Here is a 54784-nt window from a genome sequence, read left to right on the forward strand (position 1 = left end):
AACCTCGTCCCAGCAGATGCTGGAGACGGGGTATCAACTAATCTGGCGTTGATTTTTGGCACGCTGTTGAGTTCTCAAGGAACGGTCGCTTCCTTAGTACTCACCCTCTCGGGCTTTCCTCCGGGCGCTTCCCTTCGGTCTTGCGTTTCCGACTCTATCAGATCTTTTCTCGATCCGATTTCCTCGGTACTTTCCAGGTTCCCGCTCTCGCGTTTCCCTTTCCGGCGGTTCCGACTTTATCAGATCCTCTCGGCGTCCGATTCCCTGTCGGCGGGATTTGTCGGCCGACCTTGGGCTTTCGCTCGTCGGCCTTTCGACATTCGCTACGTTAGCCGATTCTCCCGGCGACTCATAATCGAGTCCGACGAGTTCGAATTCGGGCACGCGGGCGCGCCAGAATCGACCCCGTTCGGGGGTTGTAGCTAGGTAGTGGGTTGGCCGCTCCGGCTGCAGGCGATCGCCGTACCCGGTTCAGCGGCTCGGGCCACATTACGCACCTTCCAGGGCGGAGTCAACTTCGGCGGCGCCTCGGCACGTGAGCCCGATAAGGGCTCACGGTCGGGTCGTTGGCCACCCAGAACCGCCAGGGGTGGGCGTCGCCGTTGCCGCCCTCCCCGGCGACCCCGGTGCGCGGACCGCTTCGTACCTGGTCAGAGGCGATCGGGGCCCCGGTCAGCATCCTCAGTGGCGTCTCGTCGGCCGCACACGCGTCCGTGCCGTTGAGGGCGCGGTCCACTCCCAGAGCCGTGGCGAGGCGGGCCGGACCCTTGGCCAGTTCCTTGTCGTTCCGGGCCGAAACCCGGCGTTCGCGTGCCAGCTCCGCGCCCTCGACCACCTCGCCGGCCCGCAGCAGCACGGCGCTCGCCCTGCCCTCGGGTCCGCACACGAGGTTCATGCAGTGCCACATGCCATAGGTGAAGTAGACGTACACATGTCCGGGCTCACCGAACATGACGTCGTTGCGGGCGGTGCGGCCCCGGTAGGCGTGCGAGCCGGGATCGCTCGGGCCGTCGTACGCCTCGACCTCGGTGAGGCGTACCGCGATCGGGCCGTCGGGGGTCGTGCGGACCAGGATGCGGCCGAGCAGATCGGGTGCGACCTGGAGTACGGGGCGGTCGAAGAAGTCTCGGGGCAGTGGCATACGGTCCGGGGGCGCGATCATGCCCTCCGAGGGTAGCCCAGACGGGTAGGCGCCCGGCCGGAACCGCCGGTGGCCCGATCGCGTTTGTACGGGGCGAGGGTCCTTTCGTAAAGGGAGAGTCATGGCGTTCAAGAAGCTGCTCGCGAGCCTCGGGGCCGGCGGGGCCTCGGTCGAGACGGTGCTCACCGAGGTCAACGTGGTACCGGGCGGTGTCGTCCAGGGGGAGGTGCGGATCCAGGGCGGGTCCGTGAACCAGGACATCGAGGGTCTGTCCGTAGGGCTGCAGGCCAAGGTCGAGGTGGAGAGCGGCGACCAGGAGTACAAGCAGGACATCGAGTTCACCAAGGTGCGGCTCGGTGGTGCCTTCGAGCTTCAGGCGGGGGCGGTGCACGCGGTGCCGTTCGGGCTCGAGATCCCCTGGGAGACGCCGGTCACGATGATCGACGGGCAGGGGCTGCGCGGCATGAACATCGGTGTGACCACCGAGCTGCAGATCGCCCGCGCGGTGGACTCGGGTGACCTCGACCCGATCAACGTGCACCCGCTGCCGGCGCAGAAGGCGATCCTGGACGCCTTCATCCAGCTCGGCTTCCGCTTCAAGAGCGCGGACATGGAGCGCGGTCACATCCGGGGTACGCGGCAGCGGCTGCCGTTCTACCAGGAGATCGAGTTCTTCCCGCCGGCGCAGTACCGGGGGCTGAACCAGGTGGAGCTGAGCTTCGTGGCCGACGAGCACGCCATGGACGTCGTCCTGGAGATGGACAAGAAGCCGGGTCTGTTCAGCGAGGGCTCGGACACCTTCCGTTCTTTCCAGGTGGGTCTGAACGACTACCACGGGACCGACTGGGCGGCCTACCTCAACCAGTGGCTGTCCGAGGTCGGCTCCAAGCGGAACTGGTTCTAGGCTCGGAACTGCTGATTCCAGTAATCGATCAGGAGGTACCGAGGTGACCGAGCTCAAGCGGCGGCCGCTCCCCCACGACTTCCATCCGCCCGTCCCGTCGTTCACGGTGACGAGTGAGGACGTCGAGGAGGGTACGACGCTGGGGAGCGCCCAGGTCCACGCGGAGGGGAACACCTCGCCGCAGCTGCGCTGGGAGGGCTTCCCCCCTCAGACCAAGAGCTTCGCCGTGACCTGCTACGACCCCGACGCGCCGACCGGCAGCGGGTTCTGGCACTGGGTCCTGTTCGACATCCCGGCCTCCGTGACGGAGCTGCCGGCGGGTGCGGGCAGCGGCAAGTTCGAGGGTCTGCCCGAGGGTGCCGTGCACGTCCGCAACGACTACGGGACCAAGGACTTCGGTGGTGCCGCTCCGCCGCCGGGCGACGGCCCGCACCGGTACGTCTTCACGGTGTACGCGGTGGACCAGGAGAAGCTCGGCCCGGATTCGGACGTCTCTCCGGCGGTCGTCGGTTTCAATCTGCGGTTCCACGCGATCGCACGTGCCCAGCTCATCGGTGAGTACGAGACCCCCGCCGAGGGCTGACGTACCGTGCCGATTCAGCCAAGCGTTCATTGAACGTTTGCCCGCCTCTGGTCTTGGAAGTGATCAGGGGCGGGCATTTTTTATTGCGTTGTCCATCTCGGTGCGCCCGTACAGAGTTGATCCGAGCCCGCCGGGGGGTGGGCAGGTGCGCACGGGAGGTGGGCTGGATGCGTGACACGCTGGTGCTGAACGCTAGCTTCGAGCCGCTGTCGACGGTGACTCTGAATCGGGCCGTTGTTCTGGTGCTGCAGGACAAGGCCGTCGTCGAGCAGGCCCATCCCGTACTGCGCATGCGCGGTGCCGATGTCGACATACCCGCGCCCCGGGTGATCAGGCTCTGCAGATACGTACGGGTGCCGTTCCGAAGACAAGCGCCCTGGTCGAGGCGGGGGGTGCTGGTCCGGGACCGCCACCGGTGCGCCTACTGCGGGCGCAGGGCGACGACCGTGGACCATGTGCTGCCGCGGGCGCAGGGCGGGCAGGACACCTGGCTGAACACGGTGGCCGCGTGCGCGGAGGACAATCACCGCAAGGCGAACCGGACTCCGGAGGAGGCCGGTATGGCGCTGCTGCGGGAGCCGTTCGAGCCGACGCCGGCCGATGCGATGCTGTTGGCTCTGGGGCACGAGGACGTCACCGCCCTTCCCCAGTGGCTGGTTGGGGACGCGGCCTAGTCGTCCGCCGACGGCTCCTCCCCGGCGGCCGCGGGTTGTTCGCCGTTGTTCGCGCGGTTCCCCGCGTCCCTTAGGGGCGCGGGGAACCGGCGTTGTGAGGGCCTTCTAGTCGATGCTCGGCTTCTCGCGGCGTTCCGCGTGCGGGCCGTTGTTCTGGGGCGGGACGGAGTTGCCGCCGTTGCCCGGCTGACCGCCGCCCAGTGGGCCGAAGTTGCCCATCGCGCCGGACAGGCCCTTGAGGGCGTCGCCGATCTCGCTGGGGACGATCCAGAGCTTGTTGGCGTCGCCTTCGGCGATCTTCGGGAGCATCTGGAGGTACTGGTAGGAGAGGAGCTTCTGGTCGGGGTCGCCGGCGTGGATGGCCTCGAAGACCGTCCGGACTGCCTGGGCCTCGCCCTCGGCGCGGAGCGCGGCGGCCTTGGCCTCACCCTCGGCGCGCAGGATCTGGGACTGCTTCTCGCCCTCGGCGGTCAGGATGGCGGCCTGGCGCGTGCCTTCGGCGGTGAGGATCGCGGCGCGCTTGTCACGGTCGGCGCGCATCTGCTTCTCCATCGAGTCCTGGATGGAGGTGGGCGGTTCGATGGCCTTCAGTTCCACGCGGTTGACGCGGATGCCCCACTTGCCGGTGGCCTCGTCCAGGACGCCGCGCAGGGCCGCGTTGATCTCCTCGCGGGAGGTCAGCGTACGTTCCAGGTCCATGCCGCCGATGATGTTGCGCAGGGTGGTGACGGTGAGCTGCTCGATGGCCTGGATGTAGCTGGCGACCTCGTAGGTGGCGGCCCGGGCGTCGGTCACCTGGTAGTAGATGACCGTGTCGATGTTGACGACCAGGTTGTCCTGGGTGATGACCGGCTGGGGCGGGAAGGGGACGACCTGTTCGCGCAGGTCGATGCGGTTGCGGATGGTGTCGATGAACGGGACCACGATGTTCAGGCCCGCGTTCAGGGTCCGCGTGTAGCGGCCGAAGCGCTCGACGATGGCGGCGCTGGCCTGTGGAATGACCTGGATGGTCTTGATCAGGGCGATGAAGACCAACACCACCAGAATGATCAGGACGATGATGACCGGTTCCATCGTGTTCCCCGTACCCCTCTCCGCCTCGGCATCTTCAACGGACGGTCGCCGTTGAGGATCTTGCTGGTCGAGTCTGACAGACCGTCGCGCAACTCGTGGGCAGGACGGCTCAGATGACGATCGCGGTGGCTCCTTCGATGTCCACGACGTCCACCTCCTGGCCGACGTCGTAGGCGCGGCCGGTGTCGAGCGAGCGGGCCGACCAGATCTCTCCGGCGAGTTTGATGCGGCCGCCGGAGCCGTCGACGCGTTCCAGGACGACGGCCTGTTTTCCCTTCAGGGCGTCGACGCCGGTGGCCAGTTGGGGCCGCTGTCTGCCGTGCCGGGCCGCGATGGGGCGGACCACGGCGATCAGGGCGACGGAGATGACGACGAAGGCGAGCACCTGGATCACCACGCCGAAGCCGAGCCCGGCGACGACCGCCGCCGCGATCGCTCCGACCGCGAACATGCCGAACTCCGGCATCGCGGTGACCACGAGGGGGATTCCGAGCGCCGCCGCGCCGACGAGCCACCACACCCATGCGTCGATGTCGTTCACATGGTCATGGTAGGACCGCGGTCCTGCGGCGGACAGGGCGCGAACGGGGGTGCGACGGGCTTCAGGACAGGGGCAGGCCCTGGGCGGTCCAGCGGTCGCCGACCTGCTCGACGACGAGCGGGAGGCCGAAGCAGAGGGAGAGGTTGCGGGAGGTGAGTTCGAGTTCGATCGGGCCGGCGGCGAGGACCTTGCCCTGGCGGATCATGAGGACGTGGGTGAAGCCGGGGGCGATCTCCTCGACGTGGTGCGTGACCATGATCATCGAGGGGGCGATGGGGTCGCGGGCGAGCCGGCCGAGCCGGCGCACCAGGTCCTCGCGGCCGCCGAGGTCGAGGCCGGCGGCGGGCTCGTCGAGCAGCAGCAGTTCGGGGTCGGTCATCAGGGCGCGGGCGATCAGGGTGCGCTTGCGCTCGCCCTCGGAGAGGGTGCCGAAGCGGCGGTCGAGGTAGTCGCTCATGCCGAGGCGGTCGAGGAAGGCGCGGGCGCGCTGCTCGTCGACCTCGTCGTACTCCTCCTGCCAGCCGGCGGTCATGCCGTAGGCGGCGGTGAGCACGGTCTGGAGCACGGTCTGGCGCTTGGGGAGCTTCTCGGCCATGGCGATGCCGGCGACGCCGATGCGGGGGCGCAGATCGAAGACGTCGACCTTGCCGAGGGTGTCGCCGAGGATGGTGGCGGTGCCCTTGCTGGGGAAGAGGTAGCTGGAGGCGACGTTCAGGAGGGTGGTCTTGCCGGCGCCGTTGGGGCCGAGGATGACCCAGCGCTCGCCCTCCTTCACCGACCAGGAGACCTGGTCCACCAGAGCCCGGCCCTCACGGACCACGGATACGTCCTGAAGCTCCAGAACATCGCTCATGAGCGCGTTGTCTCCCCTTGCAGTGTGGCCGGTCTCGGCTGGTCGCGTACGCCTGTGGCTCGGGCCGCCGCGCCGGTGGGCGCAGCCCCTATGAAATCTACGCCACGAGTGCCCCGCACCATTCCATCGGTCCGGTCCTTAGGGTGGGGGCATGCTTTCGGAACCGCGTTCAGGACGCCTCGCCGCTTGGGGAAACGCCCTTCTGGCCGGACTTGTCTCTCCGGATGACGCCGCGCTCGCCATCGTGGGCGAGGACGCCGTGCACCGGGTGCAGGGGCTGCCGGGTGATCCCGGGCCGGCCGGGCTCACGCTCGCGCTGGGGCGGCTGCGGGGACTGGGGGTGACCGGCCTGCGGGTGGCGCTGCCCGCGCCCGGTCATCCGCTGGGGCTGAGCGGGCCGCCGGACTTCAACGCGCGGGCGCTGGAGGCCGAGGAGGCGGTGCTCTGTTTCGGGGCGGCGGTCGGGCTGGTTCCGGAGGTCCATGCGGCCGGGCCGGACGGTGATGTACATGTCGAGGTGGTCTGGCATGTGCTGCCGGTGCGGGAGGCGCCGCCCGCCGATGTGCCCTCGCTGGGTGAGGCCGAGCGGGAGCTGGCCGAGGCGCTGCGGGAGGCGACCGAGGTGCTGTCGAAGCTGGACGTCGCCGGGTCGGGGCCGGTGGCGGAGGCGGCGATCGACGCGTACCGGGCGCGGGCCGAGCGGGGCCGCGAGGTGCTGGCGCCGGGGTATCCGCCGCGTGCGGTGCGGGTGCTCGAGCTGGCTCAGCGGGTGGGTCTGCTGGTGTCCCTGGCGTACGGCAAGGGGCACGGGGGTGCGGTGAGCGCGTCGGAGATGGCGGCGCGGGGCGCGGCGCTGCGGCCGGTGGAGCGGACCGCCAGGCGGGCCCAGGTGGCGGCGTACAACTCCATGGTGGAGGAGCGGGAGCGGGGGGTCCGCTGAACGAACCGGCCGGTGCCCTGGGGCGCGAGTCGTGGTGGGCCGAAGGGCCTTTCCGGGGGGAGGATCCCGGAAAGGCCCGCCGGTCATCGCCGGCAGACCTCAGTGGTTGATGCCGAGGTTGCCGAAGGCCGGGTTCAGCAGGCCGACGACGTTGACGCTGTTGCCGACCGCGTTCACCGGGACGTGCACCGGGGCCTGGACGACGTTGCCCGAGGCGACACCCGGAGAGCCCTGGGCCGCACCGCCGGCCCAGGCACCGTCCGTGGCGGAGGCCATGCCCGCTCCCGCGGCCACCAGTCCCCCGGCCACCATCGCCACGGCCGCCGCCTTCTTCAGGTTCTTCACTGTCCAACCCCTCCTGAGTGTCCACCGCGACGATCGCCGCGGCACGCACTGGAGAACGGCGGAGGCCGCCGGAGGGTACGGCCATCCGGGTGACATTCCCACGACGGTATGAATCTCAGCCCGGAAGGGAACCTTCCGCGTCGCGGCGAACGACGCGCCGGGGGCGGTTCAGCCGGCCACGCCATGGCGCACGGCCCACAGGGCTGCCTGGGTGCGGTCGGCCAGGTCGAGCTTCATGAGGATGTTGGACACATGTGTCTTGACGGTCTTCTCGGAGAGCACCAGGGCGCGGGCGATCTCCCGGTTCGAGCGGCCGTCGGCTATCAGGCCGAGCACCTCCCGTTCCCGGTCGGTGAGTGAACCTCCCCTGCCCTGACCGGAGTTGGCCACTTCCTGGGACAGCAGGGCGTCGGCGACCTCGGGCTGGAGCAGGACGTGGCCGGCGTGCACGCTCCGGATGGCGCCGGCGAGCGCGTCGGGGTCCACGTCCTTGTAGACGTACCCGGCGGCGCCCGCGCGCAGGGCCGGTACCACAGTGCGCTGTTCGGTGAAGCTGGTGACGATCAGCACGCGCGCGGGGTTGTCGAGTTCGCGGAGCCGGCGCAGGGCGGCGATGCCGTCCAGGCCCGGCATCTTGATGTCCATGAGGACGACGTCGGGCCGCAGTTCCTCGGCGCGGGCGACTCCCTCGGCGCCGTCCGCGGCCTCGCCGACGACCTCGATGTCGTCCTGCACCTCCAGGAAGGTGCGCAGGCCGCGGCGGACGACCTGGTGGTCGTCGACGAGCAGCACTCTGATCGGGTCAGCCACCGGGTACCTCCATCTCGATCGTGGTGCCCCTGCCGGGCTCCGCGTGCACGGTGAGGGTGCCGCCGACCCCGCCGGCCCGGTCCCGCATCGAGACCAGTCCCAGATGGCGTCCGGCCCGGCGCACCGCCTTGGGGTCGAAGCCGCTGCCGTCGTCGGCTACGCGCAGGACGGCTCCGCCGCCACGCCGGTCCACGGTCACCCGGACGTGCTCGGCGCCGGAGTGGCGCAGAGCGTTGTGCAGGGCTTCCTGGGCGACCCGCAGCACCGCCTCCTCCTGGGCCGCGGGCAGGGCGCGGAAGCCGTTCGTCGCAAAGGTCACGCGCGCGGTGTGGGCGCGGTCGAGGACCTGTGTCTGGGTGCGCAGGGTGGCGATCAGGCCGTCCTCGTCCAGCGCGGCCGGCCGCAACTCCACCACGGCGGCGCGCAGTTCCTCGGTGGCCTCGGCGGCGAGGGCGGCGACCTGGTGCAACTCGCCCTTGGCGCGGGCGGGATCGCGGTCGACCAGGGCGGCGGCCGCCTGGGCGGTCAGACGCAGGGAGAAGAGCTTCTGGCTGACCGCGTCGTGCAGTTCGTGGGCGAGCCGGGAGCGCTCCTCGGCGATGGTCAGCTCGCGACTGCGTTCGTACAGGCGGGCGTTGGTGAGGGCGATCGCGGCGTGCTGGGCGAGGATGGCGAGCAGTTCCTCGTCCTCCTCGGTGAAGCCGCAGCCGCCCCCGGGCTTGGCGCAGCGCTTGTTCGCGAGGAACAGGGCCCCGATGACCTCCTCGCCGTCCCTGATCGGCAGGCCGAGGAAGTCGGACATGTCCGGGTGGGCGGAGGGCCAGCCCTCGAAGCGGGGGTCCTCGCGGACGTCGGCGAGACGCTCGGGCCGGGCCTCGTCCAGCATGGCGGCGAGGATGCCGTGCCGCCGGGGCAGCGGGCCGATGGCCTTCCACTGGGCGTCGCTGACGCCGTCGACGACGAACTGGGCGAAGCCGCCGTGGTCGTCGGGGACACCGAGGGCGGCGTACTGCGCGTCGAGCAGCTCACGGGCCGAGGCCACGATCGTCTTGAGGACGTCGCGCACCTCGAGGTGTCTGCTCATGGCCAGCAGCGCGGAACTCACCGCGGCGAGGCCGGACCGGGGGCCTTGACTCATGTCCTCACGGTACCGGCGGGGTACGGCGGCGCGGATCGGACGGTGGCGGCGGGGCCCCTCCGCGGGCCCTAGGACGAAGGGGGTAGGTCCACCGGCCCGGACGCGCGGCGTACGCCGAAGGACCCCGCCGCTCTGGTGCCCGCGTCCGAGGCGGTGCGGGGGCGGCCGTTCCTAGGTTGTGGTCACCGCCCGGCGGGGCGGGCCGGGGCGCCGACGCCCTGGGTGACGAGGGGACGGTTGTCATGCCGGTAGCGATCATCACGGGAGCCTCCAAGGGGCTGGGGCGGGCGCTCGCCGAGGGGCTGGCCGCGCGCGGCTGGGACCTGGTGCTGGACGCCAGGGGCGACGGGCCGCTCGAGGCGGCGGCGGAGGCGGTCGCCGGGTACGGCACGCGCGTGACGGCGGTGCCCGGGGACGTCACGGACGCCGGGCACCGGGCCGCGCTGGTGGCCGCCGCGCGGGGGCTGGGCGGGGTCGACCTGGTGGTGAGCAACGCGAGTGCGCTGGGCGCGGAGCCGCTGGTGCGGCTGGCGGAGCTGCCCCCGGAGGGGCTGCGGCGGGCGCTGGAGGTGAACGTCGTGGCGGCGCTCGGCCTGGTCCGGGAGGCGCTGCCGCTGCTGCGGGAGTCGGCGGCGGGCACGGTGGTCACGGTCAGTTCGGACGCGGCGGTGGAGGCGTACGGGACGTGGGGCGGGTACGGCGCCTCGAAGGCGGCCCTCGATCAGCTCGCGGCGGTGCTCGGCCGGGAGGAGCCGGACCTGCGGGTGTGGGCGGTGGATCCCGGGGACATGGCGACGGACCTGTACGCGGCGGCCGTACCGGACGACGACGATCCGCGGCCCGCGCCCGCGCGCGTGGTGCCGGCGTTCCTGCGGCTGCTGGACGAGCGTCCGGCGAGCGGGCGGTACTCGGCGCCGGCGCTGCTGGAGGCACGATGACCACGGCGGTGACGGTGCCCGAGGAGCTGTCGGCGCGCGTGCCGGCGGAGCAGCGCGGGCCCGGCCTGGACCGGGACGCCGTACGGCTGCTCGTGTCGCGCGGCACCGAGGTGGCGCACCACGCCTTCCGGGAGCTTCCGGCGCTGCTGCGGGCCGGGGACCTGCTGGTGGTGAACACCTCGCCCACGCTGGCCGCCGCGGTGAACGGGCGGATCGGGCACACGCGCGTGGTGGTGCACTTCTCCACCCGCGGGGACGACGGCCGGTGGGTGGTGGAGGTGCGGGAACCGGACGGGCGCGGCACCACGCGCGCGCGTGCGGCTGTATCCGCGGGTGCGAGTGCGGGGGTGCGCGCGGGTGCGCCCGCGGGTGCAGTGGTGCGGTTGCCCGGCGGGGCGCGGCTGGTGCTGGAGGAGCCGCTGGGCGGGCGGGGCGAGCGGCTGCGGTGGGCCCGGCCGGCCGGGGCGGAGGTGCTCCGGGTGCTCCGGGAGCACGGGCGGCCCATTCGCTACTCCTATACGGAGCGGGACCAGCCGCTGTCGGTGTACCAGACGGTGTTCGCGCTGCCCGCGCCGGACGGGGCGGGCAGCGCGGAGATGCCGAGCGCGGCGCGGCCCTTCACGGAGCGGCTGGTGGTGGAGCTGGTGAGCCGGGGGGTGCAGTTCGCGCCGGTGACGCTGCACACGGGGGTGGCCTCGGCGGAGGCGCACGAGCCGCCGTATCCGGAGCGGTACCGCGTTCCGGAGGCGTCGGCGCGGCTGATCAACGCCGCCCGGGCCGGTGGCGGGCGGGTCGTGGCGGTGGGGACGACGGCCGTGCGTGCGGTGGAGTCGGCGGCCGGTCCGGACGGGGTGGTCCGGGCGGCCGGGGGCTGGACCGATCTGGTGGTCACGCCCGAGCGCGGGGTACGCGCGATGGACGGGCTGCTGACCGGGCTGCACGAGCCGGAGGCCTCGCATCTGCTGATGCTGGAGGCGGTCGCCGGCCGGGCCGCGGTGGGCCGTGCCTACGAGGAGGCGCTGCGCGGGCGCTACCTGTGGCACGAGTTCGGGGACGTGCACCTACTCCTGCCCCCGGAATCCACTCACTGAGAGCGTTGCGACGGCAACTCATGGTGAGACCTGCGCGCCGCCGATGTGAGCCCGCGCATAGGGCCCACGTCACGTACGAAGGGGCATAGGAGATAAACCACCCATTTGAACGGGACAGACGGCCCAGTCTGTCCCGTTTTGCCCATCCCTGATCCACTATGCGGCTTCGTACGTCACACCTTTGCCCTTGCATTTTGCGCCAGCTAAGAATTGCTTCCGTCGCTCGGCGCCGCGGTTTCCCGCCGCGGCCCTCGTGCGGGAGGAACCGATTCCCCCGGCGGACGCAGGAGAGCGACCTCCGCGCAATCGAAGAGGTCCATCAAGCTATGCCCAAGAACATCCTCAATCGTGCTTATAGTCGTACGCTGACCAAGCAGCACAAGATCGCCATCGCCGGTGTCGGCGCCCTCGGTGCCGCCGCCCTGGCCTTCACGGCCGTCCCCGGCAACGCCCAGACCGTCACCACGGACGCCGCGGCCACGCAGCAGGTGCACTACGCCGGCACGCCGGTCAAGGACGTCAAGGGCTCGCTCACCGACCGGCTCGCCGGCCAGACCGCCAAGCTCGACGCCGTCGCCAAGCAGCAGGCCGAGGCCAAGAAGCAGGCCGCCGCCAAGCAGCAGGCCGAGGCGAAGAAGCAGGCCGCCGCCAAGAAGGCCGCGCAGGAGCGCGCCGACAAGGCCGCGAGCCGCTCCGCGCAGCGCCCCGCGATGCAGATGGTCGCCGCCAAGACCTACTCGGACAACCTGGACGGCTGGATCCGCCAGTCCCTGGACATCATGAAGTCCAAGGGCATCCCGGGCAGCTACCACGGCCTGCACAAGAACATCATGCGGGAGTCCTCCGGCAACCCGATGGCCATCAACGACTGGGACATCAACGCCATCAACGGCATCCCGTCGAAGGGCCTGCTGCAGGTCATCCCGCCGACCTTCAAGGCGTACCACGTGGCCGGCACCTCGTGGAACATCTACGACCCGGTAGCCAACATCACCGCCGCCGCCAACTACGCGGCCGACAAGTACGGCACGATCGACAACGTGAACAGCGCGTACTGAGGCCGGCGCGGGACCTCTGAGACTACGCGGAAGGGCGGCACCCCTGGTGGGGTGCCGCCCTTCGCGTCGTGCGGCCGCGCGTCACGCGGCCCGCGGTCACTTCCGCATGACCTCCGGCTCGTGCCGGCGCAGGAAGCGGGCGACGAAGAAGCCGCAGATCACACCGAGCACGAGCAGCGCGACCATGTTCAGGCCCCAGGCCGAGGCCGCGTGGTCCCACAGCGGGTCGGTACTGGCCGGGTCCTCGGTGTTGGGGGCGATCTTGTTGAAGTCCAGCGTGGCACCGGCCGCGGCCACCGCCCAGCGGGACGGCATCAGGTACGAGAACTCGTTCACACCGAGCGTGCCGTGCAGGGTGAAGAGGCAGCCGGTGAAGACGACCTGGATGATCGCGAACATCACCAGCAGCGGCATGGTCTTCTCGGCGGTCTTCACCAGCGAGGAGATCACCAGGCCGAACATCATCGAGGTGAAGCCCAGCGCCATGATCGGCAGGCACAGCTCGAACAGCGTCGAGCCGCCGAGCACCAGCCCCTGATCGGGGATCTCCCGGCTGGAGAAACCGATCACGCCCACCATCAGGCCCTGGAGCACCGTGACGGCGCCGAGCACGACCACCTTGGACATCAGGTACGCCGAGCGGGACAGGCCGGTCGCCCGCTCCCGCTCGTAGATGACCCGTTCCTTGATCAGCTCACGCACGGAGTTCGCGGCGCCCGCGAAGCACGCGCCGACCGCGAGGATCAGCAGGACGGTGGTCGCCGTGCCGTTCGGAACCGGGACGCCGGTGCGCGGATTGACCGGGTTGACCAGCAGGCCCTTGTCGGAGTCGATCAGCAGGCTGACCGCGCCGAGGACCGCCGGCAGGATCACCGTGAGCGCCAGGAACCCCTTGTCGGACGCTATGACCGCCACATAGCGCCGGATCAGGGTCATCAGCTGGGAGCCCCAGCCCTGCGGCTTGGGCGGCCTGATGGCCTGCGGCGGCGGCATGTGTACGGACTGCGGGGCGACCGCGTCGATGTCCGCGGCGTACATCTGGTAGTGCTGCGAGCCCTTCCAGCGGCCCGCCCAGTCGTAGTCGCGGTAGTTCTCGAAGGCGGAGAAGACGTCGGCCCAGCTGTCGTAGCCGAAGAAGTTCAGCGCCTCCTCCGGCGGGCCGAAGTAGGCGACCGCGCCGCCCGGCGCCATCACCAGGAGCTTGTCGCAGATCGCCAGCTCGGCCACGGAGTGGGTCACCACCAGGACCGTACGGCCGTCGTCGGCGAGACCGCGCAGGAGCTGCATCACATCGCGGTCCATACCCGGGTCGAGGCCGGAGGTCGGCTCGTCCAGGAAGATCAGCGAGGGCTTGGTCAGCAGCTCCAGGGCGACCGAGACGCGCTTGCGCTGGCCGCCGGAGAGGGAAGTGACCTTCTTGTCCTTGTGGATGTCCAGCTTGAGCTCGCGCAGCACCTCGTCGATGCGGGCGTCGCGCTCGGCGGCCGTGGTGTCGGCCGGGAAGCGCAGCTTGGCCGCGTACTTCAGGGCCTTCCTGACGGTCAGCTCCTTGTGCAGGATGTCGTCCTGCGGGACCAGACCGATGCGCTGGCGCAGCTCGGCGAACTGCTTGTACAGGTTGCGGTTGTCGTACAGGACCTCGCCCTGGTTGGCGGGCCGGTAGCCGGTGAGCGCCTTCAGCAGCGTCGACTTGCCGGAGCCGGACGGGCCGATGACCGCGATCAGGGACTTCTCCGGGACGCCGAAGGAGACGTCCTTCAGGATCTGCTTGCCGCCGTCGACCGTGACGGTCAGATGCCGCGCGGAGAAGGAGACCTCACCGGTGTCGACGAACTCCTCGAGCCGGTCGCCGACGATACGGAAGGTGGAGTGGCCGACACCGACGATGTCGTTCGGGCCGAGCAGCGCCGAACCGCCCTTGGCGATCGGCTGGCCGTTGACGTAGGTGCCGTTGTGCGAGCCCAGGTCGCGGATCTCGAAGCGGCCGTCGGGCGTCGAGTGGAACTCGGCGTGGTGCCGGGAGACCTGCAGGTCGGAGACGACCAGCTCGTTCTCCAGGGCACGGCCGATGCGCATCACCCGGCCGACGGCGAACTGGTGGAACGTGGTCGGGCTGCGGTCGCCGTAGACCGGCGGCGCCCCCGCCGCGCCACCGGGCGTCTTCTGCACCGGGTTCCCGTCCGGACCGCCCTGCTGCTGCGGGAACGCCGGCGACTGCTGCCAGTCGGCCCGCGGCGCCTGCTGGTGCGCGGCGGCCTGGTGCGGCACCCCCTGCTGCGGGGCCTGCGGCTGGGCCCAGCCGGGCCCCGCGCCCTGGGCGGCGTACGGCGCGGACTGCGCCTGCTGCTGGGGCTGGGGCTGGGCGACCGCCGCCGCGGCGCCGGACAGATTCAGCCGCGGTCCGTCGGTCGCGTTGCCGAGGTGCACCGCCGAACCGGGGCCGATCTCCATCTGATGGATCCGCTGGCCCCGCACGAACGTGCCGTTGGTGCTGCCGTGGTCCTCGATGACCCAACTGCGGCCGTTGAAGCTGACCGTGGCGTGACGCCAGGAGACCCTGGCGTCGTCGAAGACGATGTCACCCTGCGGATCGCGGCCGAGGGTGTAGGGCCTGGACGGCTCGAGCGTCCAGGTCCGTCCGTTTGTTTCCAGTACGAGTTCCGGCACTCCATGCCCCACTGAGTTGTCCCCCGAATTTCCCCCATCACAGGGAGTCTAGGGATGTCGAACATCGTGGGGAACTATTTCAGGCTCGGCCCCATGACCGAAACCCGGGCCTTGCGACGCGGGCCCGACACACGCTTCAACTCGCCCCGTTGACGGGGTTGAAACCCGGCCGGAGAGTGGTAATCCCCCGCGAGGGGGACAAGCGCGGCAGCGGTGCCGCGCAGCGGATCGGGGGGTCTGCCATGAGTGCTGCCACGGGTGCCGGGACCGCGCGGCCGGGCAAGCCGCTGCCGTGGGTGGACATCCTGCTGTCCGCGGTCGCCGCCGTGAGCTGGGCGTTGGCGGGGATGACGGCCACGGCCGCGCTGGGGCTGCACCTGCTCCGGGCGGACGCGGCGGGCTCACTGGGCCCGCTGACGGCGGCCGTTGTGGCTCTCGGGGCGGGTGGTTCGGTCTCCCCGTCGGCAGACGTGTCCGCCTTCGGGCTCAAGGGCGCCGAGGTGCACACCGCCGTCGAGATCACGCCACTCGGTGTGAGCCTGACCGGCGCCCTGCTGCTGTCGGGGTTCTTCCTGCGGTCCCTGCGCACGGCGGGAGTTGTGATCGCGCCGTCCGAACTCCTCGCGCGCGCAGGCACGGTGGTCGCCCTCTTCGTGGCGATGCTGGGCGGGCTCGCCCGGATCGGGCACGGCGTCGTCCCCGTCGACGGCGGCTCGCTCGGCCTCGGCGAACTGCCCGGCGGGGGCGGCAAGGGCGGCACCGGGATCCCCGGCCTCGGGGACCTCGGCGACATCGGTGGGCTGCTCCCGGACCGGATCGGTGACCTGATCCACGCCGAGGCGGCCGTCGGCTTCACCGTGGACACCGCGCCCACCCTGCTCGGCGGGCTCGGCTGGTCCGCCGGCGTCCTGCTGATCGCGCTGCTGGCCTCCCGCCGCGCTCCCCTGCCGCCCGGCTGGGACGCCGTGCACCGGGTGGTGCGGCCGGCCGTCTCGGCGCTGGTCACCGTGCTGCTGCTGGCCGTGGCCGCCGGGCTCGCCGCGGCGGCGTACGCGGCGACCGGCGACGACCACCCCGGCCGGATCGCCGGCGCGGCCCTGCTCGGCGCGCCGAACGGGGTGTGGCTCGGCATCCCGCTCGGCCTCTTCGTCCCCTGGGACGGCCGGGCCACCGGCGCCCTGGGCGGCGTGCTCCCCCACCCGCTGGACCGGCTGCTGAGCGCGTCGCAGGACCAGTCCGTCACCGTGGGCCGGCTGGCCGGGCTGGACGGCCGGGTGTGGCTGCTCGCGGTGGCGGCCGCCGTGGCGATGCTGCTGGCGGGGGTGCTGACCGCGGTGCGCACGCCGGTGCCGGGCGGGACGGGCACGGCGGGCTTCGCGGGGCGCTGCGCCCTGCGGCTCGGGACCGTGACCGCGCTCGCCTGGCCGCTCCTCGCCTGGCTGACGGACGTCTCGGTGGACGCCTCGCTGTCCGTGCTGGGCTTCGACGCGTTCGGCGCGGGCATCGAACTGCACGGCCGGACGGGCATGGCGCTGCTCCTGGGTGCCGTATGGGGTGCGGGGGCCGGCGCGGTGGGGGCGCTGCTCGCCCGGGCGCTGGGGGCGGCGGGCACCCGGGTGGCGGGGCCTGCGCGGGAGGGGGCGGTCACGGCGGGCGGCGCGGGGCCGGGGCACGGCGCGCGAGTGGGGTACGGCGACGGCTACGGGCAGGACTTCGCGTCCGGCGACCGCGCCGGGCAGCCCTCGCCCGGCGGTGGGGCCGGGCCCTACGCGCCGGGCAGGCCGTACCGGCCGCCGAACCCCGGCACGAACCCCTATCTCCGGGTGCCGGAGGAGGCGCGCGCGGAGCCCGAGGACGCGCGGCCGCCGTCACCCGGGGACGACATGTACGGCGCCCCGACCATCTCCCGCCGGCTGGACCCGCCCCCGCCCCGGGGCCGTCCGGGGGCCCGCCCGCCGCATCGGCCGCCGGACGGCCCTGACGACGGCACGCCACCGCCGCCTCCCCCGCCGCCCCCGCGTCCGAGGACCGGGAGGTGACGGGCGGACGCGGGTGGAGGACCGGGAGGTGACCGGCGGACGCGGGTGCCGGGGCGACCGCGGCGGGCCAGGTGCGGGACATCCGGTGGACACCTGTTGTTCCGTGTCCGTCAGGCGGACCGCACGGGCGGAAGGCACTGGGTGCCGGATACGGTGGTGACACCATGAGCGCTTCGCAGACCTCCGAGGTCCCCACTCTCCTCGTCAAGATCTTCGGCAAGGACAGGCCGGGCATCACGGCCGGCCTCTTCGACACCCTTGCCGCCTTCCACGTCGACGTGGTCGACATCGAGCAGGTCGTCACCCGGGGCCGCCTGGTGCTGTGCGCGCTGGTCACCCAGCCGCCGGCCGGGCTCGAGGGCGATCTGCGGTCCACCGTGCACAGCTGGGCCGAGTCGATGAAGATGCAGGCGGAGATCATCTCCGGGCGTGGCGACAACCGGCCGCGCGGGCTAGGGCGCTCCCTGGTGACGGTGCTCGGCCATCCGCTCACGGCCGAGTCGACGGCGGCCATAGCCGCCCGCATCGCGAAGACCGGCGGCAACATCGACCGTATCTTCCGGCTCGCCAAGTACCCCGTGACCGCGGTGGAGTTCGCCGTCTCCGGGGTGGAGACCGAACCGCTGCGCACGGCCCTGGCCTCGGACGCGGCGGCTCTGGGTGTCGATGTCGCCGTGGTCTCGGCGGGCCTGCACCGGCGGGCCCAGCGGCTGGTGGTCATGGACGTGGACTCCACCCTCATCCAGGACGAGGTCATCGAGCTGTTCGCCGCGCACGCGGGCTGCGAGGACAAGGTCGCCGAGGTGACGGCGGCGGCGATGCGCGGGGAGCTGGACTTCGAGCAGTCGCTGCACGCGCGCGTGGCGCTGCTGGCGGGGCTGGACGCCTCGGTGGTGGAGAAGGTGCGCAACGAGGTAAGGCTGACGCCGGGCGCCCGCACGCTCATCCGCACCCTGAAGCGGCTCGGCTACCAGGTCGGTGTGGTCTCCGGCGGCTTCACGCAGGTCACGGACGATCTGAAGGAGCGGCTGGGGCTGGACTTCGCCCAGGCCAACACGCTGGAGATCGTCGACGGCAAGCTGACCGGGCGGGTCACCGGGGAGATCGTGGACCGTGCGGGCAAGGCGCGGCTGCTGCGCCGGTTCGCCGCCGAGGCCGGGGTGCCGCTGGCGCAGACGGTGGCGATCGGCGACGGCGCAAACGACCTGGACATGCTGAACGCGGCCGGGCTGGGCGTCGCCTTCAACGCCAAGCCGATGGTCCGCGAGGCCGCGCACACGGCGGTGAACTTCCCCTTCCTCGACACCGTGCTCTATCTGCTGGGCGTCACCCGCGAAGAGGTCGAGGCGGCCGACACGCACGACGAGGGCTGAGCCGCCGGTCCGGACGGTTCGCGCTCCGGACGGCTCCGGACGTGAGGAGGGCCCGGCACCGTCGCGGTGCCGGGCCCTTCCGCCGAGTGCGGCGTCACTCGGAGGGCGCCCAGTAGTCCACCAGCGTGGCCGTGCCAGGCTCCAGGCTCTTCCAGCCGCCGTCGAAGGTCAGCACCACGAAGGCGGCGGCCGGGAAGCCGCGGCGTTCCATCCGCTTGCGGGCGTCGCCCCCGGACTCGCCGGCCAGGACCTCGGCCAGCCCGTGCACGCCCGGGTTGTGGCCGATGAGGATCACGTTCTGCGCGTCGTCCGGGACCTCGTTGAGCACGGCGATCAGCTCGCCGGGAGAGGCCTCGTAGACCCGCTCCTCGTAGACGGTTTTCGGCCGGTGCGCGAGTTCGTGGACGGCGAGCTTCCAGGTCTCGCGGGTCCGGACGGCGGTGGAGCACAGGGCAAGGTCGAAGGTGTAACCGGTGTCGGCCAGCTTGCGCCCGGCCACCGCTGCGTCCGTACGGCCCCGCTCGGCGAGGGGGCGCTCATGGTCGGGCACCTGGGGCCAGTCGGCTTTCGCATGCCGGAAGATGACGATCCTGCGGGGTTCTGCGACGCTCATGGGTCCCAGCTTCGCATGAAACAGGCCACCCGGCGCAGGGAGTTGACATGGGGAATCACCGCGGATGAAGGCTCCGTCAGCGGGCGAGGAGCCGCTGCGCGCGTTCGAGGAGCTGCGTGATCGCCGGGCCGGTGCCCGCCGCGTGGGCGTCGGACGGGTTCAGTATCAGCGCCAGCAGTACGGCGAAGGCGAGGGCGGGCAGGGCGAGGGCCCACCAGGGCAGCCGGATGTCGACGCCGCCCGTGGTCGCCGGGTGGGGCCGGGTGTGCGTACGGACCGGCATGGTCGCCTCCGTGAGGTCCTCGAGTGGTTCTGGCCGCCTGCCGCGGTCATGTCTCGAAGCTACGGAGTGCGGGGCCGCCGGCCCATCCGGTGACCCACCCACTTGACCCTGACCCTGTCCCCCTAGGGGATGGTGGGGACAGCCCCACCCTCAGGGCGCGGGCCGGGTCAGGGCGAGGCGATCGTCGCGATGATGCCGATGATCACGAAGATGGCGAGGAACGAGCCGAAGACGAGCAGCAGCTTCTTCTGGCCGTTCTTGGGGTTCGGGTCGAGCACGGGCTCCATGCGCCCAGTCTCGCACCCTTCGTCCGGAACGGACCGGCCGGGGTGCCGGCCGGTCCCGCCGGCGGGCGGTGGCGGCGGGCGGTGGCGGCGGATCCCGTCGGCAGGCGGTGGCGGCAGGGGCCGCGCGCTCAGGCCCGGCCCGCCTCGTCCTCCACCGTGCGGTCGCGGCCCGCGAGGAAGCCCACCGCCATCTGGGGCAGCATCAGGCCCGCCATCAGGGCGATCGGCAGGCCCCAGCCGCCGCTGTGCTGGTAGAGCACGCCGACCAGCAGCGGGCCGGGGATGGAGATCAGGTAGCCGGTGCTCTGCGCGAACGCGGAGAGCTGGGCCACGCCCGCACCGGTCCTCGCACGCATGCCGACCATGGTCAGCGCGAGCGGGAAGGCGCAGTTGGCGATGCCGAGCAGCACGGCCCAGGCCCAGGCGCCGCCGGCCGGCGCCAGGTACAGGCCGGCGTATCCGACGAGGCCGCACACGCCCAGGGCCAGCACGATCGGCCCCTGGTGGGGCAGCCGGGTGGCGAGCCGCGGGATCACGAAGGCCAGGGGGACGCCCATCACCATGGTGACGGCGAGGAGGAGTCCCGCCGTGCCGGCCGGGACACCGGCGTCCCGGAAGATCTGCGCCATCCAGCCCATCGTGATGTAGGCGGCGGTGGCCTGGAGCCCGAAGAAGACCGCGAGCGCCCAGGCGGTGCGGCTGCGGGTGATGCGCAGCGGGGCCGCCCGCCCGTCCGGCGCGGTGCGCACCGGCTCCGGCGCGGGGGCCGCGCCCCGGTTCCGCACCAGCGGCAGCCAGGGCAGTACGGCGGCGGCCGCGAGCCCCGCCCACACGGCGAGCCCGGACTGCCAGCCGCCGCCCAGCGCACCGGTCAGCGGCACGGTCACCGCCGCGGCGGTGGAGGTGCCGAGGGCGAGGGCCATCGAGTACAGGCCGGTCATGGAGCCGACGCGGTCGGGGAACCAGCGCTTGACGATCACCGGCATCAGCACGTTGCTGACGGCGATGCCCATCAGGGCGAGCGCGCTGGCGGCGAGGAAGCCGGCCGTGCCGCCGGCGTACGGGCGTATCAGCAGGCCCGCGGTGATGGCGGCCATGCCGGCGCACACCACGGCGGCCGGTCCGAAGCGGCGGGCCAGGCGGGGCGCGGTGACGCCGAAGACGGCGAAGCAGAGCGGGGGCACGGAGGTGAGCAGTCCGGCCACGCTGCCGCTCATGCCGAGGCCGTCGCGGACCTCCTCCAGCAGCGCGCCGAGGCTGGTGATGGCGGGGCGGAGGTTGAGCGCGGTCAGCACGATGCCGACGACGACCAGCCGGGTCGCCCACGCGTGCGCGGGTGGCGTCGGACGGGTGCCCGGCGCTGTGCTCACGCCGCGATCGGTCGAAGGCATCTCCGTACGGGTGTCCGCGATCCGCGTTTCCTCACTGGCCATGCCGCACATCATAGAATCATGGGATGATTGGTTGTCCATTCCCCCGGCGGCCCCGGCCGGGAATCCCGTGCGAAGGTGTGCCATGCCTCTGAGCCACCCGCGCCGTTCGGCGCTCTCCGAGCAGGTCATCGCCGAGCTGCGCGCGCAGATCGCCTCCGGCGAGTGGCCGGTGGGATCGCGCATCCCGACCGAGCCGGAACTGGTGGAGCAGCTCGGCGTCGCCCGCAACACCGTCCGCGAGGCCGTGCGCGCGCTCGCGCACAACGGTCTGCTGGACATCCGGCAGGGCTCGGGCACCTACGTCGCGGCGACGAGCGAGCTGGCCGGCGTGATGCACCGCCGCTTCGCGGGGGCCGATCCGCGGCACATCGCGGAGCTGCGCTCGACGCTGGAGTCGGCGGCGGCGCGGCTGGCCGCCGAGCGGCGTACCGAGAAGGACCTCAAGCAGCTCGACGCGCTGCTGGTGCGGCGCGAGGAGGCCTGGGAGGCCGGCGAGGCCGAGGCCTTCGTGAGCGCCGACGCGACCTTCCACCTGGCCGTGGTGGCGGCCTCCCACAACGACGTCATGACGGCGATGTACGCCGACCTGGGCGAGGTGCTGCGCGACTGGCTGCGCGCCGACGTCGGCGCGGGCCTGACGCCGGAGACGCACATGGACCACGCCCGCCTGGTGGACGCGATCCGCGCAGGTGACGCGCAGGCGGCGGCCGAGGAGGCCGCGAGCTATCCGTTCCTGTGCCGTCCGGACAGGTTCAGCGCGCCTTCTGGTGGCTGATCCACACCGAGCGGACCTCCTTCCAGCAGCGGCCGGTCAGCCGTACCGTCATGGCCGCGTCGGTGTTCACCGGGGCGCTGTCGGTGTCGATGTCCCACCAGCGGGCGCACTCGATGTGCAGGCGCACGCGGTCGGTGTCGACGTAGGGGTTGTGGCAGTGGGCGACCACGTGCGAGCCGGTGACGGCCGTACGGCACGCGGCGCCGAACAGCTTCGGCGCGGGCGGCTTGCCGTCGCTCACGCGCGCGTGGCACAGCGCGGCGTACGGCAGGCAGAACACGAGGGCGGCGGCCACGGTCACCGGGGCCAGGCTGCGGGACAGGCGCACAAGGGGACCTCCTCGGCCGGGCTGCGGAGGGATGCGCGAGGTGAACGCTGCCTCCAGGGTGCGCCGCCGGCTCCCCGCCCCGCCCGGCCGGGTACGCCGAACGAGTGACGCCCCGCTCCCCGCGCGCTGCGGGGAACGGGGCGTCGACGTCGTACGGGCTCACCCGCGCCGTACGCGGGTCACCGTGTGCCGTGCGTGGCTCAGGCGCCGATGGCGTGCAGGCCGCCGTCCACGTGGATGATCTCGCCGGTGGTCTTCGGGAACCAGTCGCTCAGCAGGGCGACGATGCCGCGGCCGGCCGGCTCGGGGTCCTTCAGGTCCCACTCCAGCGGGGAGCGGGTGTCCCACACGGCGGCCAGGTCGCTGAAGCCCGGGATGGACTTGGCGGCCATGGAGCCGAGCGGTCCCGCCGAGATCAGGTTGCAGCGGATGTTCTGCTTGCCCAGGTCGCGCGCCATGTAGCGGCTGGTCGCCTCGAGGGCGGCCTTGGCCGGGCCCATCCAGTCGTACTGCGGCCAGGCGAACTGCGCGTCGAAGGTGAGGCCGACGACCGAGCCGCCGTTCTGCATCAGCGGCAGGCAGGCCATGGTCAGCGACTTCAGGGAGAACGCCGAGACGTGCATGGCGGTGGAGACCGACTCGAACGGCGTGTTGAGGAAGTTGCCGCCGAGCGCGTCCTGCGGCGCGAAGCCGATGGAGTGCACGACGCCGTCCAGGCCGCCCAGCTCCTCGCCGACGACGTCGGCCAGACGCCCGAGGTGCTCGTCGTTGGTGACGTCCAGCTCGATGACCTTGGTCGGCCTGGGGAGCTTCTTGGCGATGCGCTCGGTCAGCGTGGGCCGCGGGAACGCGGTCAGGATGACCTCGGCGCCCTGCTCCTGGGCCAGCTTCGCGGCGTGGAAGGCGATGGAGGCCTCCGTCAGCACACCCGTGATCAGGATGCGCTTGCCCTCGAGAATTCCGCTCATGGTGATCAGTGACCCATTCCCAGTCCGCCGTCAACGGGGATGACGGCTCCAGTGATGTACGAGGCGTCGTCCGAGGCGAGGAACCGCACCGTCGCGGCGATCTCCTCCGGCTGCGCGTACCGGCCGAGCGGCACCTGGGACACGATGTCCTTGCGCTGCTCGTCGGTGAGCACCTTGGTCATGTCGGTGTCGACGAAGCCGGGCGCGACGACGTTGAAGGTGAGGTTGCGCGAGCCCAGCTCACGGGCGAGGGAGCGCGCGAAGCCGACGAGAGCGGCCTTGGAGGCGGCGTAGTTCGCCTGCCCCGCCGAGCCGAGCAGGCCGACCACCGAGGAGATCAGGACGACACGGCCCTTGCGGGCCCGCAGCATGCCGCGGTTGGCGCGCTTGACCACGCGGAAGGTGCCGGTGAGGTTGGTGTCGATGACCGAGGTGAAGTCCTCCTCTGACATGCGCATCAGGAGCTGGTCCTTGGTGACGCCGGCGTTGGCGACAAGAACCTCGACCGGACCGTGCTGCTCCTCGATCTCCTTGTAGGCCTGCTCCACCTGCTCGGGGTCGGTGATGTCGCACTTGACGGCGAGGAAGCCGGCCGGCGGCTCACCCGAGCGGTACGTGATCGCGACCTTGTCGCCGGCGTCGGCGAAAGCGCGGGCGATGGCGAGGCCGATGCCCCGGTTGCCTCCGGTGACGAGAACCGAGCGGCTCAACGGATCACCCTTTCGATAGCGGTCTGATGCGGTACGGCACCCGCCCGAACACCTCGATGACAGGCGGCTTCACCGGAAACCTATCGGTAGCGCCCCTTCCGTGGGCAAGCGGGCACCGACAGTGGCTGAAGTGCGTCACTGTCGGGTCCCTACAGAAACCACGGGTGCGCACGGCGAAACCTGTGGTCCGCCGGGTCGCTGTCACGACATGATCGGACCGACAGGCCACGACAGCAGGGAGACCTCCGTGCCTCATTCCATCGACGAAGCCTTCACGGCGCTGCCGCTGAGGGCCCTGGCCGACGCCGCGCTGGCACGCGCGCGTGCGCTGGGGGCCGAGCATGCGGACTTCCGGTTCGAGCGGGTGCGCAGCGCGTCCTGGCGGCTGCGGGACGCCAGGCCCGCGGGATCGTCGGACACCACCGACCTCGGCTACGCGGTCCGGGTCGTGCACGGCGGTACGTGGGGCTTCGCGTCCGGCGTGGACCTGACCATGGACGCGGCCGCGAAGGTCGCCTCCCAGGCGGTGGCGATGGCGAAGCTCTCCGCGCAGGTGATCAGGTCGGCCGGGTCGGACGAGCGGGTGGAGCTGGCGGACGAGCCGGTGCACGCGGACCGGACGTGGGTCTCGTCGTACGAGATCGACCCGTTCTCGGTGCCCGACGAGGAGAAGGCCGGGCTGCTGGCGGAGTGGAGCGCGCGGCTGCTGGCGGCGAACGGCGTGAACCACGTGGACGCCTCGCTGCTCACCGTGCACGAGAACAAGTTCTACGCGGACACGGCCGGCACCGTGACGACCCAGCAGCGGGTGCGGCTGCATCCGCAGCTGACCGCGGTGTCGGTGGACGAGTCGAGCGGTGAGTTCGACTCCATGCGGACCATCGCGCCGCCGGTGGGCCGGGGCTGGGAGTACCTGACGGGCACCGGCTGGGACTGGGACACCGAGCTGGAGCGGATGCCGGAGCTGCTGGCGGAGAAGATGCGGGCGCCCAGCGTGGAGGCGGGCGTGTACGACCTGGTCGTCGACCCGTCCAACCTGTGGCTGACCATCCACGAGTCCATCGGGCACGCCACCGAGCTGGACCGCGCCCTCGGCTACGAGGCCGCCTACGCCGGCACCTCCTTCGCCACCTTCGACCAGCTCGGCAAGCTCAGGTACGGCTCCGAGCTGATGAACGTCACCGGAGACCGCACCGCCGAGCACGGCCTCGCGACCGTCGGGTACGACGACGAGGGCGTCGAGGCGCAGTCCTGGGACCTGGTGAAGGACGGCACGCTGGTGGGCTACCAGCTCGACCGGCGGATCGCGCGGCTGACCGGGTCCGAGCGGTCCAACGGGTGCGCGTTCGCCGACTCGCCGGGGCACGTGCCGGTGCAGCGCATGGCCAACGTGTCGCTGCGGCCGGATCCCGCCGGGATGTCCACCGAGGACCTGATCGGGGGCGTCGACCGGGGCATCTACGTGGTCGGTGACCGGTCCTGGTCGATCGACATGCAGCGCTACAACTTCCAGTTCACCGGGCAGCGCTTCTTCCGGATCGAGAACGGCCGGATCACCGGGCAGCTGAAGGACGTCGCCTACCAGGCGACGACCACCGACTTCTGGGGGTCGATGGCCGCCGTGGGCGGCCCGCAGACCTATGTCCTGGGCGGCGCCTTCAACTGCGGCAAGGCCCAGCCGGGCCAGGTGGCCGCCGTGTCCCACGGGTGCCCCTCCGCCCTGTTCCGGGGCGTCAACATTCTGAACACCACCCAGGAGGCCGGTCGATGAGCGCCCGTACCAACAAGCCGCACGAGGTCGTCGAGCAGGCGCTCGCGCTGTCCCGGGCCGACGGCTGTGTGGTCATCGCCGACGAGCAGTCGTCCGCGAACCTGCGCTGGGCGGGGAACGCGCTCACCACGAACGGTGTGACGCGGGGCCGTACGCTCACGGTGATCGCGACCGTGGACGGCAAGGAGGGCACCGCGTCCGGTGTCGTGTCCCGGTCGGCGGTGACGGCCGCGGAGCTGGAGCCGCTGGTGCGGGCCGCCGAGGCCGCCGCGCGCGGTGCCGGGCCCGCCGAGGACGCGCAGCCGCTCGTCGGCGATGTGCCCGCGTCCCCCGACTTCACCGACACGCCCGCCGAGACCTCGTCCGCGGTGTTCGCGGACTTCGCCCCGGCGCTCGGCGAGTCCTTCGCACGCGCGCGTGCCGGCGGCCGGGAGCTGTACGGCTTCGCCAACCACGAGCTGGTGTCGACCTACCTGGGCACCTCCACCGGGCTGCGGCTGCGGCACGACCAGCCCACCGGCACGCTGGAGATGAACGCCAAGTCGCCGGACCGTACCCGCTCGGCGTGGGCGGGCCGGTCGACACGTGACTTCAAGGACGTCGATCCGGGCGCGCTCGACGCCGAGCTGGCCGTACGCCTCGGCTGGGCCGAGCGGCGCGTGGAGCTGCCCGCGGGCCGCTACGAGACGCTGCTGCCGCCGACCGCGGTCGCGGACCTGCTGATCTACCAGCTCTGGTCGGCCTCGGGCCGGGACGCGGCGGAGGGCCGGACGGTGTTCTCCAAGCCGGGCGGCGGCACCCGGGTCGGCGAGAAGCTGAGCGGGCTGCCGCTGACGCTGCGCAGCGACCCGCACGAGCCGGGCCTGGAGTGCGCGCCGTTCGTGGTCGCCCACTCCTCCGGCGGTGACCAGTCGGTGTTCGACAACGGGCTGCCGGTGCGGGCCACCGACTGGGTCCGCGAGGGTGTCCTGCGGAACCTGACCACGACCCGGCACAGCGCGGGTCTGACCGGGCTGCCGGTCGCCCCGGCGCTCGGCAACCTGATCCTCGACGGCGGGCAGGACCGCTCCCTGGAGGAGATGGTCGCGGACACCGAGCGCGGGCTGCTGCTGACCTGCCTGTGGTACATCCGCGAGGTGGACCCGGCGACGCTGCTGCTCACCGGTCTGACCCGGGACGGCGTCTACCTCGTGGAGAACGGCGAGGTCACCGGAGAGGTGAACAACTTCCGGTTCAACGAGTCGCCGGTGGACCTGCTGGGCAGGGCCACGGAGGCCGGGCGCACCGAGAAGACGCTGCCCCGCGAGTGGAGCGACTGGTTCACCCGGGCCGCGATGCCCGCGCTGCGGATCCCCGATTTCAATATGAGCTCTGTCAGTCAGGGCGTATAACCTCGTAGTCGGCTGTCACCCGACTGCCCGAAGATCTTCAAGGAGACACGAGAACCGTGACGGACATCGTCGACGAGCTGAAGTGGCGTGGGCTGTTCGCCCTGTCCACCGACGAGGACGCCTTGCGCAAGGCGCTCGCGGACGGTCCCGTCACGTTCTATTGCGGCTTCGACCCGACGGCGCCGTCGCTGCACGTGGGGCATCTGGTGCAGGTGCTCACCGTGCGCCGGCTCCAGCAGGCCGGGCACCGGCCGCTGGCGCTGGTCGGCGGTGCGACGGGCCTGATCGGCGACCCGCGCCCGACCGCCGAGCGCACGCTGAACGACCCGGAGACCGTGGCCGGCTGGGTGGGCCGGCTGCGCGGCCAGATCGAGCCGTTCCTGTCCTTCGAGGGCGAGAACGCGGCGGTCATGGTGAACAACCTCGACTGGACGGAGGGCCTCTCCGCGATCGAGTTCCTGCGAGACATCGGCAAGCACTTCCGGGTCAACAAGATGCTGACGAAGGACTCCGTGGCCCGCCGCCTGGAGTCCGACCAGGGCATCAGCTACACCGAGTTCAGCTACCAGATCCTGCAGGGCATGGACTTCCTGCAGCTGTACCGGCGGTACGGCTGCAGGCTCCAGCAGGGCGGCAGCGACCAGTGGGGCAACCTCACGGCCGGCCTAGACCTGATCCACCGGCTGGAGCCGGACGCGGACGTGCACGCCCTGGCCACCCCGCTGATGACCAAGGCGGACGGCACCAAGTTCGGCAAGACCGAGGGCGGCGCCGTCTGGCTCGACCCGGAGATGACGACGCCATACGCGTTCTACCAGTTCTGGCTGAACGTGGACGACCGTGACATCTCGCGGTACATGCGGATCCTGTCCTTCAGGTCCCGGGAGGAGCTGGAGGAGCTGGAGCGGCAGACCGAGGAGCGCCCGCAGGCCCGTGCGGCGCAGCGCGCGCTCGCCGAGGAGCTGACGACGCTGGTGCACGGCGCCGGCCAGACGGCCGTCGTGATCGCCGCGTCCAAGGCCCTCTTCGGCCAGGGCGAGCTGGCGGAGCTGGACGACAGGACGCTGGCGGCGGCGCTGTCCGAGGTGCCGCACATCCAGGTCACCGAGCTGGGTCCGGTGGTCGACCTGTTCGCCGAGGTCGGGCTGGTGGCCAGCAAGTCGGCCGCCCGCCGGACGGTCAAGGAGGGCGGTGCCTACGTGAACAACGCGAAGGTCACCGCGGAGGACGCGGTTCCCGCCCGGGAGGATCTGCTGCACGGGCGCTGGCTGGTGCTGCGCCGGGGCAAGAAGAACCTGGCCGCGGTCGAGGTCAAGCCCGCGTGAGACATGCCGAAGGGCGGCTCCTCGGTCCGGGGGGCCGCCCTTCGGTGTGTCCGCCGTCAGACGCGCTGCTGCTGTTTCCGCTTGCCGATCGTCGCCATGTAGGCGGCGTCGATCAGGGCGACGATGATGATCGCGGCGATGAGCTGGAAGGCGTGCCGGCTCCAGTCGATGCCCTTGGTCTCCGCGACGCCGAGGGCACTCGCGATCGCGTTGCCCGCGATCGCGCCGAGGATGCCGCCGATGGTGGTCAGCCACAGGGGGCTGTGCTGCTTGCCCGGGATGACCGCCTTGGCGATGAGGCCCAGCACGAACCCCACGATGATCGCCCACAACCAGCCCATGGCTGCCTCCTCGTACCGATCGGCGTGAGCACTACGGCAAGTCTCCGTGTGTGGGCCGTTCGGCGCATGTCGGGTACGCCCGTGCGTGGCCCGGCCGGCGGCGTCCGCGCGGGCGGGCGGCGACCCGGTCTCGTGGGCGGTGGTGGCGCGGCGTAACGTGGAGATGTTCCGCACCGGCTCGTACCTGTGCGCGGGCGAAGGTTGCGGACCATGGGAGTCCGATGCGGGCGGATGGTGGAATGTGATGCGGAAGCAGCACGGCGGCAACGTCCAGGTGTTCCGGATCACCGGCGCCCGGACCGGTCTGGCCGAGGACGTACGGGGCCGGCAGCGGCGATACGTCATCTCGATGACGATCCGGACCGCCTCGGTGATCCTCGCGGCGACCCTGTGGAACGTCGAACGGCACGTCGCCATCGTGGCGCTGGTGCTCGGCGCGGTGCTCCCCTACATCGCGGTGGTGATCGCGAACGCCGGCCGGGAGCGGCCGCCCACTCTTCCGTCGACCTTCGTCACGGCCCCGACGCGGCCGATGATCACGCCGCCGCGCGCGGAGGACGAGAGCGCGCGGGCGCAGTCCGTACCGGAGGACCTGTCGGCCGAGCCGGGGGCGCGGGAGCCCGGTGAGCGGCCGGAACGGGCCTGACCACCGCGGATACGGGGCGGTGGACCGGGCTCGCGGCCAAGCTCAAGAAAAGCTCAATTCAATCGTGCGGTTCAGTGCCGGACGCAGGGTGACCCATGACATACTGCGTACGCGCTCCGCATCCCCCGTCGGAGCGACGGACCGACGCCGGGCAGCTCCCCCCGTGGCTGCTCGGCGTCGCCTTGTTTACGGGGGCTCTGTGAGACGGAACCTGACGAAACCGTGAGTGACGAGACCCCCATCTGCTCCGCCAAGGACTGCCGTGCCGCCGCCGTGTGGGTACTTGCCTGGAACAACCCGAAGATCCACACGCCGGAGCGGCGCAAGACGTGGCTCGCCTGCGAGGAGCACCGCGAGCATCTGTCGCAGTTCCTCGGGGTCCGCGGGTTCCTCAAGGACGTGGTGCGGTTCCAGGACTGGAAAGCACCCGAGGGCTCCTAGGGTCTGTCGTCCCTAGCCGCCGATCGCCGACATCGGGCGATCCGGCTGTACGAACGAGGGGTCGTCGAGGCCCGCTCCGGCCTTCTTGCCCCACATCGCCAGGCGCCAGCGGCGGGCGATCTCCTCATCGGGGGCGCCGGAGCGCAGGGCCGCTCGCAGGTCGGTCTCCTCGGTGGCGAACAGGCAGGTCCGTATCTGGCCGTCGGCCGTGAGGCGGGTGCGGTCGCAGGCCGCGCAGAACGGGCGGGTGACCGAGGCGATCACCCCCACACGGTGCGGGCCGCCGTCGACCAGCCAGCGCTCCGCCGGTGCCGAGCCGCGCTCGTCGGCGCCCTCGGGGGTGAGGTGGAAGCGGGTGCGCAGGGAGGCCAGGATGTCGCCTGCGGTGACCATGCCCTCGCGCTTCCAGCCGTGCTGGGCGTCGAGGGGCATCTGCTCGATGAAGCGCAGCTCGTAGTCGTGCTCCACCGCCCAGGCCAGCAGGTCCGGGGCCTCGTCGGCGTTCAGCCCCGGCATGAGGACCGAGTTGACCTTGACCGGGTCGAGACCCGCCTCGCGGGCGGCCTCCAGACCCTCCAGGACGTCCCGGTGGCGGTCGCGGCGGGTGAGGGTCTTGAAGACGTCCGGGCGGAGGGTGTCCAGGGAGACGTTGACCCGGTCAAGGCCCGCCGCCTTCAGGGCGGACGCGGTGCGCCTGAGACCGATGCCGTTGGTGGTGAGGGACATCTGAGGCCGGGGCTCCAGGGCCGCGACGCGCTCGACGATGCCGGCCAGGCCGGGGCGCAGCAGGGGCTCGCCGCCGGTGAAGCGGACCTCCTCGATGCCGAGCAGGCGGACCGCGATGTCGATGAGGCGGACGATCTCGTCGTCCGTGAGCAGGTCGGGCTTGGCCAGCCACTGCAGGCCCTCCTCGGGCATGCAGTAGGTGCAGCGCAGATTGCACCGGTCGGTCAGTGAGACCCGAAGGTCGGTGGCGACTCGGCCGTAGGTGTCGATGAGCACGTGGGCCCCCTCCCTCGGTACCGCATCATCGTTCTCCGTCACCTGCGAGCCTACGTGAGAGCACCGACAATAGTGGTGGCCCGATCCCACGAGGCACGGCGGGGCCGCGTCGTAGGACCGTACGATCCGGTACGACGCGGCCGTCGTCACGAAGGTCAGTGCGCTCCCGTGCCGGTCAGGGACCGCACCTCCAGCTCCGCGTACTTCCCGGCGTCCGGGACCTCCTTGGAGAGCAGGGTGCCCACGGCGCCCAGCAGGAAGCCGACCGGGATCGAGATGATGCCCGGATTCTCCAGCGGGAACCAGTGGAAGTCGACGTCCGGGAACATCGAGGTCGGTTTGCCCGACACCACCGGCGAGAACAGCACGAGGCCGACCGCGGTGACCAGGCCGCCGTAGATCGACCACAGGGCACCCGAGGTGGTGAACCGCTTCCAGAACAGGCTGTAGAGGATGGTCGGCAGGTTGGCGGAGGCGGCGACCGCGAAGGCGAGGGCGACCAGGCCGGCCACGTTCAGATCGCGGGCCATGGCGCCGAGCAGGATGGAGACGGCGCCGATGCCGACGGTGGCCCAGCGGGCCGCGCCCAGTTCCTGCTTCTCGGTGGCCTGCCCCTTCTTGATGACGCTGGCGTAGATGTCGTGGGCGAAGGAGGACGACGAGGCCAGGGTGAGACCGGCGACCACCGCGAGGATGGTGGCGAAGGCGACGGCCGAGATGGTGGCGAGCAGGATCGCGCCCCAGTTGGAGTCCACTCCGCCCAGGTGGAGGGCGAGGAGCGGGGCGGCGGTGTTGCCCGCCTTGTTGGAGGCGATGATCTCGTCCGGTTTGATCAGCGCGGCCGCGCCGAAGCCGAGGGCGAGGGTCATCAGGTAGAACGCGCCGATCAGGCCGATCGCCCAGATGACGGACTTACGGGCGGCCTTGGCGGTCGGCACCGTGTAGAAACGGATCAGGATGTGCGGCAGGCCCGCGGTGCCCAGGACCAGGGCGATGCCGAGGGAGATGAAGTCCAGCTTGGTGGTGCCGGTGCCGCCGTACTTCAGGCCGGGCTCCAGGAACGCCGAGCCCTTGGCGCTGTTGTCGGCGGCCTTGCCGAGCAGGTCGGAGATGTTGAAGTGGAATTTCAGCAGGACGAGGAAGGTCAGCAGCAGGGCGCCGATGATCAGCAGCACCGCCTTGACCATCTGGACCCAGGTGGTGCCCTTCATGCCGCCGATGGTGACGTACACGATCATCAGGACGCCGACCAGGGCGACGATGCCGATCTTGCCGCCGTCGCTGGTGATGCCGAGCAGCAGCGACACGAGTACGCCGGCGCCGGCCATCTGGGCGAGCAGATAGAAGATCGACACGACGATGGTGGAGACGCCGGCCGCGGTACGGACGGGCCGCTGGCGCATCCGGTAGGCGAGGACGTCGCCCATCGTGTAGCGGCCGGAGTTGCGCAGCGGCTCGGCGACCAGGAGGAGAGCGACCAGCCAGGCGACCAGGAAGCCGATGGAGTACAGGAAGCCGTCGTAGCCGAACAGGGCGATGGCGCCGGCGATGCCGAGGAAGGACGCGGCGGACATGTAGTCGCCGGAGACGGCCAGGCCGTTCTGGAAGCCGGTGAACTGCCGCCCGCCGGCGTAGAAGTCGGCGGCGTCCCTGGTCTGCCGGCCGGCCCAGACGGTGATCACGAGGGTCGCGGCGACGAACACCGCGAACAGGGTGATGATCAGCGTCCGGTGCTCACTGGCCTCGCCGGCGGCGAGCAGGGTGTGCTGTGCGGGGCTCATGCTCCGCCCTCCATCCGGGACTTGATGGCCTCGGCCCGCGGGTCGAGCTTGGCGGCGGCGTGCCGCGCGTACCACCAGGCGATGAGGAACGTGGTCAGGAACTGCGCGACGCCCAGGACGAGGGCCACGTTGATGTTGCCGGCGACCTTGGTGCCCATGAAGCCGCCCGCGTAGCAGGACAGCAGCACGTACAGCAGGTACCAGGCGATGAAGGCGAGGGTCAGGGGGAACGCGAAGGAGCGGTTGGCGCGGCGCAACTCACCGAATTCCGCGCTCTGCTGGACCTCGACGAACTCCTCGGTGGAGGGAAGGTGGGCTTGCGGTTTCGCGGGTGGCGGTGTCTCGGTGGCCACGGGCTCTCCTCGCGTCGGACATGCGCTGCGTCGACCTCACACGGACAGGACGTCACGTTACCGGCAGTCGTCGGCCGACTCCGGAACGTGATTCCGGTGGGGGCCCACGATCGTGACGGGCCCTCCGTTCACGGTCACGGCGCCGCGCGCGGACCGGTTCAAGTCGGCCTGCCTCTTTCGGAGATCAGATCGGGGAGATAGCTTCGGCCTGCACCACCCGTCATGTACGCGCCCGAGCACCACCTGTGTCTCGGGCCGTTCCGTATCCGGATGATGTGGAGATCCCATGGTTCATCTGCGCTCCAGACGCCGACTGGCACTCGCCGTGCCGGTCGTGCTCTCACTGACCGCCTCGCTCGGCTTCCTGCCGGCGGCGGCCTCGGCGGCGACCGAGGTGGCCACTACGGCACGGGCGGCGGACGGCCCGGCCCTGGCGTACGTGGTCAACACCAGGACGGACCACCGCACGATCGAGTCGGTGGAGCGGGCGATCTCGCGCAACGGCGGCACCATCGTGGCGAGTTACGCCCGGATCGGGGTGATCGTCGCGCACTCCGCGCAGGCGGACTTCGGCGAGCGGATGCGGGCGGTGCCCGGCGTGCAGTCCGCGGGCGCCACGCGTACCGCCCCGCTGAGCGCGGCGGGGACGACGGACGAGGGCGCGGTCCAGGTCCTGTCCAAGGCGGAGGCCGCGAAGGTCGCCCAGGGCGCGGCGGCGGGCGAGGAGCCCCTCGAGGCCGACCAGTGGGACCTGCGGTCGATCGGCGCCGACAAGGCCGCGACGATCAACCCGGGCAGCAGGAACGTGACCGTCGGTGTGATCGACACCGGCGTCGACGACACCCACCCGGACATCGCCCCGAACTTCTCCGCGTCGCAGTCGGCGAACTGCGTGAGCGGCAAGGCGGACACGACATACGGCGCCTGGCGGCCGGCGGACGCCGACCACTACCACGGCACGCATGTCGCGGGCGAGATAGCCGCGGCCCGCAACGGCATAGGCGTGGCGGGCGTGGCGCCCGGGGTGAAGGTCGCGAGCATCACGGTGTCCCAGCCGGACTCGACCTCGCTGTTCTACCCGGAGAGCGTGGTCTGCGCCTTCGTCTTCGCCGCGGACCACGGCATCGAGGTCACCAACAACAGCTACTACGTGGATCCGTGGCTGTACAACTGCATGGACGACCCCGACCAGCGGGCCATCGTCGACGCGGTCAACCGGGCCCAGCTGTACGCGCAGCGCAAGGGCACGCTCAACGTGGCCTCGGCGGGCAACTCCAACGACGACCTCGACTCCGACGCGATCGTGGACGACTCCAGCCCGGACGACTCGACCGCCACCACCCGGACGGTCGACCCGCACAAGTGCTTCGACATCCCGACCCAGCTGCCCGGCGTGGTCACCGTGAGCGCGGTGGGCGTCAAGGGCGCCAAGTCGTACTACTCCAGCTACGGCCGGGGCGTGGTCGACGTGGCGGGGCCGGGCGGTGACAAGTACCAGATCCCGGACACGCCGTCGAAGAACGGCCGCATCCTGTCCACGCTGCCGAACAACCAGTACGGCTTCCTCCAGGGCACCTCGATGGCGTCCCCGCACGTGGCCGCCGTGGCCGCGCTGCTGAAGTCCACGCACCGGCACGCCACCCCGGCTCAGCTCCAGGCGCTGCTCAAGGCGCAGGCGGACAACCCGGGTTGCCCGGCCGGCCCGTACGACGGGGACGGCGACGGGGTCGTGGACGCGACCTGTGTCGGCAACAAGCGCGTCAACGGGTTCTACGGGTCCGGGGTCGTCAACGCGCTGCGCGCGGTGAACTGACCCGTCCCCGCGCCCGGGTGCCGCCGGAGGGTTTCCGGCGGCACCCGCCCGCCCCGCGGCCCAGGCCTCAAGGTTGATTGAATCAATACTGCATAGTGCAGTCATGACGGAAATCGAGTTCGCCTGGACCGCGCTGGGCGGTGACCCCGCTTTGGTGCCCCGCGTGTCGGTCGTCGAGCGTGCCGGAACGCTGCCGGCACGGCTGCCGGTGAGCCGGCTGGCGCGCGCGTGCGTCGGCGCGTGCGCGCTGGCCGCCGTCGAGCTGGGGGCGCGGCGGGCCGGACTCGGCCGGGTGCCGGGGGCCGAGGTGGACGACGGCGCGGTCGCCGCCGCGTTCCACAGCGAGCGGCTGCTGCGGGTGGACGGCCGGGCCCCGGTCGCCTTCGCGCCGCTGTCCCGGTTCTGGCGGACCGCCGACGGCTGGGTACGCACCCACGCCAACTACCCGCACCACCGCGCCCGGTTGCTGCGCGCGCTGGACCTGCCCGAGGACGTACCGGTGGCGGAGGCGGCCGCGCGGATCGCCGAACGGTCCGCCCTGGAGGTGGAGGACACGGTCCACCGCGCCGGCGGTCTCGCCGTGGCCCTGCGCACCCCGCGGGAGTGGGCGGCGCACGGACAGGCCGCCGAGGTGGCCGCCCGGCCGCTGGTCGAACGCGAGCGGCTGGACACGTCCCCCGCGCGCGTGCCGTCCCCGCTCGACCCGGCCGCGGCCCGGCTGCTGCCCGCCGCCGGGCTGCGCGTCCTGGACCTGACCCGGGTGCTGGCCGGCCCGGTCGCCACCCGCACGCTCGCGCTGCTCGGCGCGGACGTACTGCGTCTGGACCCCCCGCGCTCGCCCGAACTCCCCGACCAGCACGCCGACACGGGCTTCGGCAAGCGCTCGGCCACCCTCGACCTCACCACCGGCCGGGACACCCTGGAGGAGCTGCTGGCCGCCGCGGACGTCGTCGTGACCGGCTACCGGCCCGGCGCCCTGGACCGGTTCGGGCTCTCCCCCGAGGCGCTGGCGGAGCGGCACCCCGGGCCGGTGGTGGCGCAGGTGTCGGCGTGGGGCGCGTACGGGCCCTGGGGCGGGCGGCGCGGCTTCGACAGCCTGGTGCAGGCCGCGACCGGCATCGCGGTGACCGAGGGATCGGCCGAGCGGCCCGGCGCGCTGCCCGCGCAGGCCCTGGACCACGGCACCGGGTACCTGCTGGCGGCGGCCGTGCTCCGGGCGCTGAAGGAGCGGTCGTACGACGGCGGCGGCCGGCTGGTCCGGCTGGCGCTCGCCCGTACCGCGCACTGGCTGACGGACGGGATGCCGCCCGCCCGTGCCGGCGGCGGTGCCGGGTACGAGGGCCCGGACGCCTGGCTGGTGGAGACCGGCAGCCGCCTCGGCCGGCTGCGGCACGCCCTGCCACCGGTGTCCTTCACGGGCGGCCCGGCCGGCTGGGCACGGCCCCCGGTGCCCTGGGGATCGGACCCCGCGCGCTGGGACTGAGCCCGGGGCGGCCGGAAACGTACGCACCGGCGAGACGGCGCGGCACCGGCCGCCCTCCCGGACTTGCCCGGCCCCGGCCCGCTGGCGAGGATCGCGGGGTGACCTCGATACGACCGGCGGCCGGGGCCGCCGAAGCGGACGGCGCTGCGCACGGGTCCGGCGCCGGCCGGGCCGTGGCCGTGCTGGTGCTGGTGGCCCTGGCGGCGCTGATCCCGCTGTTGGGGCCGTCCGCCGCGCTCCACGGCACCGGGGAGGCCGCCGCGCCCGGGGCAGCGGGCATCGCGCTGCTGCGCGGGGTGCTGTTCGCCGCCCTGTGCGTCCCGCTGGGCGAGCTGTTCGTGCTCCGGCTCGCCCGGCGGCTGCCCGGTGCCCCCGCCGAACGGCCGCGCAGCTGGGCGCCGGCCGCGAACGCCGCCGGCCTCGTCGCGGCGCTGGCGCTGGCCGCGGTGGTCTCCGCGGGCAATCTGATCCCGCACCGCCCTGGCCAGATCGACGCCGGCGGTCTGTACGACTCCCGTGACGGCAGGCTGGCGCTGCTGGAGGTCAACGCCTTCCTGCTGGCGGGGCTGTGCGCGCTCGCCCGGCGGCCGGCGGCCCAGGTGTGGCCGCTGGCCGCGGTGGTGGTCGCGGAGGCGCTGCGCGCGCACCCCACGACCGAGCAGAGCCCGCTGACCGGCGCCGGCCTGACACTGGTTCACCTGACCTGCGCGTCGCTGTGGACGGGCGGGCTGCTCCACGCGCTGCGGACCCTGCGGCGCTGGCGCGGCGACGCGGCCGGGCCCCGGCTGCTGGGACTGTACGCGCGCGTGGCGGCCGTACTGCTCGCCGCCCTCACCGCGACCGGTGTGTGGAGCTCGCTGCGCCGCATGCCGGCGGCGACGGTCCTGGACCAGCTCACGACGACGGCCTACGGGCGCGCCCTGCTGGCCAAGGTGATCCTGGTCGCCGTCGTCGCCGGGCTCGCCCTGTGGGCGCGGATCCGGCTGAGCCGCGCGGCGGACCCGCTGACCGCGTACACCCCGGCGCGGGCCGAGGTGACCGCCCTGGGCGCCGTGGTCGTGGTCTCGGGTCTGCTCACGGCTCTGCCGCTGCCGATCCGCTGGTCTTAGCCGCGTACTACCCGTTGGTGACGAGCACCTTGAGGGCGGTGCGCTCGTCCATCGCCTTGTAGCCGTCCGGGACGCCCTCGATGCCGACGGTCAGGTCGAACACCGGGGAGGGGTCGATGGTGCCGTCGAGGACGTCGGGCAGCAGGTCGGGGATGTAGGCGCGGACCGGGGCGACCCCGCCGCGCAGGGCGATGTTCCGGTCGAACATGACGCCGAGGTCCAGTCCGGTGCCGCTGCCGTGCGGCACGCCGACGAAGCCGATGGCGCCGCCGTCGCGGGCGATGTTCACGGCCGTCCGCATGGACTGCTCGGTTCCGACCGCCTCGACCACGGCGTGCGCGCCCTGGCCCCGGGTCAGCTCGCGCACGGCTTCCACGGCCGCGTCGCCGCGCTCGGCGACGACGTCGGTGGCGCCGAAGCGGCGGGCGATGTCGGTGCGGACCTCGTGCCGGCCGAGCGCGATGATCCGCTCGGCGCCGAGCCGCTTGGCGGCCAGCACGGCGCACAGGCCGACGGCGCCGTCGCCGACCACGGCGACCGTGGCGCCCGGGCGGGCGCCCGCGCCGAGGGCCGCGTGGTGGCCGGTGCCGAGCACGTCGGAGAGGGTCAGCAGGGCGGACAGCAGATGCTCGTCGGAGGCGGCCTCCTTGGGCAGCCGCACGAGGGTGCCGTCGGCGAAAGGCACGCGTACGGCCTCGCCCTGGCCGCCGTCGTATCCGACGGAGCCCCAGAAGCCGCCGTGCTCGCAGGAGGTCGTCAGGCCCTCGCGGCAGTAGTCGCAGACGCCGTCGGACCACATGAAGGGGGCGACCACCAGGTCGCCGCGCCGGACGGCGGACACCTCGGAGCCGGTCTCCTCGACGACGCCGAGGAACTCGTGGCCGATGCGCTGCCCCGGCTGCCGGGCCGCCTCGCCGCGGTAGGCCCACAGGTCGCTGCCGCAGATGCAGGCGCGCAGCACCCGCACCACGGCGTCGGTGGGCAGCTGCACCACGGGTTCGGGGACGTCCTCCACGCGCATGTCGTACGGGGCGTGGATGGTGGTGGCGCGCATGGCGAGGGTCCCTCTCGTGCGGGGTGTGGTGCGGTGCGCCCGGGGGGTGGTCGAGCGCACCTCACGGTACGTCCTGGCGGCGGGCCGCGCGGGCGGGCCCCGGGTCCGCTCGCCGGCGGGCTACGCCCCCGCCGCGCCCAGCAGCGTCCCGGCCAGGTACGTCACCCCCATCGCGAGGGCGCCGCCCGCCGCGTTGCGCAGCACCGCGCGGCCGGGCGCGGCGGCGCCGAGCCGGGCGCTGCTCCAGCCGGTGAGCACGAGCGCGGCCAGCACGGACAGCACGGTGACCGGGAGCCGCCGGCCGGCCGGCGGCAGGACGATCGCCAGCAGCGGCAGCAGGGCGCCCACGGTGAAGGCCAGGAAGCTCGCCCAGGCCGCGTGCCAGGGGTTGGTGAGTTCGTCCGGGTCGATGCCCAGTTCCACGCGCGCGTGCGCCCTGAGCGCGTCCCGCTCGGTGAGCTGCCCGGCGGCCTCCCGGGCGACCTCGCGGGACAGCCCGCGCTCCTCGAGCATCCGGGTCAGTTCCTCCAGTTCCGCGGCCGGCCGCTCGCGCAGCTCCCGTCGTTCCTGGGCCAGCGCGGCCTTCTCCGAGTCCCGCTGGGTGGACACCGACACGTACTCCCCGGCCGCCATCGACATGGACCCGGCGAGCAGGCCGGCCAGGCCCGCGGTGAGCAGGGCGGCCCGGGAGTCGGTCGCGCCGGCCACGCCGACGACGAGTCCCGCGGTGGACACGATGCCGTCGTTCGCGCCGAGGACGGCCGCCCGCAGCCAGTTCAGGCGCGAGCCCAGCGCACCGCCGTGCGTCTCGTCATGGGTTGGTTCCGTCACAGCAGGGAGAATCGCACAGCCGCGCCGGCGCCGGCGTTCCGCCGGGACGGTGCCGCCGCGCTCCGGCGGACTGCGGCGCCGCTGCGCCGAGTTCGGGCTCGGCCGCGGGAACTGCCGCACGTCCGGCACGGGTTCGCGCACGCACGCGTGTGCGGCCGGCGAGCAGGAGGACGGGCCCGGGACGCCGCCGCCGGACCTGGGGGACGGCGCTGTCGGTCGTGGCCCGTATCCTCAGTGACCATGCTCGAAGACCGTGCGACCGCAGTGTCCTCCGCCACGCCGTGGCCGGCCGCGTATCCGAAGGGATACGCGGTCGTTGACGTGGAGACCACCGGCCTGGCCCGGGACGACCGGATCATCTCCGCGGCCGTGTACCGGCTGGACGCGCGCGGCGAGGTCGAGGACCACTGGTACACGCTGGTCAACCCGGAGCGCGATCCGGGACCGGTCTGGATACACGGACTGACGAGCGAGGTGCTCGAAGGGGCGCCGCTGTTCGGGGAGGTGGCGGAGGAGTTCGCGGCCCGTCTCGACGGCCGGGTGCTCGTCGCGCACAACGCGGTCTTCGACTGGCAGATGATCGCGCGCGAGTACGCACGCGCGCGGCGCGAGGCCCCGGTGCGTCAGCGGCTGTGCACCATCGCGCTGTCGAAGGAGCTGGGGCTGCCGCTGCCCAACTTCAAGCTGGAGTCGCTGGCCGCGCACTTCGGGGTGGTCCAGCAGCGGGCGCACCACGCGCTGGACGACGCGCGGGTGCTCGCCGAGGCGTTCCGGCCCAGTCTGCGGGCCGCGGCGGCGGGTGACGTACGGCTTCCGCTGCTGGAGTGCCGTCCGCTGACGGAGTGGTCGGACACCCCCAGGATCGGCCGGCAGGCGAGCGGCGGCTACGGCGGCCAGGGCTACGGCGGTTGGCGCCCGTCCCGGAAGCGGCCCGCCTGCCCCTACCCCAACCCCGGCCGCTACGAAGCGGGCAAACGCCTCAAACAGGGCATGCGGGTGGCGTTCTCCGGGGACACCTCCACGGAGCGGGAGCTGCTGGAGGACCGGGCGACCGAGGCCGGGCTGCACGTGGCGACGAGCCTGTCCCGGCTGACCAGCCTGCTGGTCACCAACGACCCGGGCTCGGGCACCTCGAAAGTGGTCAAGGCGCGGCAGTTCGGGACGCCGGTGGTCGACGAGGCCGCGTTCGGACAGCTGCTGCGGGACGTCGAGCCCGCCGACGGGTGACCGTACGGACGGGTGATTGGCGCGCGACTCGCCCCGCGCCCGCTCGCCCGCGGACCGGCCACGGCTCACGCTGTGCCCCATGGCGACATGTGAAGTCTGCGGCAACAACTACGGAATGACCTTCGAGGTGCACGCGCAGGGTGCCGTGCACGTGTTCGACTGCTTCTCCTGCGCGATCCACCGCATGGCCCCGATCTGCGAGCACTGCCGGGTGCAGATCATCGGGCAGGGCGTGGAGGTCGAGGGCCACTGGTTCTGCGGCGCGCACTGCGCCCGGGCGGAGGGGAAGACGGGGGTGGTGGACCGGGTGTGACCCGCTACCCGCCCGAATGCACCCCACGGCCCGGATGTACCGTCGTGGGGTGCACCGCTACCGTTTCCTGCTGACCCGCCAGTGGGTGATCCTCACCATCATCGCGATCGCGCTGATCCCGACGATGATCAAGCTGGGCTTCTGGCAGCAGCACCGGTACCAGGAGCGCACCGCCCGCAACGACCTCGTCTCCCGGGCCCTGCACGCCGAACCCGTCCCAGTGGAACGGCTCACCTCTCCCGGTCACTCCGTGACCCGCGCCGAGAAGTACCGCACGGTCACCGCGACCGGCACCTTCGACAGCTCCCGGGAGGTGGTGGTCCGGCGCCGGACGAACTCCGACGGCGAGGTCGGCTTCCACGTCCTGACCCCGTTCGTCCTGACCGACGGCCGGGTGCTGCTGGTCAACCGGGGCTGGATCCCGGCGAACGGCGTGCAGACCGACTTCCCCGAGATCCCCGCGCCGCCCGCGGGCCGGCTCACCGTCACCGGACGGCTGGAGGCCGACGAGACGACCTCGGCGAGCGGCATCAAGAACATCAAGGGACTGCCGGACCGGCAGATCATGCTGATCAGCAGCGCCGAGGAGGCGCGGCGGCTCGGCGCGAAGGTGCTCGGCGGCTACGTCGAGCAGACGGCGCCCGCGGCCAGGGGCGGCACCCCGGAGCAGATCTCCGACCCGGGCAGCGAGGACGCCCCGCTGAACTACGCGTACATGCTCCAGTGGTGGCTGTTCGCCGCGGGCGTCCCGGTGGGCTGGTGGTTCCTGGTCCGGCGCGAGGTCCGGGACCGGGCCGAGGCGGCCGCCGAGACGGCGCCGGAGGAGAGCGAACCGGCCGCCGTCTGACGGCCCCGGTCCTGCGGGACTGCCGTCACTCCCCCGGCGCACCACCTGATTGGCCGCGCGAGCCCCCGGGAAACCGCATGCTGTGAACGAGCGCATCGAGGACTACGCCGTCATCGGGGACGAGCAGACCGCGGCCCTGGTCGGCCGGGACGGCTCGATCGACTGGCTGTGTCTGCCCCGCTTCGACTCCGGCGCCTGCTTCGCGAGACTCCTCGGCGACGAGGAGAACGGCCACTGGCGGATCGCTCCGAAGGGCGCGGGCATGTGCACCCGCCGCGCCTACCGGCCCGACACCCTGGTCCTCGACACCGAGTGGGACACCGCCGAGGGCACCGTGCGGGTGACCGACCTGATGCCGCAGCGCGACCGCGCCCCCGACGTGGTACGGGTCGTGGAGGGCGTCAGCGGGCGGGTCACCGTACGCGGCATGCTGCGCCTGCGCTTCGACTACGGCTCGATCATCCCGTGGATGCGCCGCTCCGACGGCCACCGGGTGGCCACCGCCGGACCGGACTCGGTGTGGCTGCGCGCCGAGCCCCATGTACGCATGTGGGGCGAGGACTTCTGCACCCACGCGGAGTTCACCCTCACCGAGGGCGAGCGGGTCGCGTTCGTGCTGACCTGGCACCCCTCGCACGAACCGCGTCCCGCGCTCGTCGACCCTTACGCGGCGCTGAGCGCCAGCGTGCGGGGCTGGCGGCGCTGGACGGCCCGCTGCCGCTACGACGGGCCGCACCGGGACGCCGTCGTACGGTCCCTGATCACTCTCAAGGCGCTCACCTACGCCCCGACCGGCGGGATCGTCGCCGCGGCCACCACCTCCCTGCCCGAGGAACCGGGCGGGGTGCGCAACTGGGACTACCGGTACTGCTGGCTGCGTGACTCCACCCTCACCCTGGGCGCCCTGCTGGCCGCCGGCTACCACGGCGAGGCCGAGGCCTGGCGCGACTGGCTGCTGCGCGCGGTCGCGGGCGACCCGGCCGACCTGCAGATCATGTACGGAGTGGCGGGCGAGCGGCGGCTGCCGGAGTGGGAGCTGCCCTGGCTGCCCGGCTTCGCCGACTCCGCGCCGGTGCGGGTCGGCAACGGCGCCGTCGACCAGCTCCAGCTCGACGTGTACGGCGAGGTCATGGACTCGCTGTTCCTGGCCCGCGCCTCGGGCCTGTCCACCAAGCCGCACATGTGGTCGCTGCAGTGCGCGCTGATGACGTTCCTGCGGTCGTCCTGGCGGCAGCCCGACGAGGGCCTGTGGGAGGTGCGCGGCGGCCGGCGCCACTTCGTGCACTCGAAGGTGATGGTGTGGGTGGCCGCCGACCGCGCCGTACGGACCCTGGAGCGGTACCCGGAGCTGCCCGGCGACCTCGACGGCTGGCGGGCGATGCGCGACGAGGTGCACCGGGAGGTGTGCGAGAAGGGGTACGACCCCGAGCGCAACACCTTCACCCAGTACTACGGCTCCCGCGAACTGGACGCCGCCCTGCTGCTGATCCCCTACTACGGCTTCCTGCCGCCCGACGACCCGCGGGTGATCGGCACGGTCGACGCGATCCGGGACGACCTGGACCACGGCGGTCTTGTCCGCCGCTACGACACCGACGCGGTCGGCGTCGACGGCATGCCGGGCGGCGAGGGTGCCTTCCTGGCCTGTTCGTTCTGGCTCGCCCAGGCCCTGCACATGACGGGCCGCACGAAGGAGGCACGGGAGCTGTTCGAGAGGCTGGTGGGCCTCGTCAACGACGTGGGGCTGCTCGCGGAGGAGTACGACCAGGAACTGGGCCGCCAGCTCGGCAACTTCCCGCAGGCGTTCAGCCACATCGCGCTGGTGAACACCGCCCTCGCCCTCTTCGGCGGCGAGGGGGCAGGATAGGTGCCATGGATCTTGGAGTGAAGGACCGGGTGTACGTGGTCACCGGCGCGACGCGGGGGCTGGGCAACGCCGCCGCGCGGGAGCTGGTCGCCGAAGGGGCGAAGGTGGTCGTCACCGGCCGTGACGAGAAGCGGGCCGCCGACGCGGCGGCCGAACTGGGCCCGAACGCGGTGGGCGTGGCCGTCGGCAACGCCGACCCCGGGGCGGCGGAGCGGCTGATCGCGGCCGCCCGGGAGCACTTCGGCGGCTTCCACGGCGTTCTGGTCAGCGTCGGCGGGCCGGCGCCGGGGTTCGTCTCCGACAACACGGACGAGCAGTGGCGGGACGCGTTCGAGTCGGTGTTCCTCGGCGCGGTGCGGTTCGCCCGCACGGCGGCGGCCGAACTGGAGCCGGGCGGCGTCATCGGGTTCGTGCTGTCCGGGTCGGTGTACGAGCCCATCGCGGGGCTGACCATCTCCAACGGGCTGCGGCCGGGGCTCGCCGGGTTCGCGAAGTCCGTCGCCGACGAACTGGGGCCGCGCGGGATCCGCGTGGTGGGTCTGCTGCCGGGCCGGATCGACACCGACCGGGTGCGTGAGCTGGACGCGCTGTCCGCCGATCCCGAGGCGACCCGGGCGGCGAGCGAGTCCCGGATCCCGCTGCGCCGGTACGGGGCGCCGGAGGAGTTCGGCAGGGTCGCGGCGTTCCTGCTGTCCCCGGCGGCCTCCTACCTGACCGGGATCATGGTGCCGGTGGACGGCGGGATGCGGCACGGATTCTGAGGCCCGCGCGGCGGGGCGGTCAGGAGACCCGTTCCGCACGGTGCCTGACCGCCCGCAGCCGCACCTCCGCCGGGAGCGACGCCAGACCCGCCGACTCGCGCGCGCGGGTCAGCGGCCGAGCGGTGAACTCGCTCAGGGCGGCGGCGGGGTCCACGGCCGGCTCCAGCCGGAGCCCGGCCCGTACCGCGGGCCTGGTACGGCGGCCGGCCAGCAGGACCTCGGCGTCGGCCACGCCCGGCTGCCGGGCCGCGTCCTCGGCGAGCGCGGACTCCAGGGCCGGCCCGCGCAGCAGGGCGTCCTCGCCGTCCCCGGTGTCGACCACGATCCCGGCCGGGCGGCGCCGGCGCAGGACCGCGGCGAGCCACCACAGGGCGAGCAGGACGAGGACGGCGAGGCCCCCGATGACCGCGGGCCACCACCAGCCCGCGTCCCGCCACCGGGTGCGCTCGGCGGTGCTGAGCAGGACGTCGTGCGGGCCGGAGTGGGGCCAGCGGCGCGGCACCGGGGCGCCCAGGCCCACGGCCAGCACCGAGCCGCCCACGGCGAGCAGCAGGAGCCCCACGAGAAAGAGCAGTACGCGGTTCACACGTCCGGTGCGCATCGTCCTCACCCCTTCCGCCCGGGCCGCCGGACGGAAACCGACAGCGCGGGCGGCCGGCTCAGCCCGAGCCCCCGCACCGCGTCGGTGAGCACGTCGTCCAGGTCGGCCCGTACCTCGTCCAGGTCGCGGAAGTGCGCCAGCGCCCGGACGCGGGCCCGGCGGCGGCGCATCCGCACCCGCGCCTCCCGCACACCCGAGACCTCAAGGGCCCGGTCGCGCAGCACCAGGGCGGCCGCCTCGCGGCGCAGTCCGGCGCGGACGTCGGGGTGGGGGCGCCGCATGGGCAGCAGGGCGCGCAGACCGGGCGTGACGGCGAGCACGATCAGCCACAGGCCGAGGACGGCGGCCACCCCGGCGCCGGCCAGCACCCAGACGTCGTCCAGGGGGCGCTCGGCGAGCTGCCGGGCCAGCGCGCGCCGCCAGTGCATCGCCGGGCGGTGGGCGCGTACCGCGACGACGTCGTACAGCAGGACGCCCGCGCCGGCCAGCAGGAGCAGGGCGACGACGCCGGCGGGGACCCGGCGCGGCGACCAGAAGCGGCCGCTGCCCCGGTCGAGCAGGGGCGGTGACGCGTCGGGGGTCTTGCCGAGGTCGAGGACGGGCATGCGCCGGGTGTCCTCGGACGGCCGGGGTTCGCTCATCGCGTCCTCCCGCGGTGCGCGCCGGGTTGCGGTGCCAGATGCAGCCGCTCGACCCGGACGGCGACCTCCAGCACCTCCATGCTCACCAACTCGCTCACCCGCTCGGTCACTTGCCGACGCACCGCGGCGCAGCGGGCACCGATGTCGACGGGGTGGGCGAGTTCGACCTCGATGCGGACGCGGGCCGTTCCCACCAGGCTGCCCCGGCCCGAGCCGGCCCGGGGGTGAGGGTGGACGGCGACCACGGCGTGCGGGGCGGCGGCGTCCGCGGGCAGCGGGCCGAGGGCCTCGCGGGCGGCGCGCGAGGCGATCTTCGCCACGACCCGGTCCGCGATCCGGAGGGCGCCGCGCTCACCGGCCGGCACCGGGGCCGGGCGCGGGCGGGCCGTGCCGGTCTCCGTGCTCACGGCGGTCAGCCCCGCCGGTCGCGCCGGTCGCCGCGGCCGCGGAAGAGGTCACCGGGTTGCAGGTCGCCCTCCAGGTACCGGCCGGCGACGAACCCGACGGCGCCCAGCGCCGCCACCAGCAGGAAGGCTCCGAAGCCGCCGAAGTACCCGGCGAACCCCAGCGCCATCCCGGCGATCATGCCGACCATGGCCATGCTCATGCAGCGCTCCTTCAGTCCGTCGGCGGTGCGGTCCCGGGCGGGTGGCCCCGGGCGGGCGGGGCGTCACTGGATCCGGGGCGGCTCGGGTTCCTCCTCCTCCTCGTCGGGCAGCTTGACGTCGCTCACCGCGATGTTGACCTCGACGACCTCGAGTCCGGCCATCCGCTCCACGGCGGCGACCACGTTCTCCCGCACCGAGCGGGCGACATCGGAGATGGACACGCCGTAGTCCACGACGATCTCCAGGTCGATCGCGGTCTGCACCTCGCCGACCTCGGCCTTCACCCCCCGGGTCACGGACTTCGAGCCGCCCGGCACCCGGTCGCGCACCGCGCCGAAGGTCCGGGCAAGACCGCCGCCCAGGGCGTTCACACCGACCACGTCGCGGGCGGCCAGCGCGGCGATCTTCTCCACGACACCGTCGGCGATGGTCGTCCGTCCCCGGGTCGCCGGGTCTCCGCCGCCGCGTCTGGTGGCCTTGCGGGCCGACAGCTGTGGTTCGTTGTCACCGTCTTGGGTCGTCGTCATGTCGGTCATCGCCGTACGTCCCTTTCGGTCGTCGTTCTCCGACCACCGTAAGCGGGGTTGCGCGGTTGCGCGCCAGGGATACGGCAGGCTGGAGGAATGACGGCGGATCGGTGGACGCGGGTGTCGGGGCAGCATCGGCCGGCCCTGGGCAGACTGCTGCCGCTCGGCGGCCCGCGCGACGGCGCGTGGATCGCCGAGGGCGCGGCCCGGGCGGTACTGGAGCGGGCGGCGAACGGGGTGCCGGGCGTGCGCCTCGGCACGCCGCGGATCGCGCTCGCCGATCCGGACGACATCGGCGAACCGGTCGTACCGCGGCCGCCGGGCGCGGTGCCCCCGGGCGCCCTGCGGGTGACGGCGGACTTCGCGGCGCCGGCCGCCGAGCCGCTGCCGGTGACGGCGTCCCGGCTGCGGCTCGCCCTGCTGGCGGCCGCGACGGACACCCTGGGCCTCGCGGTCACGGAGGTGGACCTGCGGGTGACGGAGCTGCTGGAGACGGCGGACGGTCAGGGCACGCCGGTGGAGGCGCCGCGGCCGCCGGCCGCCCGGGACGCCACGGACCCCGACGAGTCCCGCGCGGCGGCGGCCGCGCTGTCCGTCCCCGGGGTCGCGCGGCTGACCGGATCACTCGGCGGTCTCGGCCGGGCCGTGCACATCGAGGAGCGTGCCGGGGACACCGCGCTGCCGCACCGGCACGTCCGTGTGGAGCTGGCGACGGGCGCGGGCCACCGGGCCGTTGAGGTGGCCCGGCGGGTTCGCGAGGCGGTGCGGGACGCGCTGGACGATCATCCGACGGTGGCGGTGCTGGTCACGAGCGTGGCCTGACCGGCCGGCCGGAGCGCGCGGCGCCCCGCGGGCTCATTCGCCCACGCCGGCCAGATCCCGCAGCCGCCGGGCCTGGGCGGCCCGCTCGGCGGCGCGCTGGGAGTCGTAGTCGCGTTCCGGCGCACCGCGCAGCAGTGCCTTGGTCTCCACCACCGCGTCGCGCGGGGCGGCCAGCATCGCCGCGGCCAGGTCCTGTACCGCGCCGTCGAGTTCGGCCGCCGGCACCGCGAGGTTGGCCAGCCCGGAGGCCACCGCCTCACCGGCCCCGACGAACCGGCCCGTCGCGCAGATCTCCAGCGCGCGGGCGTACCCGACAAGACCGACCAGCGCATGCGTGCCGGTCAGGTCGGGAACGAGGCCGAGCGAGGTCTCGCGCATGGCGAACTGCACGTCGTCCGCCACCACCCGCAGGTCACAGGCGAGCGCGAGCTGGAACCCGGCACCGATGGCATGGCCCTGGACAGCGGCGATGGACACGATGTCGTTGCGCCGCCACCAGGTGAACGCCTCCTGGTATTCGGCGATGGTCGCGTCGAGCCCGGCGTCGTCACGACGCGCGAGTTCGACGAAGTTCGGCTCGCCCGGGATTCCCTCCGGCGTGAACATCCGGCGGTCCAGCCCGGCGGAGAAGGACTGGCCCTCACCACGCAGTACCACGACCCGGACGGAGCCCGGCAGCAGCCGGCCCGCCTCGGTGAGCGTCCGCCACATGGCGGGGCTCTGTGCGTTGCGCTTGGCCGGATTGGCCAGCGTCACCGTGGCGAGCGCGTCGTCGACGGTGAGCCGTACGCCGTCCTTGTCGAGTACAGGAGCGAGGTCCTGGTCGGGCGAAGCCATGGGGCGCCTCCGATGAGTGCGGTCATCACACATTGCCGTACGGCATGCTAAGTGACTGCACAGTAACCACCCGGCCGTTGAGACCGCCGACCGGGTGGCCACCATCGAAGCCGATGGGCCGCCCGGAGTCAGGACGTAGCGGCCTTCTTGCCCCGGGTCGCTCCGCCACGCCCACGGAGCGTGACGCCCGACTCGCTGAGCATCCGGTGTACGAAGCCATACGAGCGGCCGGTCTCCTCGGCCAGCGCCCGGATGCTCGCACCGGAGTCGTACTTCTTCTTCAGGTCTGCCGCGAGCTTGTCGCGCGCGGCGCCGGTCACCCGGCTGCCCTTCTTCAGAGTCTCGGCCACCCGTGCCTCCTCATGGGAAGTGCGCTCTGGTCTCCTCATGATCACCCCTCCGGGGCGTGATGGCCACCCATTCGGCAAGGTCCGTGAGACATCGACGTGACGACAGGAGCGCATCCCCACATACGGAATCAGCGGTTCCACGGTTTCGCGGACACACGGCCGAACGGGTGGTTCCGTGAAGTGCCAGGTCAGGGACGCGACGCGGCCGACCCCTTGGCGCTGAAGGGATCGGCCGCGAAATCGGTGTACGACACACGCCGGTACGAGGAGATCTCACACAGATGATGGATCACGGCTCGGCCGAATGATCCATACGCCGTGGATCAGACTTTCGATCAAGCCAGGGCGACGAGATCCGCGTAGTCGGCGCCCCACAGGTCCTCGACGCCGTCGGGCAGCAGGATGATGCGCTCCGGCTGCAGGGCCTCGACCGCGCCCTCGTCGTGGGTGACCAGGACGACCGCGCCCTTGTAGGTGCGCAGGGCGCCGAGGATCTCCTCGCGGCTGGCCGGGTCCAGGTTGTTGGTCGGCTCGTCCAGCAGCAGGACGTTGGCCGCGGAGACGACCAGCGTGGCGAGGGCGAGCCGGGTCTTCTCGCCGCCGGAGAGCACCCCGGCGGGCTTGTCGACGTCGTCGCCGGAGAACAGGAACGAGCCGAGCACCTTGCGGACCTCGACCAGGTCCATGTCGGGCGCGGCCGAGCGCATGTTCTCCAGGACCGTGCGGTCGGGGTCCAGGGTCTCGTGCTCCTGGGCGTAGTAGCCGAGCTTGAGGCCGTGGCCGGGGACGACCTCGCCGGTGTCGGGCTGCTCGACTCCGCCGAGGAGGCGCAGCAGCGTGGTCTTGCCGGCGCCGTTGAGGCCGAGGATGACGACCCGCGAGCCCTTGTCGATGGCCAGGTCGACGTCGGTGAAGATCTCCAGGGAGCCGTACGACTTGGACAGGCCCTCGGCCATCAGCGGGGTCTTGCCGCAGGCCGCGGGCTCGGGGAAGCGGAGCTTGGCGACCTTGTCGGACTGGCGGACCGCCTCCAGGCCGGAGAGCAGCTTGTCGGCGCGGCGGGCCATGTTCTGCGCGGCGACCGTCTTGGTGGCCTTGGCGCGCATCTTGTCGGCCTGCGAGTGCAGGGCGGCGGCCTTCTTCTCGGCGTTGGCGCGCTCGCGCTTGCGGCGCTTCTCGTCGGCCTCGCGCTGCTGCTGGTAGAGCTTCCAGCCCATGTTGTAGACGTCGATCTGGGCGCGGTTGGCGTCCAGGTAGAACACCTTGTTGACGACCGTCTCGACCAGGTCGACGTCGTGGGAGATCACGATGAAGCCGCCGCGGTAGGTCTTCAGGTAGTCGCGCAGCCAGATGATCGAGTCGGCGTCGAGGTGGTTGGTCGGCTCGTCCAGCAGCAGGGTGTCCGCGTCGGAGAACAGGATGCGGGCCAGCTCGATGCGCCGGCGCTGACCGCCGGAGAGCGTGTGGAGCGGCTGGCCGAGGACCCGGTCGGGCAGGTTGAGCGCCGCGGCGATGGTGGCGGCCTCGGCCTCGGCCGCGTAACCGCCCTTGGTGAGGAACTCGGTCTCCTGGCGCTCGTACTGCTTCAGGGCCTTCTCGCGGGTGGCGCCCTGGCCGTTGGCGATGCGCTGCTCGTTCTCGCGCATCTTGCGCAGCAGCACGTCGAGGCCGCGCGCGGAGAGGACGCGGTCGCGGGCGAGGACGTCGAGGTCGCCGGTGCGGGGGTCCTGCGGCAGGTAGCCGACCTCGCCGGAGCGGGCGATCTGGCCGCCGGCCGGGATGCCCTCGCCGGCCAGGCACTTGGTGAGGGTGGTCTTTCCCGCGCCGTTGCGGCCGACGAGGCCGATACGGTCGCCCTTGGCGACACGGAAGGTGGCGTTCTCGATGAGGACGCGCGAACCGGCGCGCAGCTCGATTCCGGAAGCGGAGATCACGGACAGACTCCAGGGCGTACTGAGGATTGGCGGTGGGCGGCTGAGGACGTTCCCGCCGTCTAATGCGCGAGGAGAATGGCCATGGGCCAAGTCTAACGGGACCGTGCAAGCGCTTTTTCTGCGTCCGCGCGTTCGAACCGGACGGTGGGTGCCGGTGGCGGCTGCCAGACTCGGGGACGGGGGCGTTGACCGGCGCACGAGGGAGTGATCGGCATGGCGGGCACGGGCGGACGGCCGAGCGTCTTTCCGACGCTGCTGTACACGGACGCGAAAGCGGCGATCAGGCAGCTCACCGAGGCCTTCGGCTTCACCGAGCTGTCGGTGTACGAGACGGAGGACGGCACGGTGATGCACGCCGAGCTGGTCCAGGGCAAGGGCGCGGTGATGCTCGGTTCCAAGGGCCGCGGCGGCCTCTTCGACACGGCCATGCGGGGCGCCGGGCCCGCGGGGGTGTACGTCGTCGTGGACGACGTCGACGCCCACCACCAGCGGGCAGTGGCGCACGGCGCGGAGATCCTGATGCCCCCGACGGACCAGGACTACGGCTCGCGGGACTACATGGCCCGGGACGCGGAGGGCAACGTCTGGAGCTTCGGCACCTACGCGCCCGAGATCGGCGGCTGACCGGCCCGGTGCGCCGGGCCCGGTGCGCCGGGACCTCCCCGGCGGGCCGCCCTGCGCACCGGATCAGCCGCCGGTGTGCACCTGGAAGGCGGCCCGGCGCACGGCCTTGGCGAGGGCCGGGTCGGGGTGGGCGGCGGCGAGGGCCACCAGGACCTGCACGGTGCGCGGGTGGCCGACGGCGCGGACCTCGTCCAGCAGCAGGGGGACGGTCGGCTGCACCGCGGCCTCCAGGTGCCGTACCAGCATCGACGTCTCGCCGTGGTCGGCGACGGCGGCGGCGGTGTCGACCCACAGCCAGGTGGCCTCCTCGCGGGTGAGGACCTCGTGGGCGTCCTCCGGGTCGACGCCGTCGTGCTCGGCCAGCCACAGCAGCGCGTAGGGCCGCAGGGCGGAATCGTCCAGTACCGCGTGCACCTCGGGTTCGGCGGGGGCGCCGACGACGCGCAGCGCCTCGAAGGCGAGGCCGCGCAGCAGGGCGTCGTCGCCCCGGGCGGCGGCGAGCAGCTCGGTGACGGCGCTGCCGACGGGGCGGGCGGCGAGCCAGGCGCGGTACTCGGCGCGGGCGGCGTTGGGGCGGAGCTGGGCGCAGCCGCGGAGCATGTCCTCGGCGGCCTGCTCGATGTTGCCGGCAGGGCTCTGCGCGGCCACGCAGATCTGCTCCAGCTTGACCCAGACCGCCCAGTTGCCCAGCGGGGTGAGCGTGGCCTGGCCGTCGCCGTAGGTCAGGGCGCCCACGGAGGCGAGGGCCGTGAGGGCCCACTCCAGGAGCGGGGCGAGCGGGGTGTCCCCGGTGGGCCCGGGCTCCGCGGGGGCGGCGGTCCCGGCCGGGGCCGGGGAGCCGTCGGCGCCGGGCTCGTAGGAGACCTCGCAGCGCTCGGTGCGCAGTTCGGTGACCCGCTGCTGGAGCAGGTCGAGGAGCTGCTCGACGGGCACGGGACCGGCGGAGAGCTGGAGGAAGGAGAGCACCTGGGGCATGGCGGAGACGACCTCGGCGACGGCGGCCGGCTCGAACTCCGCGGGCTCCGGGCTGGCGAGCGACCAGGCGTCGAACAGGGCGACCCAGCCGCGCAGCACGGCGCTGTCGTCGCGGTCCCAGGCGCGCAGGCGCCAGCCGGGGCGCGCGCTGTCCCCGTGCACCTCGATGAGTCCGGCGAGCCGGGCGGTGTCCCAGTGGGCGCGGATCCGGTCGGCGTCAAGGCCGAGGCCGGCGGCGGCGCGCTCGGCGGTCGCGTCGGAGAGGGTGGCCTTGCCGTCGGCGGTGACGGCGTCGCTGCCGGGCCCGAGGGCGGAGTCGGCCCAGCGGGCGACCCGGACCGCGCCGGCCAGGCCGGTGCGCGCCATTCTGGCCAGTTCGGCCGGGGCGGGGGTGCCCTCCGGCGGCCGGGGTGCGGGGCGGCGCGAGCGCCGCTGGTTCACAGCTCTGGGGGCGGCGGCCAGGGGTCGCGGTCGGACGAGTCGAAGCCTGGAGTCGCGCGGGATACGGGACGTCACGGGTGCAGTCTTCCGGTTGACGGTCCGAAAACCCAAACGGAATGTCACGGGGGGCTACGGGGCTGGCCAACGCACCGGCCCGGGGGCGGGCCGGGAGGCGGGATCAGGCCAGTGGTACGGCCTTCGACGGAAACGGCCGGCCGCGGCTGGTCCGGCGCGTACCGGAGGGCGCCGCGGGCCGGTCACATCAGCGGGGTCAGGAAGCGGCGCAGCCGCTCCTCGTACTCCTCCGGGTCCGCGTTCCACATGGCCGCGTGCGGGGCCCGCGGCACGGTGTGCAGCGCGACGAGGTCGGCGCGGCGGGCGGCGAGACGGCGGGAGTGCTCCCAGGGGGCCACCACGTCGTCGGGGCCGTGGATGATCAGCGTGGGCACGGCGAGCCGGTCGGGGTCGGCGGTCTCGGCACCGCGGTCGGCGTGCAGTCCTGCCCGGCCCTGCGCGGCGCGTACCGCGAGCGGCAGCAGGGCGTCGGGGGTGTGGCGGGCCCGGGCGAGGGCGCGCAGGGTGGCCTGCCAGCTCAGCACCGGGGAGTCGAGGACCAGCCCGGCGACGCGCTCGCGCACGGCGGAGTGCTCCGCGGCGCGCAGGGCCATGGTGGCGCCGGTGGACCAGCCGAGGAGGACGACCCGGCGGGCGCCGTAGCGGACGGCGTAGCGGATCGCCGCGTCCACGTCGCGCCACTCCGTCTCGCCGAGGTGGTTCAGGCCGTCCGGGGAGCGCGGGGCGCCCAGGTCGCCGCGGTAGGCGAGCGCGAGGACGGGGACGCGGCGGCGGTGCAGGTACGCCATGACGTTCAGGGCCTGCTCGCGGGTGGTGCCGAGGCCGTGCACCGCGATCACCCAGGTGTCCCGGTGGCCTGGCACGAACCAGGCGGGCAGGGCGCCGAGTTCTCCGGGGATGTCGATGTCGGCGTGGTCGAGACCGAGGGCGGTGCCCGGGTTGCCGACGTACACGTTCGGGGTGAGCCACACGGGATCGCCGGGGGCGAAGGTGCCGTGGGTGACGCGTTCCAGGCGCCTGACGACGCTGTCGGCGGTGTGCTCGGCCGAGTCCAGCAGGGGCCCGACGACCGCGTGCGAGCCGTCGCCGGCCAGACCGTAGGTGCCCGGGCGCAGGGAGGCCAGGTCGCGGGTGAGGGCGATCCGGCCGGGCGCGGTGCCGTGCACGGTGAGCCGTGGTTCGGTGGGCAGCGGCCGGCCCGGGGACGCCTTCAGCGCGGCGTCACTGGCCAGCCGGCCGGCGGCGACGGATGCCGCGCCGGCGGCCAGGACGGCGCCGAGGGCGGCGGCGGTCGCTCTGACGGTGCGCACGGCTCCAGTGTCGTGGGGGGCGCCGGAACCGGCCAGCCGGAGGAGCGGGCCGGGCGGCCCGGGGCGGCGGCCGAAGGGCAGCCGGGCGGCGGGCGGACGGAGCGGGTGGCTGTGCGACGACAAGGGGTCACCTCCGTTGGCCGTATCCCTTCAAGCGTGCCCCGGCCTCGGCGATGTGTGCCTCCGTCAGCAGAGCGGGTGTGAGGCCCGGCACGGAGGACGCCGTCAGCCACAGCCGGCACATCCATTCAAGCTGGGCGGTGCGGTCGTAGGCCTGGTCGAGGGTGGCGCCGTAGGTGATCGCGCCGTGGTTGCCCAGCAGGCAGCCGGAGCGGCCGGCCAGCGCCGCGAGCATGTTCCGGGCCAGTTCGTCGGTGCCGTAGGCCGCGTAGGGGGCGACCCGCACGGAACCGCCGAGGGCGGCGGTCATGTAGTGGATCGGGGGCAGCTCGGTGACGAGAGTGGAGACGGCCGTGGCGTGCACGGCGTGGGTGTGGACGACGGCGAGGGCGTCGGTGGTGCGGTAGACGGCGAGGTGCATGGGCAGCTCGCTGGTCGGCACGAGGGTGCCGAGCACCTGCCGGCCGTCGAGGTCGACGCCGGTGATGTCGGCCGGGGTGAGCCGGTCGTAGGGCACGCCCGACGGGGTGACCAGCACCAGATCCCCCACGCGGACGGAGACGTTGCCGGAGGTGCCGACGACCAGCCCGTCGGCCACGGTCCGGCGGGCCGTCCCGACCAGCGCCGCCCAGCTCCGCTCCTGCTGCTCCCGCGCGTCCCGCCACTGTCCGGCCATACCGCGATCCTGCCAGCCCGTCCGGTGCGGGGCGGGCCGGCGGCGGAGTTCCGGCCGGAACCGGTGCCGCCGGAGGAGTGGACACCCGCGTGCAACGCCCATAAATGCACTTAATCGGGCCAGAGCCAGGCATCTAATGATCATTAATGCCCGCAGCCGCCCGACGCCTCACCGCCGCACCAGGGGGACGCATGGCCCGCGACCGCTCGCCCTCCCGCCTCCGCCGTCGCGTGGCCGCCGTCGCGGCCGCCGCGGCGGCGCTCGCCCTCGCGGGCACCCAGTGCGCCTCCGCCGCCGGGCCCTCGGCGGCGGAGGCGGCCG

General features: G+C 72.7%; 58 protein-coding genes (1 of these 58 cut by a window edge). 26 read left to right on the top strand and 32 right to left on the bottom strand.

Annotated features, from left to right (window positions below):
- Window positions 1-511: 511 nt before the first annotated feature.
- Entirely contained in the window at window positions 512-1162 is a 651-nt protein-coding gene (locus AB0924_RS21150; protein WP_358931953.1) for a DNA-3-methyladenine glycosylase, read from the bottom strand.
- Window positions 1163-1262: 100 nt separating this feature from the next.
- Between AB0924_RS21150 and AB0924_RS21155 the strand changes: the two genes are divergently transcribed.
- From AB0924_RS21155 to AB0924_RS21165, 3 genes are all read left to right on the top strand, one after another.
- Complete coding sequence (locus AB0924_RS21155; protein WP_358931952.1) at window positions 1263-2045, top strand: sporulation protein; 783 nt, start codon at window positions 1263-1265, stop codon at window positions 2043-2045.
- A 43-nt stretch (window positions 2046-2088) separates the two neighbouring features.
- Window positions 2089-2628 (top strand): YbhB/YbcL family Raf kinase inhibitor-like protein, encoded by a 540-nt coding sequence (locus AB0924_RS21160; RefSeq protein ID WP_358931950.1) that lies wholly within the window; start codon window positions 2089-2091, stop codon window positions 2626-2628.
- Window positions 2629-2795: 167 nt separating this feature from the next.
- Window positions 2796-3302, top strand: coding sequence for an HNH endonuclease (locus AB0924_RS21165; RefSeq protein WP_358931948.1), 507 nt, complete (start codon window positions 2796-2798; stop codon window positions 3300-3302).
- Between the two features lie 105 nt (window positions 3303-3407).
- Here the strand turns inward: AB0924_RS21165 and AB0924_RS21170 are convergent, their stop codons facing one another.
- The 3 genes from AB0924_RS21170 to AB0924_RS21180 all read right to left on the bottom strand — a co-directional run bounded on the left by AB0924_RS21170 (window position 3408) and on the right by AB0924_RS21180 (window position 5770).
- Window positions 3408-4376: an SPFH domain-containing protein gene (locus AB0924_RS21170; protein ID WP_358931945.1), complete on the bottom strand. Its 969-nt coding sequence runs from the start codon at window positions 4374-4376 to the stop codon at window positions 3408-3410.
- A 109-nt stretch (window positions 4377-4485) separates the two neighbouring features.
- A complete protein-coding gene (locus tag AB0924_RS21175; protein WP_358931943.1) occupies window positions 4486-4917 on the bottom strand; it encodes an NfeD family protein in 432 nt (143 codons plus the stop codon).
- A gap of 61 nt (window positions 4918-4978) precedes the next feature.
- Complete coding sequence (locus AB0924_RS21180; RefSeq protein ID WP_351673136.1) at window positions 4979-5770, bottom strand: ABC transporter ATP-binding protein; 792 nt, start codon at window positions 5768-5770, stop codon at window positions 4979-4981.
- Window positions 5771-5921: 151 nt separating this feature from the next.
- Here AB0924_RS21180 and AB0924_RS21185 point away from each other — a divergent pair, with 151 nt between their 5' ends.
- The gene (locus AB0924_RS21185) at window positions 5922-6710 is read left to right on the top strand and encodes a hypothetical protein (protein WP_358931940.1); all 789 of its coding nucleotides are present in this window, start codon (window positions 5922-5924) and stop codon (window positions 6708-6710) included.
- Between the two features lie 99 nt (window positions 6711-6809).
- On the opposite strand, the gene AB0924_RS21190 is transcribed toward AB0924_RS21185, so the two are convergent.
- The 3 genes from AB0924_RS21190 to AB0924_RS21200 all read right to left on the bottom strand — a co-directional run bounded on the left by AB0924_RS21190 (window position 6810) and on the right by AB0924_RS21200 (window position 9003).
- Window positions 6810-7055, bottom strand: coding sequence for a chaplin (locus AB0924_RS21190; RefSeq protein ID WP_366912156.1), 246 nt, complete (start codon window positions 7053-7055; stop codon window positions 6810-6812).
- Between the two features lie 168 nt (window positions 7056-7223).
- Window positions 7224-7865 (bottom strand): response regulator transcription factor, encoded by a 642-nt coding sequence (locus AB0924_RS21195; RefSeq protein WP_358931936.1) that lies wholly within the window; start codon window positions 7863-7865, stop codon window positions 7224-7226.
- A complete protein-coding gene (locus AB0924_RS21200; RefSeq protein WP_358931934.1) occupies window positions 7858-9003 on the bottom strand; it encodes a GAF domain-containing sensor histidine kinase in 1146 nt (381 codons plus the stop codon). Before AB0924_RS21200 ends, AB0924_RS21195 begins: the two co-directional genes overlap by 8 nt.
- Before the next feature lie 242 nt (window positions 9004-9245).
- Between AB0924_RS21200 and AB0924_RS21205 the strand changes: the two genes are divergently transcribed.
- The 3 genes from AB0924_RS21205 to AB0924_RS21215 all read left to right on the top strand — a co-directional run bounded on the left by AB0924_RS21205 (window position 9246) and on the right by AB0924_RS21215 (window position 12090).
- Entirely contained in the window at window positions 9246-9941 is a 696-nt protein-coding gene (locus AB0924_RS21205) for an SDR family NAD(P)-dependent oxidoreductase (RefSeq protein ID WP_366912157.1), read from the top strand.
- Window positions 9938-11032 carry an S-adenosylmethionine:tRNA ribosyltransferase-isomerase gene (locus AB0924_RS21210; RefSeq protein WP_358931930.1) on the top strand — a complete coding sequence of 365 codons (1095 nt, stop codon included), beginning with the start codon at window positions 9938-9940 and terminating at the stop codon, window positions 11030-11032. Before AB0924_RS21205 ends, AB0924_RS21210 begins: the two co-directional genes overlap by 4 nt.
- A gap of 326 nt (window positions 11033-11358) precedes the next feature.
- The gene (locus AB0924_RS21215) at window positions 11359-12090 is read left to right on the top strand and encodes a transglycosylase SLT domain-containing protein (protein ID WP_358931928.1); all 732 of its coding nucleotides are present in this window, start codon (window positions 11359-11361) and stop codon (window positions 12088-12090) included.
- Window positions 12091-12186: 96 nt separating this feature from the next.
- Here the strand turns inward: AB0924_RS21215 and AB0924_RS21220 are convergent, their stop codons facing one another.
- Window positions 12187-14757 carry an FHA domain-containing protein gene (locus tag AB0924_RS21220; RefSeq protein ID WP_366912242.1) on the bottom strand — a complete coding sequence of 857 codons (2571 nt, stop codon included), beginning with the start codon at window positions 14755-14757 and terminating at the stop codon, window positions 12187-12189.
- A gap of 242 nt (window positions 14758-14999) precedes the next feature.
- Here AB0924_RS21220 and AB0924_RS21225 point away from each other — a divergent pair, with 242 nt between their 5' ends.
- Together AB0924_RS21225 and serB are read left to right on the top strand one after the other, a co-directional pair.
- A complete protein-coding gene (locus AB0924_RS21225; protein ID WP_366912159.1) occupies window positions 15000-16796 on the top strand; it encodes a streptophobe family protein in 1797 nt (598 codons plus the stop codon).
- A gap of 164 nt (window positions 16797-16960) precedes the next feature.
- Window positions 16961-18169: a phosphoserine phosphatase SerB gene (gene serB / locus AB0924_RS21230; protein ID WP_366912160.1), complete on the top strand. Its 1209-nt coding sequence runs from the start codon at window positions 16961-16963 to the stop codon at window positions 18167-18169.
- Window positions 18170-18263: 94 nt separating this feature from the next.
- On the opposite strand, the gene AB0924_RS21235 is transcribed toward serB, so the two are convergent.
- The 4 genes from AB0924_RS21235 to AB0924_RS21250 all read right to left on the bottom strand — a co-directional run bounded on the left by AB0924_RS21235 (window position 18264) and on the right by AB0924_RS21250 (window position 20797).
- Entirely contained in the window at window positions 18264-18782 is a 519-nt protein-coding gene (locus AB0924_RS21235) for a histidine phosphatase family protein (RefSeq protein ID WP_358931921.1), read from the bottom strand.
- Window positions 18783-18858: 76 nt separating this feature from the next.
- On the bottom strand, window positions 18859-19065 hold the full coding sequence (locus AB0924_RS21240) for a hypothetical protein (RefSeq protein ID WP_366912161.1): 207 nt from the start codon (window positions 19063-19065) through the stop codon (window positions 18859-18861).
- A gap of 167 nt (window positions 19066-19232) precedes the next feature.
- Complete coding sequence (locus AB0924_RS21245; protein WP_351673159.1) at window positions 19233-19352, bottom strand: SGM_5486 family transporter-associated protein; 120 nt, start codon at window positions 19350-19352, stop codon at window positions 19233-19235.
- 128 nt (window positions 19353-19480) lie between these two features.
- Entirely contained in the window at window positions 19481-20797 is a 1317-nt protein-coding gene (locus AB0924_RS21250; protein WP_366912162.1) for a CynX/NimT family MFS transporter, read from the bottom strand.
- A gap of 70 nt (window positions 20798-20867) precedes the next feature.
- Here AB0924_RS21250 and AB0924_RS21255 point away from each other — a divergent pair, with 70 nt between their 5' ends.
- Window positions 20868-21560 carry an FCD domain-containing protein gene (locus tag AB0924_RS21255; RefSeq protein ID WP_358931914.1) on the top strand — a complete coding sequence of 231 codons (693 nt, stop codon included), beginning with the start codon at window positions 20868-20870 and terminating at the stop codon, window positions 21558-21560.
- Here AB0924_RS21255 and AB0924_RS21260 read toward each other — a convergent pair.
- The 3 genes from AB0924_RS21260 to fabG all read right to left on the bottom strand — a co-directional run bounded on the left by AB0924_RS21260 (window position 21538) and on the right by fabG (window position 23566).
- Window positions 21538-21888 carry a hypothetical protein gene (locus AB0924_RS21260; RefSeq protein WP_358931912.1) on the bottom strand — a complete coding sequence of 117 codons (351 nt, stop codon included), beginning with the start codon at window positions 21886-21888 and terminating at the stop codon, window positions 21538-21540. The genes AB0924_RS21255 and AB0924_RS21260 overlap by 23 nt on opposite strands.
- A gap of 200 nt (window positions 21889-22088) precedes the next feature.
- Window positions 22089-22856, bottom strand: coding sequence for an enoyl-ACP reductase FabI (gene fabI / locus AB0924_RS21265; RefSeq protein WP_358931910.1), 768 nt, complete (start codon window positions 22854-22856; stop codon window positions 22089-22091).
- A gap of 5 nt (window positions 22857-22861) precedes the next feature.
- The gene (fabG, locus tag AB0924_RS21270; RefSeq protein ID WP_358931908.1) at window positions 22862-23566 is read right to left on the bottom strand and encodes a 3-oxoacyl-[acyl-carrier-protein] reductase; all 705 of its coding nucleotides are present in this window, start codon (window positions 23564-23566) and stop codon (window positions 22862-22864) included.
- Between the two features lie 247 nt (window positions 23567-23813).
- Between fabG and AB0924_RS21275 the strand changes: the two genes are divergently transcribed.
- The 3 genes from AB0924_RS21275 to tyrS are packed head-to-tail and all read left to right on the top strand — an operon-like array spanning window position 23814 to window position 28053.
- Window positions 23814-25337, top strand: a complete 1524-nt coding sequence (locus tag AB0924_RS21275) for a TldD/PmbA family protein (protein ID WP_366912163.1) — start codon at window positions 23814-23816, stop codon at window positions 25335-25337.
- Entirely contained in the window at window positions 25334-26728 is a 1395-nt protein-coding gene (locus tag AB0924_RS21280) for a TldD/PmbA family protein (protein ID WP_366912164.1), read from the top strand. The genes AB0924_RS21275 and AB0924_RS21280 overlap by 4 nt, the downstream gene beginning before the upstream one ends.
- 56 nt (window positions 26729-26784) lie before the next feature.
- Window positions 26785-28053: a tyrosine--tRNA ligase gene (gene tyrS / locus AB0924_RS21285; protein WP_366912165.1), complete on the top strand. Its 1269-nt coding sequence runs from the start codon at window positions 26785-26787 to the stop codon at window positions 28051-28053.
- Window positions 28054-28109: 56 nt separating this feature from the next.
- Here the strand turns inward: tyrS and AB0924_RS21290 are convergent, their stop codons facing one another.
- The gene (locus AB0924_RS21290) at window positions 28110-28394 is read right to left on the bottom strand and encodes a GlsB/YeaQ/YmgE family stress response membrane protein (RefSeq protein WP_199210032.1); all 285 of its coding nucleotides are present in this window, start codon (window positions 28392-28394) and stop codon (window positions 28110-28112) included.
- A 244-nt stretch (window positions 28395-28638) separates the two neighbouring features.
- Between AB0924_RS21290 and AB0924_RS21295 the strand changes: the two genes are divergently transcribed.
- Both AB0924_RS21295 and AB0924_RS21300 read left to right on the top strand, forming a co-directional pair.
- Window positions 28639-29040: a DUF3099 domain-containing protein gene (locus AB0924_RS21295; RefSeq protein ID WP_358931899.1), complete on the top strand. Its 402-nt coding sequence runs from the start codon at window positions 28639-28641 to the stop codon at window positions 29038-29040.
- Between the two features lie 222 nt (window positions 29041-29262).
- Window positions 29263-29481 (top strand): hypothetical protein, encoded by a 219-nt coding sequence (locus tag AB0924_RS21300; protein ID WP_359555042.1) that lies wholly within the window; start codon window positions 29263-29265, stop codon window positions 29479-29481.
- 12 nt (window positions 29482-29493) lie between these two features.
- Here the strand turns inward: AB0924_RS21300 and moaA are convergent, their stop codons facing one another.
- From moaA to AB0924_RS21315, 3 genes are all read right to left on the bottom strand, one after another.
- Window positions 29494-30483 (bottom strand): GTP 3',8-cyclase MoaA, encoded by a 990-nt coding sequence (moaA, locus tag AB0924_RS21305; RefSeq protein WP_366912166.1) that lies wholly within the window; start codon window positions 30481-30483, stop codon window positions 29494-29496.
- A gap of 155 nt (window positions 30484-30638) precedes the next feature.
- Window positions 30639-32264: a cation acetate symporter gene (locus tag AB0924_RS21310; RefSeq protein WP_358931893.1), complete on the bottom strand. Its 1626-nt coding sequence runs from the start codon at window positions 32262-32264 to the stop codon at window positions 30639-30641.
- A complete protein-coding gene (locus AB0924_RS21315; protein ID WP_366912168.1) occupies window positions 32261-32617 on the bottom strand; it encodes a DUF485 domain-containing protein in 357 nt (118 codons plus the stop codon). The genes AB0924_RS21310 and AB0924_RS21315 overlap by 4 nt, the downstream gene beginning before the upstream one ends.
- A gap of 286 nt (window positions 32618-32903) precedes the next feature.
- Between AB0924_RS21315 and AB0924_RS21320 the strand changes: the two genes are divergently transcribed.
- The 3 genes from AB0924_RS21320 to AB0924_RS21330 all read left to right on the top strand — a co-directional run bounded on the left by AB0924_RS21320 (window position 32904) and on the right by AB0924_RS21330 (window position 37022).
- On the top strand, window positions 32904-34430 hold the full coding sequence (locus AB0924_RS21320) for a S8 family serine peptidase (protein WP_358931889.1): 1527 nt from the start codon (window positions 32904-32906) through the stop codon (window positions 34428-34430).
- Between the two features lie 103 nt (window positions 34431-34533).
- Window positions 34534-35913: a CoA transferase gene (locus tag AB0924_RS21325; protein ID WP_358931887.1), complete on the top strand. Its 1380-nt coding sequence runs from the start codon at window positions 34534-34536 to the stop codon at window positions 35911-35913.
- A 107-nt stretch (window positions 35914-36020) separates the two neighbouring features.
- Window positions 36021-37022 carry a CopD family protein gene (locus AB0924_RS21330; RefSeq protein WP_366912243.1) on the top strand — a complete coding sequence of 334 codons (1002 nt, stop codon included), beginning with the start codon at window positions 36021-36023 and terminating at the stop codon, window positions 37020-37022.
- A gap of 7 nt (window positions 37023-37029) precedes the next feature.
- Here AB0924_RS21330 and AB0924_RS21335 read toward each other — a convergent pair whose 3' ends face one another.
- Window positions 37030-38076: a zinc-dependent alcohol dehydrogenase family protein gene (locus AB0924_RS21335; protein WP_366912169.1), complete on the bottom strand. Its 1047-nt coding sequence runs from the start codon at window positions 38074-38076 to the stop codon at window positions 37030-37032.
- A gap of 120 nt (window positions 38077-38196) precedes the next feature.
- Window positions 38197-38907: a VIT family protein gene (locus AB0924_RS21340; RefSeq protein ID WP_358931882.1), complete on the bottom strand. Its 711-nt coding sequence runs from the start codon at window positions 38905-38907 to the stop codon at window positions 38197-38199.
- A 240-nt stretch (window positions 38908-39147) separates the two neighbouring features.
- Here AB0924_RS21340 and AB0924_RS21345 point away from each other — a divergent pair, with 240 nt between their 5' ends.
- From AB0924_RS21345 to AB0924_RS21365, 5 genes are all read left to right on the top strand, one after another.
- The gene (locus tag AB0924_RS21345) at window positions 39148-40134 is read left to right on the top strand and encodes a DEDDh family exonuclease (protein ID WP_358931880.1); all 987 of its coding nucleotides are present in this window, start codon (window positions 39148-39150) and stop codon (window positions 40132-40134) included.
- A 79-nt stretch (window positions 40135-40213) separates the two neighbouring features.
- Entirely contained in the window at window positions 40214-40447 is a 234-nt protein-coding gene (locus tag AB0924_RS21350; RefSeq protein ID WP_143637825.1) for a hypothetical protein, read from the top strand.
- A 34-nt stretch (window positions 40448-40481) separates the two neighbouring features.
- A complete protein-coding gene (locus AB0924_RS21355; protein WP_366912170.1) occupies window positions 40482-41294 on the top strand; it encodes an SURF1 family protein in 813 nt (270 codons plus the stop codon).
- A gap of 82 nt (window positions 41295-41376) precedes the next feature.
- A complete protein-coding gene (locus AB0924_RS21360; protein WP_366912171.1) occupies window positions 41377-43161 on the top strand; it encodes a glycoside hydrolase family 15 protein in 1785 nt (594 codons plus the stop codon).
- A 5-nt stretch (window positions 43162-43166) separates the two neighbouring features.
- A complete protein-coding gene (locus tag AB0924_RS21365; protein WP_366912172.1) occupies window positions 43167-43922 on the top strand; it encodes an SDR family oxidoreductase in 756 nt (251 codons plus the stop codon).
- 19 nt (window positions 43923-43941) lie between these two features.
- Here AB0924_RS21365 and amaP read toward each other — a convergent pair whose 3' ends face one another.
- The 5 genes from amaP to AB0924_RS21390 all read right to left on the bottom strand — a co-directional run bounded on the left by amaP (window position 43942) and on the right by AB0924_RS21390 (window position 46308).
- Window positions 43942-44523 (bottom strand): alkaline shock response membrane anchor protein AmaP, encoded by a 582-nt coding sequence (gene amaP, locus AB0924_RS21370; protein ID WP_358931871.1) that lies wholly within the window; start codon window positions 44521-44523, stop codon window positions 43942-43944.
- Between the two features lie 5 nt (window positions 44524-44528).
- Window positions 44529-45164, bottom strand: a complete 636-nt coding sequence (locus AB0924_RS21375; RefSeq protein ID WP_366912173.1) for a DUF6286 domain-containing protein — start codon at window positions 45162-45164, stop codon at window positions 44529-44531.
- Window positions 45161-45580, bottom strand: a complete 420-nt coding sequence (locus AB0924_RS21380) for an Asp23/Gls24 family envelope stress response protein (RefSeq protein WP_358931972.1) — start codon at window positions 45578-45580, stop codon at window positions 45161-45163. The genes AB0924_RS21375 and AB0924_RS21380 overlap by 4 nt, the downstream gene beginning before the upstream one ends.
- Window positions 45577-45771: a hypothetical protein gene (locus AB0924_RS21385; protein ID WP_358931867.1), complete on the bottom strand. Its 195-nt coding sequence runs from the start codon at window positions 45769-45771 to the stop codon at window positions 45577-45579. Before AB0924_RS21385 ends, AB0924_RS21380 begins: the two co-directional genes overlap by 4 nt.
- Before the next feature lie 63 nt (window positions 45772-45834).
- Window positions 45835-46308 carry an Asp23/Gls24 family envelope stress response protein gene (locus AB0924_RS21390; protein WP_358931865.1) on the bottom strand — a complete coding sequence of 158 codons (474 nt, stop codon included), beginning with the start codon at window positions 46306-46308 and terminating at the stop codon, window positions 45835-45837.
- Between the two features lie 87 nt (window positions 46309-46395).
- Between AB0924_RS21390 and AB0924_RS21395 the strand changes: the two genes are divergently transcribed.
- Complete coding sequence (locus AB0924_RS21395; protein ID WP_358931863.1) at window positions 46396-47121, top strand: nucleopolyhedrovirus P10 family protein; 726 nt, start codon at window positions 46396-46398, stop codon at window positions 47119-47121.
- Window positions 47122-47154: 33 nt separating this feature from the next.
- On the opposite strand, the gene AB0924_RS21400 is transcribed toward AB0924_RS21395, so the two are convergent.
- The 3 genes from AB0924_RS21400 to abc-f form a co-directional block, all read right to left on the bottom strand.
- Window positions 47155-47958: an enoyl-CoA hydratase/isomerase family protein gene (locus AB0924_RS21400; protein WP_366912174.1), complete on the bottom strand. Its 804-nt coding sequence runs from the start codon at window positions 47956-47958 to the stop codon at window positions 47155-47157.
- A gap of 128 nt (window positions 47959-48086) precedes the next feature.
- Entirely contained in the window at window positions 48087-48308 is a 222-nt protein-coding gene (locus AB0924_RS21405; RefSeq protein WP_010355597.1) for a helix-turn-helix domain-containing protein, read from the bottom strand.
- A 335-nt stretch (window positions 48309-48643) separates the two neighbouring features.
- The gene (gene abc-f, locus AB0924_RS21410) at window positions 48644-50242 is read right to left on the bottom strand and encodes a ribosomal protection-like ABC-F family protein (RefSeq protein ID WP_366912175.1); all 1599 of its coding nucleotides are present in this window, start codon (window positions 50240-50242) and stop codon (window positions 48644-48646) included.
- Between the two features lie 213 nt (window positions 50243-50455).
- Here abc-f and AB0924_RS21415 point away from each other — a divergent pair, with 213 nt between their 5' ends.
- Complete coding sequence (locus AB0924_RS21415) at window positions 50456-50866, top strand: VOC family protein (protein ID WP_358931855.1); 411 nt, start codon at window positions 50456-50458, stop codon at window positions 50864-50866.
- A gap of 63 nt (window positions 50867-50929) precedes the next feature.
- Here AB0924_RS21415 and AB0924_RS21420 read toward each other — a convergent pair whose 3' ends face one another.
- The 3 genes from AB0924_RS21420 to AB0924_RS21430 form a co-directional block, all read right to left on the bottom strand.
- The gene (locus AB0924_RS21420) at window positions 50930-52357 is read right to left on the bottom strand and encodes a hypothetical protein (RefSeq protein ID WP_366912176.1); all 1428 of its coding nucleotides are present in this window, start codon (window positions 52355-52357) and stop codon (window positions 50930-50932) included.
- Window positions 52358-52539: 182 nt separating this feature from the next.
- Window positions 52540-53667, bottom strand: a complete 1128-nt coding sequence (locus AB0924_RS21425) for an alpha/beta fold hydrolase (RefSeq protein ID WP_358931851.1) — start codon at window positions 53665-53667, stop codon at window positions 52540-52542.
- Window positions 53668-53794: 127 nt separating this feature from the next.
- Window positions 53795-54463 (bottom strand): class II aldolase/adducin family protein, encoded by a 669-nt coding sequence (locus tag AB0924_RS21430; RefSeq protein ID WP_358931849.1) that lies wholly within the window; start codon window positions 54461-54463, stop codon window positions 53795-53797.
- Window positions 54464-54654: 191 nt separating this feature from the next.
- Here AB0924_RS21430 and AB0924_RS21435 point away from each other — a divergent pair, with 191 nt between their 5' ends.
- On the top strand, window positions 54655-54784 hold the start of the coding sequence (locus AB0924_RS21435; RefSeq protein ID WP_366912177.1) for a GH25 family lysozyme. 641 nt of this gene lie beyond the right edge of the window; only the first 130 of its 771 coding nucleotides appear in the window; it begins with the start codon at window positions 54655-54657; the stop codon falls past the right edge of the window.

Origin of the sequence: Streptomyces sp. NPDC047869 (genome assembly GCF_040704065.1) — a bacterium.
Classification (GTDB): domain Bacteria; phylum Actinomycetota; class Actinomycetes; order Streptomycetales; family Streptomycetaceae; genus Streptomyces.

Excerpts from the sequence above, each read along its gene's own strand:
- AB0924_RS21295 (WP_358931899.1), top strand. The coding sequence starts at position 28,639 with ATGCGGAAGCAGCACGGCGGCAACGTCCAGGTGTTCCGGATCACCGGC.
- serB (WP_366912160.1), top strand. The coding sequence starts at position 16,961 with ATGAGCGCTTCGCAGACCTCCGAGGTCCCCACTCTCCTCGTCAAGATC.
- AB0924_RS21205 (WP_366912157.1), top strand. The coding sequence starts at position 9,246 with ATGCCGGTAGCGATCATCACGGGAGCCTCCAAGGGGCTGGGGCGGGCG.
- AB0924_RS21290 (WP_199210032.1), bottom strand. The coding sequence starts at position 28,394 with ATGGGCTGGTTGTGGGCGATCATCGTGGGGTTCGTGCTGGGCCTCATC.
- AB0924_RS21335 (WP_366912169.1), bottom strand. The coding sequence starts at position 38,076 with ATGCGCGCCACCACCATCCACGCCCCGTACGACATGCGCGTGGAGGAC.
- AB0924_RS21430 (WP_358931849.1), bottom strand. The coding sequence starts at position 54,463 with ATGGCCGGACAGTGGCGGGACGCGCGGGAGCAGCAGGAGCGGAGCTGG.
- AB0924_RS21155 (WP_358931952.1), top strand. The coding sequence starts at position 1,263 with ATGGCGTTCAAGAAGCTGCTCGCGAGCCTCGGGGCCGGCGGGGCCTCG.
- AB0924_RS21345 (WP_358931880.1), top strand. The coding sequence starts at position 39,148 with ATGCTCGAAGACCGTGCGACCGCAGTGTCCTCCGCCACGCCGTGGCCG.
- AB0924_RS21400 (WP_366912174.1), bottom strand. The coding sequence starts at position 47,958 with ATGGCTTCGCCCGACCAGGACCTCGCTCCTGTACTCGACAAGGACGGC.
- AB0924_RS21350 (WP_143637825.1), top strand. The coding sequence starts at position 40,214 with ATGGCGACATGTGAAGTCTGCGGCAACAACTACGGAATGACCTTCGAG.
- fabI (WP_358931910.1), bottom strand. The coding sequence starts at position 22,856 with ATGAGCGGAATTCTCGAGGGCAAGCGCATCCTGATCACGGGTGTGCTG.
- AB0924_RS21185 (WP_358931940.1), top strand. The coding sequence starts at position 5,922 with ATGCTTTCGGAACCGCGTTCAGGACGCCTCGCCGCTTGGGGAAACGCC.
- AB0924_RS21355 (WP_366912170.1), top strand. The coding sequence starts at position 40,482 with ATGTACCGTCGTGGGGTGCACCGCTACCGTTTCCTGCTGACCCGCCAG.
- AB0924_RS21240 (WP_366912161.1), bottom strand. The coding sequence starts at position 19,065 with ATGCCGGTCCGTACGCACACCCGGCCCCACCCGGCGACCACGGGCGGC.
- AB0924_RS21320 (WP_358931889.1), top strand. The coding sequence starts at position 32,904 with ATGGTTCATCTGCGCTCCAGACGCCGACTGGCACTCGCCGTGCCGGTC.
- AB0924_RS21255 (WP_358931914.1), top strand. The coding sequence starts at position 20,868 with ATGCCTCTGAGCCACCCGCGCCGTTCGGCGCTCTCCGAGCAGGTCATC.
- AB0924_RS21210 (WP_358931930.1), top strand. The coding sequence starts at position 9,938 with ATGACCACGGCGGTGACGGTGCCCGAGGAGCTGTCGGCGCGCGTGCCG.
- AB0924_RS21310 (WP_358931893.1), bottom strand. The coding sequence starts at position 32,264 with ATGAGCCCCGCACAGCACACCCTGCTCGCCGCCGGCGAGGCCAGTGAG.
- AB0924_RS21225 (WP_366912159.1), top strand. The coding sequence starts at position 15,000 with ATGAGTGCTGCCACGGGTGCCGGGACCGCGCGGCCGGGCAAGCCGCTG.
- AB0924_RS21325 (WP_358931887.1), top strand. The coding sequence starts at position 34,534 with ATGACGGAAATCGAGTTCGCCTGGACCGCGCTGGGCGGTGACCCCGCT.
- AB0924_RS21235 (WP_358931921.1), bottom strand. The coding sequence starts at position 18,782 with ATGAGCGTCGCAGAACCCCGCAGGATCGTCATCTTCCGGCATGCGAAA.
- AB0924_RS21150 (WP_358931953.1), bottom strand. The coding sequence starts at position 1,162 with ATGATCGCGCCCCCGGACCGTATGCCACTGCCCCGAGACTTCTTCGAC.
- AB0924_RS21365 (WP_366912172.1), top strand. The coding sequence starts at position 43,167 with ATGGATCTTGGAGTGAAGGACCGGGTGTACGTGGTCACCGGCGCGACG.
- AB0924_RS21215 (WP_358931928.1), top strand. The coding sequence starts at position 11,359 with ATGCCCAAGAACATCCTCAATCGTGCTTATAGTCGTACGCTGACCAAG.
- AB0924_RS21200 (WP_358931934.1), bottom strand. The coding sequence starts at position 9,003 with ATGAGTCAAGGCCCCCGGTCCGGCCTCGCCGCGGTGAGTTCCGCGCTG.
- AB0924_RS21280 (WP_366912164.1), top strand. The coding sequence starts at position 25,334 with ATGAGCGCCCGTACCAACAAGCCGCACGAGGTCGTCGAGCAGGCGCTC.
- AB0924_RS21415 (WP_358931855.1), top strand. The coding sequence starts at position 50,456 with ATGGCGGGCACGGGCGGACGGCCGAGCGTCTTTCCGACGCTGCTGTAC.
- AB0924_RS21390 (WP_358931865.1), bottom strand. The coding sequence starts at position 46,308 with ATGACCGACATGACGACGACCCAAGACGGTGACAACGAACCACAGCTG.
- AB0924_RS21385 (WP_358931867.1), bottom strand. The coding sequence starts at position 45,771 with ATGAGCATGGCCATGGTCGGCATGATCGCCGGGATGGCGCTGGGGTTC.
- AB0924_RS21245 (WP_351673159.1), bottom strand. The coding sequence starts at position 19,352 with ATGGAGCCCGTGCTCGACCCGAACCCCAAGAACGGCCAGAAGAAGCTG.
- AB0924_RS21250 (WP_366912162.1), bottom strand. The coding sequence starts at position 20,797 with ATGATGTGCGGCATGGCCAGTGAGGAAACGCGGATCGCGGACACCCGT.
- AB0924_RS21170 (WP_358931945.1), bottom strand. The coding sequence starts at position 4,376 with ATGGAACCGGTCATCATCGTCCTGATCATTCTGGTGGTGTTGGTCTTC.
- AB0924_RS21395 (WP_358931863.1), top strand. The coding sequence starts at position 46,396 with ATGACGGCGGATCGGTGGACGCGGGTGTCGGGGCAGCATCGGCCGGCC.
- AB0924_RS21165 (WP_358931948.1), top strand. The coding sequence starts at position 2,796 with ATGCGTGACACGCTGGTGCTGAACGCTAGCTTCGAGCCGCTGTCGACG.
- AB0924_RS21180 (WP_351673136.1), bottom strand. The coding sequence starts at position 5,770 with ATGAGCGATGTTCTGGAGCTTCAGGACGTATCCGTGGTCCGTGAGGGC.
- AB0924_RS21375 (WP_366912173.1), bottom strand. The coding sequence starts at position 45,164 with ATGAGCGAACCCCGGCCGTCCGAGGACACCCGGCGCATGCCCGTCCTC.
- amaP (WP_358931871.1), bottom strand. The coding sequence starts at position 44,523 with ATGCGCACCGGACGTGTGAACCGCGTACTGCTCTTTCTCGTGGGGCTC.